The sequence below is a fragment of the Shewanella eurypsychrophilus genome (assembly GCF_007004545.3).
Taxonomy (GTDB): Bacteria; Pseudomonadota; Gammaproteobacteria; order Enterobacterales; family Shewanellaceae; genus Shewanella; species Shewanella eurypsychrophilus.
Map to the genome: position 1 here is coordinate 5,077,843 of NZ_CP045503.2, position 57,671 is coordinate 5,135,513.

Consider the following 57,671-nt stretch of genomic DNA (forward strand, 5'->3'; position numbering starts at 1 on the left):
TGAAAGCGTCACTCCAGCTTAAAATGGGTCAGCAGTTAACCATGACACCGCAACTGCAACAGGCCATTCGCCTTTTGCAGCTATCGTCGCTGGAACTGCAACAAGAAATCCAACAAGCATTAGACTCCAACCCCCTTCTCGAATTAGACGAGGAGCAAGTTGATCTCCCGGTCAATGGTGAAGATAAAACCATTGATTCAACTGAATTCAGTTCTGGCTCAGAGGATGATGCACCTCTCGATAGCTCAGCAGTAGATACTTCTGAAGCCTTAACTCAAGACTCGATGCCTGAAGACTTTCCTACGGACACCACTTGGGATGAGGTGTATACCGCAACGCCAAACTCTAGCTCTGGCGCTATGCGCGACGATGATATGCCTTTTCAAGGAGAAACTAGTGAAGGCTTATACGAGCACCTAGAATGGCAAAAGAACCTTACACCTTTTTCCGATAATGACCTCGCGATAGCAACCGCTATCATAGATGCTGTGGATGAGAGAGGCTATCTCACCCAAAGCGTCGAAGATATTCTTGAAGCGATGGGCGATCCAGAAATTGAGCAGGATGAAGTTGAAGCCGTTTTGAAACGTGTACAACATTTCGATCCCATTGGAATTGCAGCGAGAGATATCAGTGAATGCTTAATGATCCAACTTGCACAATATGCTGACACTACACCACATATCGATAATGCGCGTATTTTAATAGCAGATCACCTTGATTTAATAGCAGGACGAGACTTCCGCTTATTGATGCGTAAGACTAAGCTCAAAGAAGATGATCTTAGAGAAGCTATTGAGTTGATTCAAACGCTTAACCCTCGCCCAGGGTTAGCCATTACACTTGGCCGTGATGAATACGTGATCCCCGATGTCACTGTCACCAAGAAAAAAGGCCGCTGGGTCGTTGAGCTCAATCCAGACTACATGCCTAAAATCAATGTAAATCAACATTATGCTTCTATGGCAAAAAGCACCAAAAACCAAGCTGATGGCCAGTTTATCCGTGGACATCTACAGGAAGCTAAGTGGTTTATCAAAAGCTTAGAGAGCCGAAATGATACCCTGCTAAAAGTTGCCAACTGCATTGTAAAATTTCAGCAAGGTTTCTTTGAATTTGGTGAAGAAGCGATGAAACCTATGGTGCTTAACGATATTGCAGAAGCCGTTGAGATGCACGAGTCCACCATTTCGCGTGTCACTACTCAAAAGTATATGCATACTCCGCGAGGCATATTCGAGTTGAAGTACTTCTTCTCGAGCCACGTAGGAACTGATGATGGTGGTGAGTGTTCATCAACCGCTATTCGTGCCTTTATTAAGAAGTTAGTAGCAGCAGAAAATCAGAAGAAACCTCTGAGTGATAGTAAGATGGCATTGTTATTGGCAGAGCAAGGCATCAAGGTTGCCAGACGAACCATAGCCAAGTATCGTGAAGCTATGATGATTCCACCTTCGAATCAACGTAAAAGTTTATAAACAATCAATTTAGACCTTAAGTCGAAATAATCTATTCTTCACTTAAGGTCTGAGCCGCACTCAAAAAGAGCAGATGACCAGAAGAAGCCTGCAGTCGAAAATATGGCTAACCTCCTGGTATAACAGGGAACAGTGTTGTGAGTTAAGCCAAAATAACTTAGCGAAATCAGCCAAAGAGTTATCTATAATCGGAAACTGGAGGAGTATTTCTATGCAAATAAACCTAACTGGACATCATATCGAAATCACCACATCACTAAGACAATATGTTGAAGAAAAGTTTACTAAGCTTGAACGACATTTCGATCAGATCAATAATGTGCAGGTTATTTTAAATGTTCAAAAAATGCAGCAAAAAGCAGAAGCCAAACTTCACCTAGCGGGTGCAGAGGTTTTTGCAGCGTCTCAAAACGCAGACATGTATGCCGCAATCGACTCCCTGATAGATAAGCTAGACCGTCAGGTTATTAAACACAAAGAGAAGCTGACAAAACATTAACGATGGAATTAAGCACCATCCTGCAGCCGGAGTGTACTACTTGCGCCACTCCGGGCAGTAAGAAAAAGGTACTGGAACTCATCAGCGATCTTGCCGCTGTCCAGTATCCGACCCTATCTTCACAAGAGATATTTGAAAGCCTCTTGGCGAGAGAAAAAATGGGAAGCACAGGTATAGGTAATGGTATAGCGATACCTCATGGAAGGTTAGCCAATATCAATCAGCCCGTTGCCGTACTGATTAAGTGCGAGGAGCCGATCTCCTTTGACTCAATCGATAAGCAACCGGTAGATATACTTTTTGCACTTTTAGTACCCGCTGAACAATGTGAACAACACTTAAGTACCTTGTCATCAATGGCAGAGAAACTTAATAATAAGCTCATTTTAAAGCAGTTACGAAAAACACAAGATGAGTCAGAACTCTATCAGGTAATAACACAATGAAGCTGGTGATAGTATCCGGTCGCTCCGGTTCAGGAAAATCTGTCGTACTTAGGGTCTTAGAAGATCTTGGCTATTATTGTGTCGACAATCTTCCTCTTCCTTTAATCGATACTTTACTCGAGCAACTTAAAGGCAGTAATGATCTGGTCGCGATTAGCGTCGATGTTAGAAACATGCCAGAACAGGAGAAAGAACTCGAAAAGCAATTATCGAACCTCGCTGAAGGCACCGAGCTTCTCAGTTTTTTCTTAAACTCCACAGATGAAGTACTGCTCAAGCGTTATAGTGAAACCCGCCGCTTACATCCTTTATCTCGCACAAAGAGTTCACTACAAGAAGCGATTGAGCATGAGCGCCAGTTACTCGAACCCGTTTCTAAATTGGTCGATCATTACATAGATACCTCCGAGCTTAATATCTATGATCTGAGCAATCAGATACGTGAAATCCTTTTAGGCTGTGTTGATAAAGAGCTGGTGATTAATTTTGAATCATTTGGCTTTAAGCATGGCATGCCTGCTGAGGCTGACTTCATGTTCGACGTACGCTTTCTACCGAACCCACACTGGGAGCCCGAATTAAGACCGATGACAGGCCTTGATGAACCTGTTCAGCTATTCTTAAGTCAGCAACCAACGGTTAATAAATTTATCTGGCAGATTGAGAACTTACTCGAAACTTGGTTACCCCATTTAGAAAGAAATAACCGCAGTTACCTTACAATAGCAATTGGCTGCACAGGCGGGCAACACAGATCTGTGTATGTCACCGATCAGCTAGCTAAACTCTTCAGTAACAGCAAACATACAGTGAAAGCCAGGCATCGTGAACTCAGCAATGATTAAGCTTGAACGTCAGGTGACCATCTGTAATAAGCTAGGACTTCATGCAAGAGCGGCGACCAAGCTCGTCGTACTGGCCTCAGAATTTGAGGCTGAGGTCACCATAGTTCAAGGCGAAAAAAGAGCTTCGGCGGCAAGTGTGCTTGGTCTCTTGATGCTAGAAACTGGCATGGGAAAAACCATTACCTTACTCGGTGAAGGCCAAGACGCCGATGCAGCTCTCGATGCTATCTGCGCACTCGTCGATGCTAAATTTGATGAAGCAAGTTAACTTAGGGCCTGCTGATCTTTCGAGCTTGAATTTTGCTCAATCTCAATGGGTTTAGTGCAAAGCATCGAGCGATGACGCCTAATGGGTTAAGCGAAAAGCTCGTAACGCAGCAATAAGGCCATTGAGATGAGCCCGTAGGGCAGCGTTTGTTGGCCATTTCTACTGCGTTATCGCTTGTTTATGTAGAGTAACTACACATCACAAGCTCTACCTTGCATAAAGGACCAACAACTCGCTGCAAAAACAACCGTGAAAGATTAACAGGACCTAGCACTGTAATAAATTCAGAGTATAATCTTCCTTTCCTTTGCATATTAATCAGTTAAATCTAATCTTAAGCTAGATACCATTTCAAAACTCAGGGAGGGTCAGCCATGCCGATAGAAGTATTAGACAATCAAACCACAGATCAACGTCTCAACCAGCTTACTCAAGCCCTTGGTAGTGGGATGTTCGTCCACGTCAGAAACATGCTTCATGACATGGCAGCTTCTGATGTCGCCTTTATTTTAGAATCATCCCCACCGAGAACCCGTCAGGTACTGTGGCAGCTTATCGATTTAGACCACACGGGTGAAATTTTAGATGAATTAGGTGAAGAGCTTAAAGATAGTCTCATCAAACAGATGACCCCCCAAAGGGTCGCTAAAGCTGCTGAGGGTATGGATACCGATGATTTAGCCTATATCTTACGCAGCCTACCAGATAGCGTCTTCAATCAAGTACTGCAATCCATGAGTGGCCAAGATAGGGCCAGAGTTGAGCAAGCCCTCTCCTATCCCGATGATACTGCTGGCAGTATCATGAATACAGATACCGTTACCCTAAGGCCAGATGTCAACATAGATGTAATATTACGCTATCTTCGTATTCGTGGTGAACTGCCAGAAGCAACCGACACGCTATATGTGGTCGATAAGCGTGATTGCTTACTTGGTGGAGTAAGCATTTCCAATCTATTAACCTGCAATCCTGACTCTTCGGTCAGGGATATTATGGCCTCAGATTTAGAAGGCATACCGGTTGGTATGAGTGACAGTGAAGTTGCTCAGTTATTCGAACGTCACGATTGGATCTCTGCGCCAGTCATAGGCGAAGATTCCCAGTTACTCGGTCGTATCACCATCGATGATGTGGTTGATGTCATCAGGGAAGATGCCGAGCACTCCATGATGGGTATGGCTGGTATGGATGATGATGCTGATACGTTTGGCCCGGTATTAAAAAGTACCTTCCAACGTTCCCTTTGGTTGACCATCAATTTGTTTGCCGCACTATTAGCAGCCTCTGTGAGTAACATGTTTGAAGGCACTCTAGAGCAGTTTGCGACTATTGCAATCTTGATGACCATAGTCCCGAGTATGGGGGGCGTTGCAGGAAATCAAACGTTAGCCCTGGTGATCCGAGGTATTGCCTTGGGCCAGATAGGACAAAGCAACTCCCGTTGGCTTATAGGAAAGGAGTTAGCCATTGGCTTCCTTAACGGTATCCTGTGGTCAGTATTGGTCTTTCTGGCTGTATGGCTATGGAAAGATGATATCGCGCTAGGGGGGCTGATTGGCGGTGCTATGCTGATTAATATGACTGTCGCTGGATTTGCTGGAGCCAGTATTCCCTTACTCTTGAAAAAAATGAATATCGACCCTGCACTCGCTGGCGGCATGGTGTTAACGACCGTAACGGATGTCATTGGGCTATTCGCTTTCCTTGGATTGGCGACTTTCTTTCTGCTCTAGTTTAACTTTCAGACTAAATGTAACCTAAGACATAACGATTAGGTTGCCGGTTCAAATCTACTTAAGTGTTTTTTACTTCTATACTTGTAAAAAACACTTAAGTCAGCGAACTTCAACCTGAGCTAAAGTAATCTTCCTGCTGCCTAGATTGACTCTTAAGGTATTAAAGGCGCATCGAACCCGTATGATTTAAGTATCTGCTGCCCCTGTTTAGACAAGATAAACATCGCAAGGTTTGCAGAATCTGTGTGCGCGTCTTGAATGATCGTCAGACCATAATTGGCCCCTACTGATAGCGCTTCTGGTATTTGAATAATTTGTAATTCAGGCAGCTCTTTTTGAGCTAATACAGCATTAGTACAGTAGGTTAAGAATATATCTGCACGCTTGTTATCCATGACCCAAGCATAAGGATTTTTTCCTGCTGGGGCCTGAGCAGTATCATCCCCTCCGGTTAACTTTAATGCTTTTTGCTCTAGTTTTGCTGTTGCACCAGGCTCTACCTTGTCAGCTTTACTAAATAACGCCCAAGCATAATCACCAGCCGGATCGGCTTTAGGGGTTGAAATCCCAACGTTGACCGACACATTTAGCATAGTATCGAGCAATGTATCACTGGTCACCTCGACCTCGGCCTGAGCAATAGCACATAGCTTATTACGGGCAAACATAACAACAGGACCAGACTTCCCTACTGATTGCAGGCTCTGAGGATGCTTCATATTCGCAGAAGCGTATACATCAACCTTTTCGCCTGCCTCGATGCGCTTACGCAGCAGCCCAGATGGAGCGAAGTCAGCATGAATAACGTCTTTATCTACTTGTTGATACTCGTTTAAGAGCTCTGCCATAGCCGTTTTCAAACTGCCGGCAGCTCTAAACTCTATGGGAGTAGAATGTGCCATCAATGGCAAGCTTAATACCGCGACTGCAATCCACTTTTTCATCTTCAAATTCCTGATGTTTACTTGTCAAAGTGACATCAGGCCATAGGTAACAATCTGCCTCAATAGCTTCTCACTAAAGCTTTTACTTGCTGAGATAGAGATCGCTAACTTTTTTTATTGAATGGACAAGATGTCCTAAAGTAGCACTATACCTATGGGTATTAAGAATAAAAAAGGCTCCCTTGGGAGCCTTTAAGAAACGTTTCAAAACAACAATTAACTTTGCGGTAGCGGACTCAGGATGATCTCTACGCGTCTATTTTGCGCTCGACCTTCAGCGGTCGAGTTACTAGCAATAGGCTTAGACTCACCAATGCCTTCTGACTTAACTCTGGCATATTCCACTTGCTGTGCAACCAGATAATTACCCACTTCAATAGCGCGAATTTTAGAGAGGCGAAGATTATATGACTCAGAACCTGAACTATCGGTATAGCCAAGTACGTTAATTTGAGTTTGGTCATACTCTTTGGCTACTAGCGCTACACTATTAAGCACATTTTTAGCACCAGGATTGAGCTTCACTTCGTCCACGCCAAATGTTACTTCATTGGGCATATTCAATACGATATTCTCACCCGAGCGTGTCACACTCACGCCGGTAGATTGTAACTGTTTACGTAACTCTGCTTCTTGAGTGTCCATGTAATAACCAATACCACCACCTAGTGCAGCGCCTGAGGCTGCACCAATAAGCGCCCCTTTACCACGATCACTTTTGCTTGAAGATGCTACACCGATTACTGCACCTGCAAGCGCCCCAATCAAGGCACCATTAGTGGCTTTACCGTTCTGGCTTTCATTCGTATATGGATTGGTTGTCTGACAACCTGATATGAAAAGAATAGAGCAAGCGGTAACCGCACTCACTAAGATATTTGTTTTTTTATTTATCATGTTCACTCCAGGTTCTCCCCGTTATGGCGGTATAAAACCTATAACCTAATAATTATTATGCAAAGCCGTATTGTCGCATAACCTAAGGCTGATGCTCAGTGTAAACTTCATTAATTTATTTACAGCTAACGGAAAACGACTCGATTAGCTCCTGCCCAGTTTATAATTAGCCCTGCGAGTACACCTAAGGCTAAACATAGCGCAGGCCAAAATGGGGAGTCTACACCCAGTGAATTAACCCAATAAAACACCGAGAGATTCACGATTGCGGCTACCGTCGCGACTAAGCCTGCAAGCAGTAGCTGCCTGCCTTTTCTCATCTTAGGGCGATGCTTGAACGTAAAGCTGCGATTACCTAACCAAGTAAATATGACCGCTATGACAAAAGCAATAAGCCTTGAAACCAGCACAGACCAAGCTAAATACTGTGATAGGTAGAGAAAAGCCAGCATATCAATAACAAAGCCACCTCCTCCCACCAGCAAGAACTGTAGGCCAGTCACCTCTTTTAAACTCATTAACTTAGACTTAAGGCTCATGAACGACCACAGAGCAATAAAGCTTTTCTCTTTCTTTCGGCCTGTAACTGGCACATAGAAAAGTCATTAGTTAACCTTAATTGCTTTATCTCAATAACCAGGTAATGAGGGCTCGTCATGCTCTGACGATACTCATCTTTATTTTGGAGTAATTGAGCTTTACCCTGACTATAGAAACGAGAAGAGAAATCAAGCTTGTCCCAATAATAGGTTGGAATAGTCTGAGTACGCTGCTCTAGCAACCAACGATCACTCTTGTCCTTACTTGGACCTAAACCTAATACAATCGCAGTCAAGAGTAATAACATTGAAATCGTTAAGGCTAAGGTTTTAAACAACGGAATAGACTCACCTTTCCATGCATAAACGAGCAATAGTGCTACTGCAGGTACCCCAGGTAAAACATAGGCAGGCAACACATTTCCAGCAAAGGTAAATAAGATCATCGGCGATACCATCCAGCACAAAAAGAACTTTGTCTGTAGATCAAAGCCAATACCTTTACGCCATAATCGCCATAAGGCCCTAGGAATAAACAGGGTCCACGGAAGCGCAGCAACAGCAAAGAATAACCAAATAGTCCCTCTGGGCTCATCATGAGCGCTACCATAAAGATCGCCCTGCCAACCACTATCCACAAACCTCAACCAATGTTCACCGAGAATAAAATACTCAAGAAAGCCAGGTGTGGCCTGTTCAGCCATCAGATACCAAGGCAAACTCAACAGCAGCATCAGTAGCAAACCAGACACTAAAGGCACTCTTTTAACCAGCTCTTTCCAGGGCTTAATAAGTCCGAATCCCCAAATAAGCCAAAGGCCTACGGACAGTCCCATTAGAACTAGAATTACCGGACCTTTAGCTAGCAGGCCTATCGCTAAGCCTGCGAAACCTAAATACCCCCACTTTTTACTACCCTGCCAACATAGATAAAAGCCCACCATGGCGAGTGTCATACCGACAGTCAGTGCCATATCAGTCATGACAGCACCTGCACTCACATAAAAAACCACCGTGGAGGTCAGCACAATGGCGACCTTAACAACCGATAGTCTTAGGGTTTTAGCTAAGTAGGCAGTTAATGCAATGACGAAGACAGCAGCGCACCAATGGGGGAAGCGCACCGCAAATTCTGTAACACCAAAGACCTCAATGCCGGCTGCGCTCATCCAGGTATGCAATGGGGGTTTCCCCCAAAATGGGACATCGTAATTAAACAATGGCGTTAACCAGTTACCAGTTTCAGCCATCAGTCTGGCCATCTCACCGTATCTAGCTTCAGTAGTGTCCATCAGTGGGTAAATAGCCAGTGACAGTAAGCGAATAAGCAGTAAAATACCTAAGACAGTGATTAACGGATTAGCAGTAAAGGCTATTTTAATTCTGTTTATCATCGTGTTTTATCCAAGTAACTGACATTACTCTTTGCAGCTCTATCTCTACCACTTGCTTGATGTACAACATTACCGATTATGTATATCGGACGCTGCTTTACTTCCATAAAAATACGCCCGATATACTCACCCATCAGCCCTAAAGCCAATAATTGAATACCTGCTAGCCCAAGTTGAACCACCATCATTGAAGGATAGCCAGCAACAGCATCCCCCCAAACAGTGGCTTTTATAAATACCCAAAAACCATAGATAAATGCACTCATGGCTGTAATAAGTCCAGCCCATGTCGCTAACCTCAGCGGCTTAATACTGAAAGAGGTGATCCCATCCATAGCTAAACCAACCAATTTGCGGTAATTCCATTTGGTTTCTCCCACAAATCTAGGATCACGATCAAATATAATCGTCGTTTGGCTAAATCCGGGCCAACTCAGGATCCCTTTCATAAAACGATTACGTTCAGGTAAAGAGTTAATGCTATCGACAACTTGACGACTTAGTAATCTAAAGTCGCCAACATTTTCAGGCACCACGGTTTCCGACATGGAATTGATCACACGATAAAATGCAGCAGCGGTGAAACGCTTAAACCATGATTCCCCATGGCGCACATCGCGACGCATATTGACAACATCCGCTCCCTCTCTCCATGCCTCAAGCATCTGTGGGATTAATTCTGGCGGATCCTGAAGGTCTGCATCTAATAAGATAACGCACAAGCCCCTTGCCTGCTCAAGCCCTGCCGTCATAGCCGCTTCTTTACCAAAATTTCGACTTAAGCGAATACATTGATGCTCGCTGGCAGACAGAGGAAGTTGCTGTACCTGTTGCCACGTATCATCAGTACTACCATCATCGACAAAGACAATTTCTGATGTCACTGAAACCTGTGATAACACCTTGCTCAAACGTATAAATAAAGGCTCGATGACTTCAGATTCGTTAAACATAGGAACCACAACGGAAAGGCAAACTTGTTGCTTACCATCATTATCATTTCCCAATTGTGTCATACTTGTCTCCCGAGACAGCTTAAAAGAGTAAATCACACTATACAGGCTGCTATACATGATGTGTATTTATTGTCATCGACATTTCTTCGACAGTCAACGGGCACAATCTTAAATTTTTATGGAGCTCTCATGGATAAGACTAAACTACTCATCGTGGAGGACAACCAAGATGTTGCTGGTATTCTTGCTGACTATTTTGAGGTTCAAGGTGCAGAAGTTGATTTCGCAACGAATGGCGAGCTAGGCTATTCTTTAGCACTCAATGGTAGTTTTGATGTCATCATTTTAGATTTGATGCTGCCTAAGATGGATGGCTTAACCGTCGCAAAAAAACTCCGAGAGATGGGCTGTACCACGCCAATTCTGATGCTAACAGCGCTAGACGATAAACAAGATCTACTCAATGGTTTCACCTCTGGCGCCGATGATTATTTAGCCAAACCCTTCGACTTAGATATACTCGATGCCAGGGTCACAGCCCTATTAAAGAGGCAACAAGGTAGAGTCGCTCAAGGCGTAGTAACCTTTGGTGAAATCGAGTTAAATACTGCAGAGCATCAAGTTTTTAGGCAAGGGAGAAGACTCGCATTGACTCCGGCTTGCTATCAAATATTGCAATTACTTATCAATAAAGCACCGTGTGTCGTAAAACGTGAAGAGTTGATTGAAGAGTTGTGGGGAGATATGCCCCCTGGAAATGATATCTTACGTAGCCATATGTACCAATTACGCAATCAACTAGATAAGCCTTTTGATCACCCAGTGTTAATCACAGTCCCTAAAATTGGTTTTAAACTACTGCAAGATCCAAGCAATGACACAGAATAGAAACTCATCGACCACAAATACATTTACGACTAAGTTAAGTCTTTACTTTAATGGCATCGCTTTATCCATAGGCGTATTGGTATTTATCCTGTCACAAGCCGGTCTCTACTGGCTCGAAGATGAGATAAATACCCGCAACCTAGCTCAAAGTGTCGACTATGCAATAGAAAAGTTTCAACAAGGGGCTGAGTCTCCTCTAGCAATAGGCCCAAATATCATTGCCTATGATTCAAGCTCTTCAATACCTGAAAGCCTTAAAGCCTTAATAGAATTCCCCGTAGGTTTCAATGAAGAAATAACTGATGATATCGCCCAAGATATGTTTTTATCTCACCAAACATTTATCAATAATGGCGTGACGCATTCACTGTATCTGACCATGGAAGCTGATAATGTTGAATTAACATCAAAAGAGTGGCGACACATTAATATTGCTTCTCTCGTTATCATGATCATCCTCTATTTAGCCTTTGATTTTGCTATCTCTAAATTATCTAAACGCTTGGTTCAGCCAGTCAACCAACTCAGCCTACAATTAAAGTCGGCCAGCCAGGATAAAAGCTTTTCTGTGCCTGATGGTTCAGCTTCTGAGTTTAGCCAACTCTCTGAGAGCTTAAACAACTATCATCAACAGAATAAGCAACTTATTAAGCAAGAACAATCTTTTGCTCGCTATGCAAGCCATGAGTTAAGAACCCCTTTAACCGTCATTCTTGGCGCATCAAAATTGCTAAAAAAGGGTGATGATGCAAAATTTCAAGCGCGCCAAATTGAGCGTATCTGTAGATCTGCTGCCGATATGCAAAACACCATCGACGCCCTACTGAGCTTAGTTAAGCAGGAGCAATCGAAAGAAAATATTCAATCTCGACGCTTACGAACGGCTGAAGTTGAAAGGTTGCTCGAATACCTCAAACCATTAGTAGACTCTAAAGGGCTAACTCTGACATTGAAGATGCTTAATGAGCCACTAATCCAACCCAGTGAAGCAGTCTTAAGAATGTTATTAAGTAATTTGCTACATAACGCTATCAATGCCACTGAATCCGGTGAAATCAGCTTAACCATCGACAGCAACTCAATTGAAGTTCGTGACTCTGGCAGTGGCTTGAGTGAAGCAGAGAGTGCCTCAGATGGACATGGGCTAGGTTTACAGATTGTTGATGCGCTTTGTCAGCGTTACAACTGGAGTTTTAACTTAATTGAAGCGGAAGATAGTGGCTGTATCGCTAGTTTATCATTTTAACCTAATATTTCATGACTAAGCTTTCTTAGTTCGGTGATTAGATAAGCTCTCAAAAAATTTACAGTTACGCTTCTTAAGCGTGTATTCGCGAATGACTTGCCACTCTTGAAATAAGGCAATAGCGAAGGCGCCCACAACAGCAAGCACGATAATCAGCCCCAGTGAGATAATAAACTGAGTCGCAATCATTGCGCTGTAATCTAACGCATTATAGTCGAAGCCAGTCATGAGCCCTCCTAGAGGGTTAACAACTAAAAGCCATTAAACACTCTATTATTTAATTTGAAAACATGAATAATCGGACAAATAATACACGACAAAAATTAACCTTAGCTGAACCAAAATGATTAAATCACCGCTCAATATTTAAATAGAAATAATATTGATTTTCAATTAACAAGTATTATTTCATCTATAACTAGATAAAAACATAAGTTCATCTGAACTTATGTTTTTTAAAGGACATTCTTGAATCTAACTTTTAATAAATATTAGAGATTAACTTTTGTTTGAAGTTGTTGGGCATGTAAAAGCTCTTGATCAAATGCGCCAGAACTTACTGCATGCATCAACTTATTTTTCATCTCTTCTACTTTTAATCTAGGCACCCTGAGCCGTGTACACCCATGATGTATCTGCTCCATGGCTAATACTTTCTTACCAAGCTTTAAGGTTAAAATCCTAAAGTTATCATCATCACTTTTAGCATCATGAACCTTAGAGCGTGCCCTACATTCGTCCAGCGTTAACTCCCATATCCGTTTTTTGACCTTATTGCCCACACCATTATTTACCATTGCAAACTCTTGAAAACAGTCGAGTGAGCTCACAGCATCTTTGGCATTCCTCATCATTATCCCCCTGCATTGAATAATTGATTGTTAGCCCTATTATTTTTCTGTTTATTTCTTGCCAATAGATACATCACCAAACAAGTAAGCACCTATTTAGATATAGGTTATATTCCTTAAACTAGATACTTGTCTATATCATTGACTTACTTGTGTGACCAAGTTCAATACAGGCATGTTAAAATAGTGATCTCCATTGTATTCAGTACTTTCTACTGCTTTAGGCATAAAATATGCTTAATAAGATATAGAGCTATTACTCTACAGCTTATTAAGTGAGGCCCATCGACTAACAAAAAAAGGCACCCGAGGGTGCCTTTGACTTTGCAGGAAAAACATTGTGGAGCTTAAACTCCTAGAGTCAGCCTTAAAGACATCTCTAGGAACTTAACCATTACAGAGTAAAACCGTGGTGACCCATGATTTTCTCTGGGCTGTGACAAGTGGCACAAGCTTCTTTCGCATCTTTTGCCATCGCCTTATCTGCACCAATATATGCACCATTTAGTTCCATATGCGACATAGCCGCATCTGAAAGGTACTTCTGGTGACAGCTTATACATGCAGCGGCATCAGGAGAGGCATAGAAGGTCTCAACAACTTCATCAGCTGCTGGGCTTTGAGTGCTAGGAATCGCATGAGCTTGACCCGCATTACGGCCTAACTCGAAGCCATACTGAAGACCACCATAACCCTCAGTAGCTGAGTGACAAGTCGTACAATCTGTTTTCAAGATAGTACCGCTTCCACCGTGGCCATTATCATGACCTTCCGCTTTATGCGCCTTGTACATGAAACTGGTCGATTTCAGCAATGCGGCACCGTTGCTCGCTTCGCCATTACCTTTAAGGCTCTTATCGTTAGTATGACAAGCAATACAGTTCACACCATTTGAATCATGGTAGAACTCGTAGCTATGACATCCATGACAAGATGCTGTATCAACAATTGCACGACGCTCACCGACAACGGCTTCTGCATCACCTAACACTGCACGATAAGCAGGTGTTTGAACATAAGCTGGATAAGCATTGTCAGCATCACATGCTGTACGCTTGTCCGTTCCCTCTTCAAAACACACCTTGAGTACAGGTAGCACTTCAAGTGAACGCATTGCGATATCAGCAGGGAAGTTAATCGTAACCGCAACACTTACCGTGTTGTCAGCATTCCAAGTCGCTTTGGTTTCATCTTTAATATCGATGCGACGTTCGCTATATGGAGCTTGGTTGTAATCTGGGTAGTCTTTCTCTACATCCCAGCTCACTACCATATACGGCTTGCTATAACCTTCTTTATAGACTTCATCTTTAGCGACTAGCTCACCATTAGCATCCATCACCTTCATATCAAACTTAATCAGGTTAGCAGCATCGATAGTCACATTACTGACTTCTACGCTGTATTCTTTGGCAGCTTGGTAAGGCTTGGCAGCTTCTGAATGCACTTCTACACTATGACAATCGGTACAAGTAAATTCAGGGTTCTTATCTGACTTATGCTGTGCTGGAGAATCAGTGTGACAACCAGTACAAGCATTGGCGTTAGCATTTGATAACCATAAATCTTTATCGGCTAACTCTTCATCTTGAACGTGACAAACTGCACAATCCATAAATGGTTTAGTCGGGAAAGCTGGGTAATCGAATGCATGATCGCCGCCGTAGCCAGCGATGGTATAAGGCATAGGAACAACATTGCCCTCTGCATCTTTACCTTCACGCTCAGGTCCCATATGGATAGCATGTACCATATGACCTAATTCAACTGAAACATCATTAGGATCTGAAACTATGCCGTTGTGACATGACTGACAGTTTTCTAGATCAAGTCTACGACCACCGTGAGCCTTAAGGCTATCTGGCTGGTGACAAGTGTAACAAGTTTCAAGCGTCACTAACTCGCGAGTCTCAACACCTTCAGTCGCATTGGTTGATGGGATCCAGTCGTAATGAGCATTTTCTGCTAACTCATGACCTGAGGCATATTCAAACTGCATCTCAATAGCGATACGCTGAGTCAATGCTGGATCGAATACAACACCAGCTGCATCTACAACACTGCTAAGGTTGGTATCAAAGGTATATGTATAAGTACCATCTTTATGATCGACTAAACACTCAGCACAGTTCTTTATCTGCTCAAAACCTTGCTCGAACGTAGTGCCTTCATCATTAGTGGCTTCATTTAACAGAGAGATCCACTGTTTAAGCTCTGAGCCTTCGTTAGTTTCTAATTGAGCTAGCGAGAAGCGGAAATCGTGATACTCATTGTCAGCACTCAGGCCATGTAGCCCTACGCCCTCTTTATTCTCAAGATCGAAATCAAGGGTAATGATACCGTCTGCATAAGTTGCATTGCTGATGCTTGCAACTGCTTCTGCAGCCATATCAATATGAATACCTGAAGTACCTGGATCACCAGGACCACCCGGTTGTCCATCTTCACCATTTTGACCATCTTCGCCATCGCTACAACCAGCTATGCCTAAAGACATTGCCCCTGCAAGCACTAGCCATAACTTACTTTTTTTTGTATTTAACATTGCTCATCATCTCCGTGGAGTTGTTCAATATAATTATTTTGTGAACAGAGCAATATTACCTACAAATGGGTACGCTAAACTTGAGCAAGCTCAAGAAAAAATATTACAAAATATCTCAATATCATTTACCAACATAAAACATAAATCATCCAAGCAATACTTAAGCAATAAACATAAACGTAAACATAGTCGCAAACATAATGAAAAACATAGCAACAAACATCATCAAAATTTGCATGAGAAATATGTACTGATCAAGATAAATTGAGACATTCGTTCAACTTTCAGCCATCGCAGCCCCCCAACCTTACATACGATTAGACAAGAGTGTACACTTCACGCTTTTTCGACATCGATGAGATTATAATTTCAGATTCGGATCCTTGCGTAACTAACAATCAAGCCTTTGGAGAGTCATTTGAAAAAAGCACTGTGCTTATTCTTTGCCAGCATATTTTTTACTATCAATTCACAGCCTTTATCAGCAACAGAACCAGCAATAAAGCTTAACTTGCCGACCCAGCAAGAGGCTTTACCCTTTTTTGAAACTGTTGAACAGGCTGAAGCTAGAAGTGAAGATTATAATATAGCAATTGATGAAGCCGATGAGGCTCAAGCGCATTGTGTCTCAGAGTCTGAATGCGATAAGTTGAGCCTGTATGAGACAGATCTTGGCTATGCAAAAACTGCCCATATAAATAAAAATGGCTTGGATATGTTCGATATCCTAGGCGGACCAGCCTATTCGCCTGAAGGCGGAATTATGGCCGCCATAGGCGGTCTTTACTCATTTAAAACTGATAGAAACCAAGCTGAGCTACAGCGTTCTAGTGTATCTCTGTTTGGCGTTGGTAGTAAAACTGATGGCGGTTTAGGCTATGGGATCCGCTCTAAACAGAACCTATTTTTTGATGACAATGCTATCCGTTATACCGGTCATTTTTTACTGGCTAACCAGAGTGAAAATTTTTGGGGGATTGGTCAAGATGCCGGTCAACAACGTGAGCCCTCTGATGATACTCTACTAGATAAATTGTCGTTAACTTACAGCGCTAACCTGGACTTCAAAAATGCATATGGCTTCTATGTAGGTCCTGCGATAAGAATAAAATATTTTGAACCCGATCAGAACACACTTCCCCCTTCAGCGATTGAAGATGAGAACTTTCAAGCATTCAAAGATAAGCCGTTATCAGTGGGCTTAGGCTTTAGCGTTAACTACGACAGTCGAGATGTCACAGTCAATGCATGGCAGGGACAGTATCTCAACTTCGAGTACATCAATTACAACCCAGCTTTTGGCAGTGATAACCAATATGAGAAGGTGTTGCTTGATCACCGCTACTACCTCAACTTCAATCCAGGTCGAGTACTCGCCTTTTATAATGCCTTTCAATGGAGTACTGGCGATGTACCCTACTACGATATGCCAACACTCGGCGGACAGTCCTCGCTTCGAGGCATTTATCAAGGGCGCTACCGAGACTACAGCACCATAGAACATACCCTCGAATACCGCCATACCTTCCTTAGAGTTAATGGCGATCTTTCAGCTCACGGCATGACGCTTTGGGCTGGTATTGGTTCTATTGCAGGTACCGATACCGATCTATACCAAGAACTGCTTTATAGCTATGGCATTGGCTATCGCTATGAGTTACAACCCCGCATGAATGTGCGTCTAGATTTTGGCCTAAGTAAAGATGGAAATGGATTTTACCTGACGTTTACCGAAGCTTTTTAATTTCATTTCCGAGATATCAATAACATGAAATACCCATTAATGGCGCTTGCCAGCCTTTGCGCCTTTAGTACACCAAGCTTTAGCAGTGAATCCACTGAAATAACCAAGCAAGCCGAACTAAATAGTAGTGACATTGAGAGAGAACAACCTGAACATTGGAGCCGTCTGCCCTTCCTTGGAGAGAAAGCCAGAGAACTTGGCTACGAACTCCCTATCCCAGTGGGAGTCGGGCTATATTATAACACCCAAGAGGTGGGCTACAGTGCCAAAGATGACTTCCTATTAGGCTTATCAGGCACGGGGAAATTTGGTTGGCTCGATACCAATATATCTATCCCTTCTGAAGATGTAGTGATCACAGGTAGCGATGAGAGTCTGCAGCTCAAAATTGATGCCTGGGTGCTTCCCTTCCTCAATATATATGGTCTTGTTGGACACACTAAGGGACAGAAGAATATCTTAGCTGACCTGAGTAATGCCGAAGGTATTCCTGGTGGCGGCATAGATATCGTATTACCGATCCCATTGGAGTATGAAGCCTATAATGTGGGATTAGGTACTGTTATTGCAGGACAAGCTGAGATAATTCCCGGCATGCATCCTTTTATCTTTACTGGCGTTGCGGCCTTTACTAATTCATGGACCACGGCCACAGACAGCAAGATTCAAACCTATATTGGGTCTGTCCGTGTTGGCCAGCGACATGATGTCTATGGTGGCAAGCTGGCCGTGATGCTGGGTTACAACTATCAGCTCATCAACCAAAAAGTTACCGGCAGTATGACCTTTGATATTACATCTGGCGCTCGTCCAAGCAGTGTGACTGTCGACTATGATGTCAACTTAGTGAGCTCACAGAGCCATAATATGTCTGTTAGCATGGTCTATGATTTTGGTCCAAACAATGAGTGGAATATCTTCGCCGAATATGGGTTCCTAAACTGGGATCAACTCATCGTCTCCATAGGGCGTAGGTTCTAATATTGCTAGAAACAACAACTAAAAAGGGAGCTATAAGCTCCCTTTCCTCAATCGCTAGCCTTGACGCGTAAAACGATAAGATTGTATCTGCTTCTCTTCACCTTTAATTTGAGTAAAGGTATCTACTAAGAACACATCTTTTCCGGCAAACCTTAATTCCAACCGCATATTGTGTCTGTCTGCACCATTGAGTGTCAGGCCTTTAGCGTTCACAGGATAATAGCTATATCTTTGGCTTGCCCCATTATACTCACCCGAGAAGCGCACCTGTTCATTATGACTAAAGTCAGTTATCAGGCTATAGCCATCATTGGGCGTATAAGCGAGTTGTACCTTACCTGTTAGGCCATGAGGCTCACCATTAACTTTTAGCTCATCAAACTGCAGTTCAGCGGCCGTTGTTTTGGCTAAGCTGCCTTTTGCTACACCACTGGCTTCGATACGCTCGCCTTGAGCATCCAAAGCCCAAACATCAACCCGCCATTGACCGTTAAAGCTATCCAACTTATCCCAGTTTTGTGGGATTGTAGATACGCTAGCCGCAGCTATTGGCGAACTGCCTAAACCATTAACATTAATATTTTTAGTCGCATTTTCGTTGCGGTGATCTTCTCTATCATTGTGGTAATCTGCAGCCGCTCCAGCTGCAGCGCCTGTGGCAGCGCCAACCATAGCGCCTTTGGCTGCCAAGCTTGCATCACCCAAAGCCGCTCCCATAGCTAAACCAATCAAGGCTCCACCGGCGGCTCCCGTTTTTAAGCCTCGATTTTGATCTCGTTCACCATTTTCACTGGTACTGGCACAAGCACTCAGAACAGAAACGCACAATGCTGCAAGTAAGGTCTTTTTCATGGTAGTCATAGTGTATTCCTCGACATAAAGCGGTACATTAGTACCAATAAGATTGGTGTGGCTATCAATCCGTTAGTGTGGTGATTAAACCAGATAGCACGCGTCAACATTAGGGCAAGGTTTCATAAATTAATCTTCACAATGCCTAGAGGTTTCTGACTCTTGGTACAGCGAGCGTTCAGATTGATTTAGCTGAGTTTCACAAATAATATCTGTGATCCGAAAGAGGAATAATGAACACGACACAATATACCGGTATAGATGAGTACCTGTTTCAAAAGCGCACTCAACAAGAGCTTTCACAAGAGTCACTAGCACTTCAGCTACAAGACTTTAGCCCACTGTTTTCTGAGCTGGATTCCCTGACTATCAGCCGCTGGGAACGAGGACGAGTCAGCCCTAACATCCGCAGGCAAGTTGCCCTGATGGAGTTTTTTGGCGATGAGCCACACTTGTTACTCGCTGACCCTAACTTTGAATTGAAGCAACTGCCTTCTATGTCTGCATTTCTACAGATGTTAGCGCAGCAAACTAATTATAATCACGTGATGGGGGCTCATCCTTATATTCCTCAGGATGAACCTAACTTTGAAAAGTTAAATAAGCATAGCGACAATCTATTACAAAAATTACGTTGGGTATCTAATTCCCATAATAACTTAACTCGGCAGCGCGAATCTTGGGATACAGAATTTTTAGCTCAATTGGTTTTATTTTCTTCCACTGAGGCAATATTCTATCAGATAGATGATATTTTAATGGGACACTCCATTTATATACGCATAGATGAAGACACATTATCCGCTCTGCTCAGCGGTAAGATGCAAGAAACCCAGTTAACCACCGACGATCTCATCGAGAAGGATCAACCTGCTTGCCTGTATATGCTAAGTGCATATATTGGTGGACGCCATGTGGCCGAAGACTCTTTGCTACACATGTTATTTACCTTAGTTGAAAACCCACTCAATTTATCATTGGGCTATAAGGCCCGCAGTGATATTGGCATCAAGTTAATGGACTTTCTGTCTGGTAAGCGTTTAGGGCAAGGGGAACGACTCAAGGATCGGCTCGATGGCGCTAAATATCTAGGAAAACGTTACAGTTACATCTCGTTTAACTTGCAAAGAGCAGAGCTTCTCGCTACCCCGCTGATGCTCAATGTGATGCGTAAACAAGCCTCAACTTAAAAAGAGCACCTTTTACAGAAATATCGGTACTCTTTTACGGGTTAACTTGATTAATCTGCCAGCTAGTTAATGACTGTCAGCTGATAACCTAAGGCCTGCATCTGGTCTTCATAGAGCGCCAAGGTATATTGACTGTCGTCAAAGCTCATTAGTTCAGACTGATACAACAAGGTTAGATTACTATTGTCATCTTCATACACCACGCTGACCTCGTAATACCCTGTAGGTAGAAGCAGTGATTCATCTTCAGCAAAATCTACCCCATCAATCTTATATTCTGCAGAGTCTATGGTTTCATCTTCAGCAACAAAATAAATGCTCAAATCATCAAAGCTATGCACAAGGTTTGCAAAATTTATCAAACTCTCATAGGCCCTTGGCCTAAGATCATGCACCAGCGTCAACCCCTTAATCTGCTCTGCTTCATCCTGATACAGCAGCATAGATTTAGTCTCATCCTGATTAAATGTCACCAGGAGGTTGTTAGCAAGCAGAGCTTGAGATTCACTCTGAGTGATTGTCACCCCATAATCATCAAAATCAACAGACTGAAATGCCGTACTCTGCCCAAGTTCAATACCTTTTAACGCAATGTCATTGCCATTATTGCTAACGAGAACGTCTAGATTTCCATGTTCACTCAAGCCGTTGAATAAGCGGAACTCAGCATTGGCCTCGACATTAGAATAGTTATCCGCCCCAGAGGTCGAGTCCACATTATCTATGGTGATATTAGGCGTTCCCGGCCCAAAACTGTCTCGAATAACCAGTTTGTAGACAGTTTCAGATGATAACGAAAGTGCCGCCGTGATATAAATAGGCTCCACAGCCCCAGGCTCTGTCAAATAGAGGACATAATCTCCTGTATCTAAGGTCACTGCCGACGTACTGCCTTTATAACTCAAACTGTCTAGGTGCGTGGCATCGATGAAGTCGCGGCCATCGACACCGATATAGACATCAAATGCACCAGCATCCATCGCTGTGTGTGCCACAAGAAGTTGCATCTTGCTATAATCGACATCTTCGTCATCATTAAACTCATCCATCTCAGTGGTCTGATAACTAATATCCATAAACTCTGGCGAATGATAATCCCCAATTAACATAAACAGATGGTGATCACCGTTATTGAGATCGAGTGTCTGCTGATAATTAACTAACTCATCACCAATATCGTCCTCTCCAATAATCTCAAGTTCAACCTCTCCGACTGAATACGCATACTTTGGCATAGCATTAGCGTACTCGACCGCCGTATACTGATAATCATCTAATGACAGGCTTAAACTTGTACTGTTCGCTGACGCGTTATAGAGCTGAACATAGCTTGTAGCTGTTGAACTCTCTTCATCATCGGAACTACAACCCGTAGCGCCAATAAGCAATGCTGATAGCAGCCCGATATATCCCCAAATATTTTTCTTCAAAATTAACTCCTTTTGATACTCAATTGTTATCGCCATTTACATGGTCGCTACTTATGACAAATAAAATAGGTCAAGAAACGTCAAGCTGAGTAATAAAAGGTAATCCTATCTATAATTTTGCAAGCAATTGAATATCAAATTAAACACATAAAAAAACGACGCACATTGGCGTCGTTATAGTGAAGAAAATAGTCTGATATGTTGTGAATATAAATCTAGTTTACATTGAGTCTGCTTCAGCTAAGTGCAGAGCGTCTATAGCTGCAGTTAGCCTCTAAACTTCATCAGCCGGACAAAATCACCTTAAACTTGTTCTGCAACGACTTATCGTCTTGCTGACCATATTTAATCAAAAGATCATCTTTACCATCACCGTTAAGATCTTCACTCGTTACCATGCCACCATCTTGAGGCAACTTCACATTGATCTCCTCACTGCGTTTGGCAAAAAGCCGTTCACTCTGGCTACCGAGAAAGATCTGCAAAGTATCATCACCATCAGACAACAACAGATCCTGCAAACCATCACCATTAAGATCTGCAAGCTTGACGACTGGACTACCACTTTGACCCGAGGTGAGACTGAAATTCAGCTCCACCTCCTTGATAATATTCGCATCATCAGAAAAAAGGCTATTCTCATCCATCTTAAACAGATAAACATCTTGATCTATATTGCCTGAAATCAAGGCGCCGATAATTTGTGACAAGCCTATATCAAACCCTGCCACCAGCACTTCATCTTTATTGTCACTATCAATATCAATGAACTCGAGTCCAGTTAAGGTGCCATCAGCCCTAATGACGCTATTGGGCTTCTTCGGAAAACTCAACTTTCCTTTTATATTCTCTCCAAGATAGACTTCATAATCATTGACTCTATCAAGCACCCCAGAGCTCTTGGTGTAACGTACGACCAAATCGGTCAAGCCATCATTGTTGATGTCTTTGAGCTCCTCAACTTTACGGTACACCAGGGAGCTTTGATCTAATTGTTCGCCGTAAGCATCTCTTTTATTCCACCAATCCAGTCCACTGATAGCCAAACGCACAGAGCTGTATTTTGCAATATTGTCGAAATTGCCTGACTCTAGCTGAGCATAAACCTCAAGTTCTCCCTCGCCAATTTTAACGATGTCGGGCTTACCATCGAGATTAATATCTGCACTGTAAAGCTTAGCTTGAGTGTAACGAGCGCCGTCGTTGTAAAGCCGAACCTGAGGCTTAATAGGTAGATTTTGTCGCAGAAAACCACCCTCACCTTGAGCGATAAAAAGCTCAACATGGGAAAAGTCAGAAATAATAATGTCATCCAGGCCATCTCCATTGAGATCGCGGATAAAATCACTGTCACTGATATGGTCTGGACGTGGCTTCAAAGACATAGAATCAATATCGGCGATAACCTGAAAAGGATTTAATTTATCACTGGGAACAAATTTAAATAACTGCTGACTGGATATAAACATAAGCTGTTGTAATTCATGGGCGTTAGCTTGCCGAGATGAATTGTCGGCATCACGTTGGGTTAAATCAAACCCCAAAAAATTCCCGGGTAATTTTGTCTTAGATGACTCAATATATTTCCCTTGAGTCTTATTAAAAGTAAAAACGGTTAGCCATTTTTGTTGAAGTTCATCAACACCAAACGTGATTAACTCCTTGCCATTAGCGGCGAGTATATTCGCTGGCAATATAGGATGAGTCAGATTGAAAGAGGCTTCTACATTATGAGATTCGAGTGTCACTCCAGTGCTTTTAGAGGCTGCATAAACTCCAGATGATGCCATTGCCAAAATAGGTGCCAACACTGACAATGCAGCAAGCGTCGATAAACGCGATAAACCGCTTATTATTTTTTCCATCTGCAACTAACTCCATTTTAATACCAATTGGTATAGACCCGATATGATCTGTCTAAATCGCGCATAACCTTAAACACTTAATCTATCGACTCTGAAAAAAAAAGAAAGTTCAGTTAACCAGATGTTACAAACTAATGCCATAGATGACCATTTATACATCAATTGGCTTTCAAGTTTCGTTTAAACTGACCCTTGGTTGCCACAGTAAGATGGTTATTTCCACGCCCGGGTCATCTCACGGCGGCCTAACGCACCTGGGTAAGCTTTAACTCTGAAACCTGCTGCTTTTAGATTGCGCTTGAATTGCCCCTTGGTTGCCACAGTAAGATGGTTATTTCCACGCCTGGGTCATCTCACGGCGGCCTAACGCACCTGGGTAAGCTTTAACTCTGAAACCTGCTGCTTTTAAGTTTCGTTTGAATTGACCGTTCGCGCAGTAAGACACCAGCATACCTCCCTGTTGCATCACAGGGAAAAGCCTATCGAAGTTATCTTGCAGCCATAATTCTGGCTGCTTACTCGGTGCAAAAGCATCGTAAAAAACCAAATTTATGGAGTTGATATCGGTAGTAAAATCCTGCAACTTAGCATGTACCTTGTGCAGGATAAAACCAGGCATGATCTCCACATCACAACCCCAAGGAGCTTGATGTAGCTTGTCGAACAGCTCGGCTAATTGGGGGGAGAAGCCAGTCTTATAATTGAGCTGAGCGACGATATCCAAAGGAATGGGGTAAGCCTCTATACTGATAAAGCGGATCGGTCGCTCTATGTTTCCTGTTTTAGCTAAAGCACTTTTTAATGTCAGTATGGCATTCATACCTGAGCCAAATCCCAACTCCAGAATATTGACTTGTGCAAACTCATGGTCTAATTGCTCAAATCCAGCCTGAATATAAACATGTTCAGACTCACTCATGGCTCCATTATGCGCATGGTAGCTGTCATCGAACAGCGAGCTCATCAGAGTATGTGAGCCATCTTTCGTCATTTTAACTTCGATCTTATTGAACACTTATCAACCTCAAACTTTATATTGCAGCTCACAGCCTCTGAACATCAAAACACACTCTACTTTTTATCGAATGTTCATTTCAACATGAAAATATATTTAAAATATCCACTTATGATCTGAATTCGTATGACGGCAAGCACACATTTTTTGAACCCTTTATATTACTATAACCAGCAAGTGATTAAACCCAGCCAGTTCAATATCACCCCTATTCAGAACGCAGTAAAAACCACCCAGATTCGTTTTAAGTTATATACCATTTTGATACTAGGTCCAAAACCATGCCACACACCTGTAATGTCACATTCAAGGGTAATGCCCTTGCCGCCTTCGCTTTTTTACTCTGGGGCATAATGCCGCTCTATTTTCAGATGCTAACGAGTGCGGATACGAATGAACTACAGGCATTTAGGATCACCTTTTCAGTGCCCTTCATGGTATTAGTCTTTCTAACTCTAGGTAAGCAACTTCCCTCAATCGCCTTACTTAAAGCGGATAAGCGATCGGTTGCATTATGCGGACTCGCCTCTGTCTTAATGTGCGTATCTTGGTATAGCTTTACTTGGGCGATAACACACGGGCAGGTGCTTGCTGCAAGTTTAGGCTATTTTATTAACCCCCTATTTGCCATCGCGCTTGGGGTGTTGTTTCTGGGGGATAAATTATCTAAAGCCCAGGTACTTGCAGGATTATTGGGCACCTGTGGCATCAGTTATATGATATTTAGTTATGGCGAGCTACCTTGGTTATCTCTAGCCATGGGAGGCTTCTTTGCCCTCTACGGCCTATGTAAGAAGTTCATTCGATTCGACTCCATAACCTCTGTGACGCTAGAGGCGGCGATTTTGCTACCCATTGCGCTTGGTTACCTTATCTGGTTATGGAGTTCAGATCAGAGCGTCGCCCTAGCAGGGCTATTTGCTAACCAGCAAGATTTCGATTGGAAACAACTATTGATATATATGGGCACCGCACCCGTGACCTTAATGCCGCTGCTCTTTTTCGCACTTGCTATCAGCCGTACTAGCCTCTCTATGATTGGCCTAATGCAATATATCGAGCCTAGCATGCACTTTCTGTTAGCCGTCTTGCTGTTTAACGAGCATTTTGATCAGGTCAAAGCGGTAAGCTTTGCATTGATCTGGACAGGATTACTACTGTGCTCATTAGAGGCCCTTCCAAATCTCAGGCAGAGACGAGCAGAAAATAAAGCTGCAGGTATCTAGAAGCCATGGCAGTTTAAATCATCTTTCTAGGCTGGTGAGTTTTTCAGTGATCTCTCTAACAAGCTTGTGGCTAAATATCATCGACATATGTAGATAAACATCGAGCTGCTTATTGGTTGCTACAGGCCAATGGGAACGGCTAGGGGCAACGGTATAATCAACTGCTGCACAGTATGAAAATAGCGATAGACCATCCAGTGTCCCGACGGTGCTATCTAACAAGCTCAGTAGCTCACTATTGGGTCTTAATTGCCTAAAAGCCTTTGAAGGATAGGGAAGATAGGCCATATAACTGCCTAAGTGTGGGCTTGATACTGTAAAAAGGTGGCTGGTCCGCACGTTGCCGCCCAGTTGCTGCAGATAAAATCGAGCGACTATCCCCCCCATACTAAAACCGATAATGGCGATGGTTTCCTGCTCGCCAAATCGAGCAGTGATCTGCTGTTTAAGGTTTTGGGCCGCGAACTCGACGCCACATCTGCCATCGAAAGGCGATAAGGTGGGAGTAAAGCAGTCAAAACCCTGAGAAGAAAACTGCTTAGACATCCAGCTCATCACAGAGCCGGTATTGAAAATGCCATGGACCAATACCAGTTTTGCTCTTTTCTCTGTAGTACTCATCTGTCAGCGAGTCTCATTTTTATCAAACCCAACGCCGATTTTAGCGTTCAATTTTGCTATCATTGCCAGTCGGCAACTGCCTACAGTCAATATTACCCATTTAAACGAGTTATTTACCATGTCTATCTCTACATTTTTAGCCTCCGCCCTCGAAAAACGCCATCAATTGCTTACCCAAGCTAAGGCAAGTAATACTGATTGTTATCGCGTATTTCATGGCACAGTCGAAGGCATTAATGGTTTAAACATAGACAGGTATGGCGAAGCCTGGTTAATCCAGAGTTTTCATCAAGCATTAAGTGATGATGAACTTCAAGAGATCAGTGACTCACTCACACAAGTGGAAGAGTTACCCGTGATCTACAACGATCGCTCAGACAAAAATTCTCGAGTGATGAACAAGCTGGATGTGATTAATGATGACTTTGCTAACCAAGCTCAAGTCATGCATGAAAATGGCATTAAGTTCACCTCTAAACTGCGTCACGAAGGACAAGACCCACTGCTGTTTCTGGATATGAGAGTAGGTCGTGAATTCGTCCAAGCCAATAGCCATAACAAGACAGTGCTTAACTTGTTCTCCTATACCTGTGGTATCGGCACTGCGGCCGCAGTGGGCGGCGCAACTCGAGTCATGAATATAGATTTCTCCTCATTTGCATTAGCCGCTGGCAAAACAAATGCAGAGCTCAATCAAGTAAGTGATGTTTGCGAGTTTATTCAGAGTGATGCCTTTCCAGCGCTGAGACAGCTAGCAGGCCTTAAAGTGGCTGGCCGTCGTAACCAGAAGCTACCTAAATATCCCAAATTACCGGCGACGCAATTTGACCTCGTCTTTCTTGATCCACCACGCTTTGCCAAGAGCCCCTTCGGCATTGTCGATCTGATCAATGATTATCAAAGCCTGTTTAAACCTGCGCTACTGACTACAAAAGCGGGCGGTACGATTGTCTGTTGTAATAACGTCGCCAAAGTCGACCGTGAAGCTTGGTTTGATGCACTTGTGCGTTGTGTCGAAAAGCAGGGACGAACAGTTAGCAGTCATAGCTGGCTGGATTGCCATGCCGATTTCCCATCGTTTGACGGTAATCATCCATTAAAGATCGTCGCGTTAACGGTTGATTAACTTACGTTTTAACCTTGATCCCTTTAGCAAAACATCACGCCTAGCCTGTAGCAACTGGCTAGGCTCATAATTTTAAACCTTAGGTATTACAAACCACCTAAGGTGAGCTTGGCCGGATCTAAAAGCTTCTCAAGCTCTTCTCGAGAGATGTCAGTTTCTTCCTCGGCCACATCCAATACGGCTCGGCCTTCTTTATAGGCTTTCTTAGCAATTTCAGCAGCCTTAGCATAGCCGATAATCGGGTTAAGCGCGGTCACTAAGATGGGGTTACGCGCCAAGGCTTTCTGCAATTGCGCCTCGTTAACCTTGAATGTCGCTATCGCCTTATCTGCCAATAGATAACTGACATTAGCCAGCAGATTTATGCTTGAAAGCAAGTTGTCAGCAATCATAGGCAGCATCACATTTAATTCAAAATTCCCCGCCTGACCACCCACTGTGATAGCGCTATCGTTACCTATGACCTGAGCCGCCACCATAGTCGCAGCCTCGGGGATCACCGGATTGACCTTACCCGGCATGATAGACGAACCAGGTTGTAAGGCTTGCAGCTCAATCTCACCGAGTCCAGCTAAAGGTCCCGAATTCATCCAACGCAGATCGTTAGCTATCTTCATCATAGATACGGCCGTGGTTTTCAACTGTCCCGACAATGAAACTGCGATGTCTTGAGTACCAATATGACTGAAAAAATTGCTCGCTTGGGTAAACGTGAGACCTGTCATCTCACTGAGTTGATGATTAAATTCTGCCGCAAAATCTTCATGGGCATTAATCCCAGTGCCAACCGCCGTCCCTCCCTGAGCTAGGCTCTGTAATCTCGGCTTAATCCCATCAATCAGATCAATATTGTGTTCTATCTGGCTAGCCCAACTCAGCAAGCTCTGACTCATACGCACCGGCATAGCATCCATAAGATGAGTCCGGCCGGTCTTGATATGGTGATCGACTTCGCCCGCCTTCTGTTTAATCACTTTCAGCAGATGTTCCAGCGCAGGTAACAGGCTATTTTCCAGCTCCATGGCAGCACTGATATGAATACTGGAGGGAATGATATCGTTACTACTCTGACCATAATTGACATGGTCATTGGCACCTACAGTTTGATTGGAAATTTTTGACGCTAACGTGGCCAATACTTCGTTGGCGTTCATGTTCGAACTCGTGCCTGAGCCAGTTTGAAACACATCCACCGGGAAGTGCTGCATCATCTCCTTCTCATCGAGCAGCTGAGACACTGCAGCTGAGATACCATCTGCCATATCTTGTGGCAACAAGGCTAGCTTTGCGTTCGCCTGGGCCGCAGCCGATTTAGCCAGCAGTAAGGCACGAATAAATGACTCAGGCATTCTCTTACCACTGATTGGAAAGTTGTTCACCGCTCGCTGTGTTTGGGCGCCGTATAGCGCCGAAGCTGGCACCTGAAGCTCTCCCATGCTGTCTTTTTCAATACGTGTCGTCATGATCTTCCTATCCGTTATTTATTACATACTTTCGGCTCATTCAATGTGCTAAACCTGATTTGAAAAACTGGCCAATGTCCTTTCTTAGTGAGCTAAGCCTGCTTTAAAGAATTGGCTAGTCACTCTTAACTCATAAAATAACTGCTCTAACTCTTGTTTCTGAGAGTCACTGTCAACGAGCCTCGACAAGGCACTCAAGGGTTTGTAGATGTTATCTAAACACCAGAGCCTCCAGTGACTCTCGAGCATGTCATCAGCTAAAGTATCGAGCAATAATCGATACTCTGCCACATGGAGGGACCAGGCAGCATGTTTGCATCCACCCATTAAGGCTTGCTCCATGGAAAACCAGATCAATACTAGGCTGGGATTATCAACGTCTTCGCCGTGGCGGATCTTATGACGCAGCACATTGATCGCTGGATCTTGATGATTAAACTGTGGAAAACATTGGCACATACAAATCACCTAACGAGAGCGATAGTGAGAATGGGAATCAATATCATTAAGTGGTTTTATAGTAAATATGTCAATGGTATTTACGCAGCAAGACTCAAACGATAAAGAGGGCTGCATTAGATTAATGAGTGGAGATTCTAGTTCCTAGGACCTAGGAACTAGGAACTAGGAACTGCCTGACCTAATGACCTCTATGGTGTAACGATATCGAACACGCCTTTGGGCTTATCCAATAATCTAAAGAAGCTCACTAGATCCAACTTGCTGCCCTCAATATTGAGCTCATCGGAGAACAAGAGATCCGAAGCCCCGGCATGACCTATGATCAGATCGATGAATAGCTCATGACTGATATTTAAGGTCACATCGGCATTCTGATCCTTAGCTGCTTTGCGGTGATGTAAGACTGAATTGTTCAGCTCCAATACATAGTTTTCATCGAGATCGATAAAGTTAATATTGAGCAAATAATGCTTACCAAACGCTTCGGGGCCGATCACACGTGATGCCATGGATTGCAGGAAGTTCTCCACCGGAGAGCGCAGTAATATCTGCTTCATAGAAACTAAATCTATGCCCTTCTCCGGAGTACCATGACGTAACTCAAATGCAGCCGATAGATACACATCACGCCAAGCGGCAGACTCTGCTTGATAGCCAAGTTGATCATAACTCTTAGCCAGTAACTCCTTAGCGGCTAGATTAGTACTGTCAGCAAAAACGAGCTTATTGAGCAGTTCAGCGGCCCAACGATATTCCCCAGTAACAAAGGCTTGCTCCCCATGAGCTAGCACCGCAGCCGCGCCTCCCATCAGGTCGACATATTTTTGAGCCGATTGAGACTCAGGCAAAGGATCCAAGTTAGCCGGATTAGCATCATACCAACCAAGATAAGCCTGATAGACAGCCTTAGCATTGTGTTTAGCTGTGCCATAATAGCCTCGACTGGCGAAGGTACTCGCTAGCGCTGGTGGCATCTCGATCGCTTCGGCTATCTCGGCAGGCGTTAGCCCCTGGTTGAGCATGCGTACAGATTGATCGTGAATGTATTTATAAGTGTCTCTCTGCTTTCCTAAGAAATCAGCGATGGCATCCCCACCCCATATCGGCCAATGATGGCTGCCGAAATAGACCTTGGCCTCTTGCTGATTAGTGAGTGCCTCATCAATCGAGCGACTCCATTCCAATGCATCCCTGACTTTCGCTCCACGCAAGGTATAGAGATTATGCATGGTCTTAGAGACTAGCTCGGCGCCGCAATAGGCCTGCAGCTCTGGCAAATAAAAGGTAAATTCAGAGGGAGCCTCTGTACCGGATACTATCTGAAACTCGAACTTCACCCCATCGATCACCTTAGTCTCATCGACTTCAACTGTGATAGTCGGCGCCAGGATACTGAACGTACCAAATGCTGGCTCCTTACCTAAGCCCGAATCGATATGCCCCCGAGGCGATCTAGGTAGCTGTTTGCCATACATGTACATGGCGCGGCGGCTCATGGCTGTTCCGGCCATGACATTTTCACTGGTGGCCTCATGCATAAAACCAGCTGGTGCGACTATATCTATCGCGCCAATATCAGCAAGTTGTGCATCATCCAGTAGACCTAGAGCCCCACCAAAATGATCCATATGGCTATGAGTAAAGATAATGCCTGAGACAGGTCTTTCACCGAGCTGATTATTTACAAATGCTAGAGCAGCCTTTGCTGTTTCTGCCGTGGTCAAAGGATCGACGATGATCCAACCTGATTTTCCGGCGATCACTGTCATGTTCGCTAAGTCGAAACCACGAACCTGATATACCCCCTGGGTCACTTCAAATAATCCGTGGATGTTATTCAAACTCGCCTGTCGCCATAGACTCGGGTTAACACTCGCTGGTGCCTCTCCCTGAATAAAATCATAGGCAGGCCTGTCCCAGATATTTTTCCCCTGCGCATCGACCACTTTCAAATCAGGCAGCTTAGCGATAAAACCTCGGTTTGCATCGGTGAAATCTTGCATATCCTCGAAAGGCAGCTGAGTCAGCAGTGCAGAGTTTGCCTCTAAAGTATGATGAGTCGCGGGGGTAAAGCCAAAGGAGTCGACAGCATCAGGCAATACTGGAGCTGATGCTGCTTTGTGATTGATATCGACTTGAGGCTGACAGGCCACCAGCACTAAGGCGCAGAGACTGGGAAAGATAGCTCTTATGCTTTGCTTATAATTATTCTTAGGCACACGCTCTAAACGGCTATTGATTTTATTATGATGATTCAACATAAAGGTTCACTCAGACATTAACAACTAGAGCCAACCTATTACATTTCAGCAACAACGCGGTTATCATTTTCGGCCAATATAAACGGACGTTTATATTTTACTTCGATATCGAAATGAAGCTGGACTGGTACCATACCAACGATGAAAGGCACGAGAAAAATTAGACAAACTGGTATAGCCGAGCTTATCTGAGACCAAGGTGATCGAAGCCTCTGTGTTAATCAAGTAATGATAAGCTAATTCCTTACGTTTTTGCTGCAGCAGCTCTCGAAAACTAGCCCCCTCAGATCCTAACTTACGCCTCAAGGTTCGCTCACTGATATTATACACTTGCGCCACTTTATGGGCTGTAGGTTCCCCCGATACCAGCATGGCATGAATTGCCTGACTGACTTTCTCTTGCCACTTAAGAGCCTGCATCTTATCTAAGTAATCCCTTACCTTAATCTCATTTTGAGCCGCGAGTTTTGGATTTCCCATCACTGTAGACTGCTCCAGCATACCTCTATCCATCCATAAGCAGTTTTCCAGCTTATTAAAAGAGATTGGACAGGAAAAACATGAATGCCATGGCGCAATATCTTTAGGCTCAGCTCGCATAAGCTCGACACTCAATACAAATTTACCATGGCCTAAAATCAGTTCACCGTGATGCACTAAGGTGGCAAAAAACGCATCAATCGACATAGGGCTAATCTCAACACCTGGTAATGGCGTAATGGTGAACCCGACCCGATCTGGCGTTCTCTGTAATTTGATACTGGCAGAGTTGCTCACTAATGCAGAATAATTAGGCAGTGTTTCGAATGCCTGCGCAAGTGTCGCCGAAGTCATCATCAGCAAACCTAAGGATCGAAAATGCATAGGATAAGCATACTGGCCCACTGTAAGACCGAATTCTGGAGTCCCGGTCGCTTGCTCCGCTAAGCTCCAGAGCAGAGTCATTTTCTCAATGGCTATTCTGGACTCGGGTGCGGCCTCAATCCCATCGAGAATTAAGCCCGCACTGTCAAATACACGATACGCATCGATACCTCTTGCACTTAAAGCCCTCGAGATTGCAATTGCCCATGATCCAATCGTGCTGTATTTCGAAGTTAATGCCATTGAATAAGACTCTAAAACTGCAATTAAGACCAACTAATATCACAATAACGCTCTTAAAATCATCTCTCTATTTGCAGCTTGCTACACTCACGCCTCAACTTGTACTCCATCCTTGTGCCAAATTCATAAAAGAAGCAAACTTCTGTCCACGGTAATTTAGGCAATATTACTCAGCCAAAACGATTTAGATACCAATTAACAAAATGGTTATTAGTCATTTTGTCTATCGGATAAATAATCATCACTTCATGCCAACATTCTATAGAAACTGACACTTAATTCCTGTCCAGCCAAAGCCCATAGTAAGTGTAGGGAATTTTGTTATTTAGTAAAAACAGTAAACCTAACCCCTAACGTTAATAACTCTTGGTACTAATGGATAAATGCATAATAAAGACACTGCCAAATAGGGACATATTGACCACACACGCCGGGACATTTAGTCCCAAACACCAAAAGGCAACCAAATCAGAACAATATCAGCAAACAAGCATTAAACTCAAAACTAAAAACCGCTAAAGCGGCAGTTAGGAGGATATTAAACCAATGATGAGTAAATGAGATCTTGAGCACGCCAGACCCATTGTCAGTTTGAGTTACTTTAGGGATAATTTTAACAAGGATGATTCAAGGTAGTCTCCACTTTGCAGCTAACATTGATGAGTTTGGCAAAATGGATTAGTGACTATTTTAAAACATACCGTGTGACACTGAACAATCATTTTTTAATGCATTGCTTATATGACTCATATAAAACAGATGTAACTATGAGAGGGTAAGATGGACAGACGACAGTTTTTTAAACTGTGTGCCTGCGGAGCGACCACATCGGCTATTTCGGCACTGGGCTTAATGCCCGGAACCGCAATGGCTGCGCCCCGTGAGTACAAGTTGCTAAAAGCAAAAGAGACCCGCAATAACTGCTGTTATTGCTCGGTAGGTTGTGGCTTGCTGATGTACAGCCACGGCAGTAACGGCAAGAATGCCGAAAAGGCTATTTTCCACATCGAAGGCGATGCGGATCACCCAGTTAACCGTGGTGCCCTTTGTCCTAAAGGCGCAGGTTTGGTTGATTATGTTAATAGCCCTAACCGTAATCACTTCCCTGAAGTGCGTGAACCAGGTACTGATAAATGGAAACGTATCAGCTGGAATGACGCTTTCAATCGCATTGCTCGTCATATGAAAGATGACCGTGATGAAAACCTCATCGAAAAGAACAGCGAAGGTAATACCGTAAACCGTTGGTTGAGCACAGGCATGATGACCTCTTCGGCTCAACCAAACGAAGGCGCATTTATTACCCATAAGTTTGCTCGTTCTCTTGGCCTAGTGGCCATAGATACTATTGCGCGTAACTGACACTCCCCAACGGTAGCAAGTCTTGCTCCAACATTTGGGCGCGGTGCCATGACCAACCACTGGATTGATATTAAGAACTCCAATGTCGTTGTGATCATGGGTGGTAATGCCGCTGAAGCACATCCTGTCGGTTTCGGCTGGGTAACAGAAGCAATGGAACACAATGATGCCAAGTTGGTTGTTGTCGACCCTAGATACACTCGCAGTGCAGCACTGTCAGACTGTTACGCCCCATTGCGTAGCGGTACAGACATCGCCTTCCTGCTCGGATTAAGCCGATATTTAATTGAGACTAAACAAGTTCACTATGACTATGTAAAGGCCTACACCAATGCCAGCTACATCGTCCGTGACGACTTCGAATTTAATGAAGGTTTGTTCAGTGGCTTCGATGAAAAGAGCCGTACCTATGACAAAGAAACCTGGTACTACGATCTAGATGAAGACGGCTACGCCAAAGTCGATGAGACATTGTCTCACCCGCGCTGTGTGTGGAACCTGCTTAAGAAGCATGTTGAGCGTTACGATTTTGACACCGTAAGCAATATTACCGGCACCCCGGTTGAAGATTATGAGAAAGTTTGTGCCCTTATTGGCAGTACGCATAAACAAGATAAAGCGGCAACCTTCATGTATGCCTTAGGTTGGACTCACCATACTAAGGGTGCACAGAATATTCGTTCTATGGCTATGGTTCAGCTGCTGCTGGGTAACATAGGTGTATTAGGTGGTGGTGTAAATGCACTGCGTGGTCACTCGAACGTGCAAGGTGCAACGGATATGGGACTGCTTTGTCAGGCCTTACCTGGTTACCTCAAGCTACCAAATGATAAAGATACCGATCTTGAAACCTATCTTGAGCGCTATACACCAAAAGCACTGCGCCCAGGTCAGACTAACTATTGGTCCAATTACCCTAAGTTTTTCATTTCGCAGATGAAGAGTTTCTGGGGCGATCACGCCACGGCAGAAAATAGCTTTGGTTACGACTGGTTGCCTAAGTGGGATCTGCAGTATGACTACACCAAGCACATCGACATGATGTACAAGGGTGAGGTCAATGGCTACTTTATTCAAGGGGTTAACGCTATTAACTCCATGCCAAATCGCAACAAGACTCTGGCTGCATTTAGTAAGCTAAAGTACATGGTTGTAATGGATCCGTTAGCCACAGAAACCTCTGTATTTTGGAAAAAATCTGCCGATTTTAATGACGTTGATCCAAGTCAGATCCAGACTGAAGTTTTCCGTCTACCGACCACCCTATTTGCCGAAGAGGAAGGCTGTATCGTAAATTCAGGCCGCTGGATGCAGTGGCATTGGAAAGGCGCTAACGCACCGGGTGAATCTAAGCCTGATGCCGAGATTCTATCAGGCCTACTCATGAAGCTTAGAGAGCTGTATGACACCGAAGGTGGCGTACTGCCAGAGCCAATCCAAGCCATTAATTGGGCTGGATATCATGACCCAAGCTTCCCCCATGGTTCAGAAGTTGCTAAAGAACTTAACGGTATAGATCTTAAAACCGGTAAGCAGCTAAATAGCTTCAGTGAACTTAAAGATGATGGTAGCACCGCGTGTGGTTGCTGGATCTATTCAGGTTCTTGGACCGAACAGGGCAACATGATGGCTCGCCGTGATAACTCGGATACGTCCGGTAAAGGTATTACTCCGGGGTGGGCATTCGCATGGCCTGCAAACCGTCGCGTACTCTATAACCGTGCATCTTGCGATGTGAACGGTAAACCTTGGGATCCAAAACGTAAAATCTTGGAATGGAGCCATGACAAATGGCACGGAATTGATGTGGGTGACTTCAATATGAAGCTTAAGCCACAAGATTCTGCTCATCCATTCATTATGCAGCCTGAAGGTGTGGGTCGTTTCTTTGCCCTTAAACATCTGGCAGAAGGTCCTTTCCCTGAACATTACGAGCCAGTGGAGTCGCCAATTGGCACCAACCCATTGCACCCGAAAGTGATCAGTAACCCGGCTATTCGTATGCTAGATGGTGTCGCTGAGACCTTGGGTTCTCATAAAGATTACCCTTATGTTGCTACAACTTACTGCATGACAGAACACTTCAACTTCTGGACTGCGCACTGTCGTCTTGCGGCTATCTCCATGCCTGAGACCTTTGTAGAGCTCGATGAAGTGTTAGCGGCTGCGAAAGGTATCAACAACGGTGACTGGGTCACTGTGAGTTCTAAGCGCGGTAGCTTGAAGACCAAGGCATTAGTGACTAAGCGCCTACAACCACTCAAGGTACATGGGCAACTTGTACACACTGTGGGTTTACCACGACATGGTGGTTACAACGCACTGACTCGCAAGAGTAGCAGTTGCAATATTCTGACTACGGAAGTGGGTGATGCAAATACTCAGGTGCCTGAATTTAAGGCCTTCCTAGTAGATATTGCTAAGGTGAAGGGGATCTAATTATGTCTGCTCAAGATATTATTTTAAGTTCGGGAACCTCTACGTTAGCCCCAGCTGCGCAGGTAAGAAAGAAGCTTAGCAAGATAGCTAAGTTATTCGATGCTACTAAGTGTAATGGCTGTAAAGGTTGTCAGGTCGCGTGTTCCGAATGGAACGATCTACGTGCACCTATCGGTGAGTTTACCGGTAGCTACCAAAATCCAGCGGATCTATCCTCTGAGTGCTGGACCTTAATGAAGTTCAATGAGGTCACAGACGAGAATGACAAGCTACGTTGGCAGTTCACTCACAGTGGTTGTATGCACTGTGACGATCCAGCCTGTTTAACAGCCTGCTCGACTAAAGATGCCATCGTTCAACATGCTAACGGCATTGTGAATATTGACTCTGATAAATGCATAGGTTGTGGCTATTGCGTAACGGCTTGTCCATTCGATGTGCCTAAACTCGATGAGATCGATCAGAAAGCCTATAAGTGCACCATGTGTTCAGACAGATTACAGGTAGGCCAAGAGCCATCATGTGTGAAGTCATGTACCACAGGTGCGCTCAAGTTCGGTACCCGTGAAGATATGTTGTTTATCGCAGACTTGCGTATCAAACAACTTCACGAGAAAGGCTTTACTAAGGCTGGGCTATATAACCCTCAAGGGGTTGGCGGCACGGGGATGATGATGATTCTACATGACATCAGTCAACCGGAAAGCTATGGCTTACCTGCTGATCCTAAGACCAGCTTACCCATCAAACTATGGCAAGACGTAGTCAAGCCTCTGGGAGCAGCCGGGATTATCGCGACTGTGGCGGTGGCTTGTCTGCACCGCATCACAGTGGGCCGAAATGTTGTCGATGAGAGTGATAACGATGATGACAGTGAAGCGATTGATCACACCCACCCAACCCAGTCAGATAAGGAGTAACGCTCATGCATAAGCAGAATATGATTTTGCGCCATAAGTTGTTCGATCGGATCTGTCACTGGTTTATTGTGGCTGTGGGCTTAGTGACCTTTCTCACTGGCTTTGCTTTCTTCTTCCCATCCTTTCAATGGTTGGGAGCGATAGCTGGCACACCACAAATGGCGCGCTTTGTTCATCCTATTGCCGGCTTGATGATGTGTCTGCCGCTGATGTTGATGCTAGTGCGCTACTACCACCATAACAAATGGGAAAAGAACGACCTGACTTGGATGCTAGCCATCAAAGATGTGATGCTTGAAAACGAGGACAAGATCCCCGCCATCGGTCATTACAACCCAGGTCAAAAAGTACTGTTCCGCACATTCGTGGTGACCTCTATCGTATTAACGGTAACAGGTTTCATGATGTGGCAGCCCTACTTTGCCCATTACTTTGCCTCCACCGCTATCGAGTGGGCCATTCTACTGCACGCCATTTGTGCGGTGATCATGCTTATCTTCGTGATAGTGCATTTCTGGATGGCAACTTGGGTGGAAGGATCGGTTGCAGGCATGTTGTATGGCGCAGTATCTCGCGCCTGGTGCAAGAAACACCATCCCAACATGCTTAAGGATCCTGAACTAAAGACTATTAAGCGGGAAAAACACTAATTATGAGCACAGCAATACTCGACGCTAAAAAAATCCAGGCCCAAAAACTGGAGATCAAGACCCTGATCCCAGCTGATCCTAAGACGGTCTACCAACTGCGCGGCAAAAGACTGGCTGAGTTAGCACAGGAGTCGGGACTCACCGATTACTTTAACTTACTCAAGCTGCTTGTTAACGCCCAAGAGAGGGTAGCCGCAGAGACAGGCTTGCAAGAGGAGAACTGCTTCGGCCTCAAGCCTAAGTTTAATCTCGAGCAAGCCCAGCCAATGGCTCAGGCAAACTTTGAGTGGGGAAATTATTGGCAGTCGATATTGCTGGAGCTTGTCAGTGATCTCCTCCCTAAGTTGTCAGTGACTGGCAGTTCGGAACTGAGTGAAGTACTTAAAGAGTTAGTCGGGGTTAAACCGCAAACTCTACAAGATTATGCCGAAGCCATGTTGCTTGGCCACTTTGCTAAGGTTCCGGCGAAATACACGCTATTTATCTGGGCAGCCTTATCTGTCTATTGGTCGCACTGGGCAACGGATCTTGCTAGCGAAATCGCTAAATCGGCTGAAAGCCATAAAACCTTATGTCCGGTTTGTGGCAGCCATCCGATAGCCAGTGTGATCAAGGATCAGCCTCGTGCCGGGTTACGCTATCTGCATTGCAGTCTATGTGAAACCCAGTGGCATCAAATCCGCGCCGAATGCACTAGCTGTGGCGAAGACAAGGGCGTTTTCCTTTGGGCTGAATCTGAAACCAAGTCAGCCATTCGCATCGAAAGCTGTGACACCTGTAAGGGCTATACCAAGATGTTGTTTACCAACATCAAGCCTGAGCTGGAAGTTGCTGTGGATGATTTGGCAACACTGCTGATGGATCAGCACGTGGTGGAGCAAGGCTATCAAGCCACAACGGTTAACCCCTTGTTGCTTGCCCACGAGCAGTAAGTTCGACCAGCGCTACAGACTCAGAATCTTGGATCTGTAGCGCTTTATTTAATCACCACTGATTTTAACTTGAAGTAAATGAATCCGATGACCCAAGCTATCAATACAACCACCGCCCTATATCGTTCCTTACCCGCTATGGACAGTCTGCTAGTGAACAAAGCCGTGATAAAACTTAGGCAGGAATATGGCGATGCTTGGGTTAAAAACCAGTTAAACAAGCTTCTCAATCAAGCAAGATCTCAGATTGCTGAGCGGCAAATCCTACCTAAATATTGCGCCACAGCAAATACGATAATTACAGCTTTGACGCAAAGATTGTTAGAGGAACAGCGCCACAGCCTTCAACCAGTCTGGAATCTGACAGGGACTATTTTACACACCAACTTGGGGCGCTCTCAGCTATCAGAAAGCGCCATATCGGCGGTGACCAAAGTGATGCGTCATCCGACACCACTGGAATTTGAATTAGAAGCAGGCAAGCGGGGTCACCGAGATCAAGCCATAGGAAAAATATTAAACCAACTAACGGGATCGCAAAGCTGTTGCCTGGTTAACAATAATGCCGCTGCTGTACTGCTGATGCTCTCGAGCGTCGCGGCAGGTAAAGAAGTGATCGTCTCTCGAGGCGAATTGGTCGAGATAGGGGGTGCCTTTCGCATTCCGGATATCATGCGCCAAGCAGGCTGCACCTTAGTCGAGGTCGGCAGCACCAATCGTACTCACCTTAAAGACTACCAAGAAGCCATTACTGAAAATACCGCCGCCATCATGAAGGTACATACCAGTAATTACCACATCCAAGGATTCACCTCTGCTGTCGATGAGAAAGCTCTGGCTCAGCTTTGCCAGCAACATCAATTACCGCTTATCTCAGATCTGGGCAGCGGCGCACTGACCGATCTTACCGAGTTTGGTCTCGGCGATGAGCCCACCCCGCAACAGATGTTAGCCGATGGGGTTAACCTGATTAGCTTTTCGGGCGACAAACTACTCGGCGGACCGCAAGCCGGCTTGATTGTTGGTGATGAAGCGCTCATAGAAAAACTGCAACAACATCCACTCAAACGCGCGCTACGCTGCGACAAAATGACCTTAGCAGCGCTTGAAGCAACGCTGTTACTGTATCGAAACCCACTTAAGCTCAATAACGAGCTGCCTATGCTTAAAAAAATGTCTCGCCCACTCTACGAACTAGAGCAATTAGGCCAGTTGCTTATGGCGGAGCTGCCTGAATTTTTTTCCCCCCACTTTAACCTCGCCATCACCCCAAGCAAAACCCAGATAGGCAGTGGTTCTCAACCTAATACCTTGCTCGACTCATTGGCTCTGACCTTCACACCGACAGCTAAAAGCCGATACGCGGTCCATCAGCTGGAGCAAAAATTTAAGCGGAGCCAGCGACCTATTATTGGTCGAATTAATCACAACCAATATTGGTTAGATTTACGTGGTGCAGAGCAAGAAGTCCGCTTGATAAACGCACTCAGGGAAGTTGGGCAGAAATTATGATTATTGTGACAGCTAATGACGTAGAGGGTGTGGATCACGGTAAAACCACACTGCTTCAAACTGACATAATGAGTGAACTAACCAAATGATCATTGTGACTCCTAGACATGTAGAACACGGTAAAACCAGATGATTATTGTTACAGCCGGCCATGTAGATCACGGCAAAACCACACTGCTTCAAGCGCTAACTGGCACCGATGCCGACCGGCTTCCCGAAGAGAAAAAGCGCGGTATGACCATAGATCTCGGGTATGCCTTTATGGATATCGCCCAAGATTGTCGACTCGCCTTTATCGATGTCCCAGGCCATGAGAAGTTTATTAGCAATATGCTGGTCGGCGTCAGCAGTGCAAAACATGCCATGTTAGTGGTCGCCTGTGATGACGGTGTTATGCCGCAAACAATAGAACACTTAGACATTTTGCGCTTACTCAAACTCGATAACCTCATTGTCGTGCTCACTAAAGCCGATCGCGTCAGTGAGACTCGCATAAAAGAAGTTGAGCAGGAGATCGGCCAACTACTGACAAGCAATAACGATGATATTAATGGGTTATTTACGGTTTCTTCAATCAGTGGAAGCGGTATAGAACCTCTGCGCGAACATATAAAACACTTAGCAAAAAATCAAACTAGTGCCACCAAGATGCATAGTTTCAGGATGGCTGTCGATAGAGTATTTAGCGTAAAAGGGGCCGGACTAGTCGCTACAGGCACAGTAATAAGCGGCAGTATTGATCTAGACAAAAAACTATTCGCTTCGAATCAAACTCAGGCGATTCGAGTACGTAATATTCATAGCCAGGGACGTCAATCTCAAGCAGCAAGCACAGGGAAAAGAGTCGCGCTTAATCTGACTAACATCGATTCTCACTCAGGCTTACAGCGTGGAGATTGGCTCACTGAATTAGCACCTGTACAGGCATCAGATCGGGTTACTGCAATATTTGAGGGGCAAAAAAATGTTAAACATTGGCAGAGTGTGCATATCTATCACGGCGGTAATCACAGCTTGGCCCGTGTATCTTTGCTGCAATCACTCAACGATCACCGCGCCTTAATCGAATTGCAATTCGAACAACCGATGCAACTGACCAATCACGATAGAGTCATTATTCGAGATGCTGCAGCGACCAGCACCATAGGCGGTGCACAAATCTTAGAACTGCAACCGACAGCAAGAGGCAAGCGCAAGCCTGAACGTCTCGAATATCTAGACCTATTATCACAATGTCACTCACCTAATAGTGCACTGCAATTTCAAAGCTTAATCCAGCCAGTGCTGGCTACAGGTTTCTGCTGGGATTGGCAGCTAAGTTCACAGCAACTGCAACAACTTTCAGCGCAAACTCAGTTGCAACACATTTCAGGTTTTGTGATTCACCCTAAACTACTCGAACATATATCAAGCCAACTGTTATCCATTATCGAAAACTATCATAGCCAGTTTCCCGATCAGTTAGGCCTGGCCATGAGCCGAGTTCAACGCATGAGCAGAGAAAAGTATCCCTTCGAAATCACCAGCTTTGTCATTTCGACTCTCTGTCAACAAAAGCAACTGCAGATGAGCCGTAGTCTGGTCCACCTTCCCAATCACAACATTGCGCTGACACAGCGGGAATCTTTACTTTGGCAGCGTATATCCACTCAGTGCCAACAAGCTAATGCACCTCTGTGGGTGACAGACTTTGCCATGATTAATGATATCGAGGTTAAGTCAATGCGCCACTTCTGCCACAAGTTAGTTCAATTAGGCTTTTTAACGTCAATATTAAAAGATAGATATGTAATGAGTGAATCTATTTATCTCTATGCAGAACATATTCGCAATCATAATAGTAAATATAAAGAAATTAAAACCACTGAATTTAGAGAGCTAGTTAAATTAGGAAGGAAGGCAAGCATACAAATATTAGAGTTTTTCGACAGATGTGGATTCACTAGCAGGAAATATCAATCTAACAGTAGAACCATTAGAGATAATGGACTATTTATTCAAGAAAAAATTGGCGGAAGAACATAGGAGTTGAACCTACCTGGGACTGCTGGCAGCCCCACCCGGATTTGAAATCCAGACGCCTCACCGGAGACGACGTTCTTCCTCTTGAAGAAGCATCATAATAATCAATACAATTTATTTCAACAAGTACAAACATTTATAATTAATATATTTGTGATCAATAACATTAATTAAAACAACAATTGTTGACTAGTAATACTTTACTTAAAGGAACATTTATCATGAGTTCAATTAAGACTCAGATCCATAATGTAATTGAGCATAAAAAAGTCAGATGTTTTAGAAATTTTAGAGAGTCAGAAATTGTAGAATCAGTTGCATCAGAAGTGAGAGTTGCACTTATTTACAATGGAATTTCACACACTGTAATGATGGCAAGTCCAGCCGACCTTGAGTATTTCGCTATTGGTTTTACGCTTTCTGAACGAATTGTAGAGAAGCCAGCAGATATAAAATCGATAGAGTTAGAGCCAAATGACAAGGGTGTACTTATTTATATTGAAATTACTAACCGTTGCTTTATGGCACTAAAAGATCAGCGAAGAAATATGGCAGGAAGAACGGGATGTGGACTATGTGGAGTAGCGCAATTAGAACATGCAGTAAAGCCTACAATACGTGTTAACAATAATAAAAGATTCAATATAAACTTATTGCAAAATGTATTATCTCAGTTACCAAAAGTACAAACCATGTTTAATATAACAGGTGCTACTCATGCGGCCATGTCATTATCTGAGAGCGGAGAAATCACCTCGAGCTATGAAGATATAGGCAGGCACATAGCGCTAGACAAATTAATAGGCTCTTACTCAAAGAATGGCCAAATAACACCAGCGGCTATTCTACTAACCAGTAGAGCCAGCTTTGAGATGGTACAAAAATCGGCAAGCGCAAATATTGAAATTATATTTGCAATATCTGCTGCTACATCTCTAGCAATAGAATTAGCAGACAAATCCAATATTACCTTAGTCGGTTTCTGTCGTAATAATAGAGCAACAATATATACTCATTCTCATCGTATCACCTCGGAAAACCTCAATAAATTAACGGCTATAGAACTTGAAAAAAAGATGGCCTATTAATTCTATCCGGGGGACGGTTTGCTATCAATATTGGAGCTTATAGAGCTAGCAACTAGAAACCCCTTGTCGATCGAGTATAAATGCCTGGTCAGCCAATCGCTTAGTCTGCAGGGGGCTGTGTGACACCATCACCATGGTATAACGCTGCTTCAATGACACTAGCAATTGCTCTATCACCTCGGTATTCTCTGGATCTAAAGACGCCGTTGGTTCATCTAATAGGAGGATCTCAGGATCAAGCACTAGCGTTCTTGCCAGGCATAATCTTTGCTGCTGACCACCAGATAACGAGGAAGCATCGCTATTGAGTCTATCCTTGATCTCATCCCACAGCCTCACCTGCACTAACACCTCTTCGCTACGTGCTAAAGCTTGCACCGAATTTAGCCCAGCGACCACCTTAAGTGGCAATAACAAGTTGTCTATGATGCTGCCAGGTAATAGGTTTGGAGTTTGAAATACCATGCCGACTTTTCGGCGCAGCAGTGGTAGGTGATGATGTACAAGTTGGCTGACATCGACCTCCCCCTCAGACAACTGCAGACAAATATTGCCAGTCATAACATGCTTTTCGAAACAATCATTGAGCCGGTTTAGCGCCCGTAACAGGGTGGTTTTTCCACAACCAGATGGGCCAGTCAGCATATGTAGCTGGCCTTTTCTCAGTTGCATATTCACATTCTTGAGAATTGTTTTATCAGCAAAGCGAATACTGACATCTTGGATCTGGCCAATAATTTCGCCGTCACAAACCTTATCTAACACACACTCTCCCTACTGATAGTTTCACTCATATTTTGGTTGGGACGCCTGACAAGCGCCGCAAGTAAAGTAAAGATAATACTCGTGAGCGTTAGCAGAACTAAAGCCGCTCCGAACGCCATGTTTAACTCTTGTTGTGATTGATACTGAGCACTGTAATAAAAAATCGTGAACGGTAACGCTTCGAACCGCTCAAATAACCCTCCGGGTAGCCCCGCATTTGCCACCGCCCCTGTTAACATGATCACCGCGGTATCTTCAGCAGCCCTGCCTATCGCTAACATGAGTCCACTCATAATTCCTGCTCGGGCTTGCGGCAGAAGCAAACGATATGTGATCTGCCATTGAGTCAAACCTAAGGCTGCTCCCGTAATAGCTAACTGCTTTGGTAAGCTACTCAGTGCATTTTGAGTCGCGCAGGCAATATAAGGAAGGATGAGTAAGGCCAAGCAAAATGCTGCAAGCAAGAGACTGGCATTAGCCTGAGGAAAGACAGTCCCTCGCAAGAGCAAAATCAAACTAAAGCCAAACAGTCCCATTAGAATGGATGGGATCCCAGCAAGAATGTCGACGGCGATACCCAGCACTTTCTGAGCGGTTTTTTCCGGAGCACTCGCAAGCCATATACCACAGGCGACGCCCGGCACAGTAGCCAAGGATACGGCACATAAAATGACGGTAACGGAGCCGACACAGGCAGGCCATATGCCCTCCCATACAGGCTTTAGCCCCATCATTGCTGCAAGAGGGTCAGTGTCACCAAAAAAGAGTTGTAGATTTAATGTCGGCATACCTTTGAATAAGATAAAGCCAATTATAACCAGCATAATACTCATTAATAAAAAGGCGCAGAGATTACCCCAATAGCCAATCCATCGACTCATGCTGGTTGCACCAATCGATTTCTCCCCACCAAGTATCGCGACAATAAGCAGATGAAGGCACTACACATTAACAGCAGCATTCCTGCAGCAAACAAGGAATTATAGGCTTCACCACCTTGATCGGTTGCGATCACTAAGGCGATATGTGCCGTTAAACTACGAATGGCATCGAATACCCCGGAGGGCAACTGGGTAGCATTTCCCGCAAGCATCAAAGGCAGCATGGTATCGCCGATCGCGCGGTTAAACCCCAATAATGCGGCACCACATATATTCACTTTACAATGGGGCAAAATAATTTGCAGATACGTTTGTTCAGGGCTAAACCCCAGTGCCTGAGCACCCAGAGCATGTTGCTGCCACAAGGGAGTGGTAATATTGTCTAACATGACACAGATGACAGGTAAAATGAGCAATATCAACATACATACGGCGGCAAACAGGCTGTAACCAGAGCCAAGTTGCAGAATGTTACGCAGAAGGGGCAAGAGCAGAAAAAGCGCTGCTAACCCATACACTACGGTCGGTATGCCCGCCATGAATTTAAGCAGAGATTGCAAAATAGCAACCAGCCAACGGCGGCGCGATAGCAAACAGAAGCTATTGAGGCCTATGGCAATAACAAAGGCAAAAGATGTCGAAATTAGAGCCAGTGACAAGGTACCGAAGACCATAGCCAAGATGCCAAAATGCCCCTGCTCTGGCTGCCATTTCAGCTTGAAAACAGCACTTGTCTCAGTCAAAAAAACCGGCAGTGAGAACCAAATTAAGAAACAAAAAACAGATAACAATAATAGGCCGCTAACAACCACTAAGGTCACCAACAAGCCTTGCATCCAAGTGTTTTGTTTAAGCGTGTAGTTAAAGCTTTGCATCTAGCGGCTTTGCTTAAGCTTAAGCTTAAAGCTTTGCATCGAGAGGGATATAACCAGATGCCTGGATATGCTTTGCACCTTCTGGGCTATAGATGTAATCGATGAAGGCTTGAGTTAAACCGCTAGGCACTCCCTTAGTGTTCATATATAAGCGGCGTACCACTGGATACTCCCCTGAAGCACAAGCCGCTTGGCTAGGTTTTATTTGGTTATATGTTGGCGCTTTTACCATCTCATCGATGTAACCGACACTAGAGTAACCTATGGCTCCCACATCCTGAGAGATTGCAGTTTTCATCGCCCCATTCGATGGCACGATATTAGCGTTTTCAGCAAGCTGTGCACCTTTTAACAGCCTCTTGCTAAACACAGAACGGGTACCACTCGCTTCGTCACGGCTAAATAGGTGTATCTGTCGATCTTGACCACCGACTTCTTGCCAGTTGGTAATTTTGCCTTGATAAATCTCGATGATCTGCTGCTGACTAAGATCATCAACTCGATTATCTGGGTGAATGATCACCGCGACGCCATCGATAGCGAAGGCGTAAGAGTTTAAGCCTAAGCCCATCTCCTTATTTTTCAAGGCGCGACCGCTATTGCCAATATTCACCAGCCCTTTAGCGACTTGTTGCACACCAACCCCCGACCCTCCACCTGCAATGGTGATACGAATACTTGGGTTATGCCCCATAATCTGTCTTGCAGCCTTCTTCATCACCGGAATATGCGCGGTACCACCGGCAATATTCAACTGACCACTCATCTCATCGAAAGCTGAAAGCTCATCCGCGATCAGTGAGTTCGATGTGAGTAGAGTAAAAGTCGTTATTAAGCAGACAAAACAGGTCTTGAGCATCATAATAATTCCTAGAAGTAGTGGTAAACAGAATGAACAATAAATATGCTCATCAGGCAAGTTGATTCATTATTATCAATCACCTCTTTAGAGCAAGTAGATAAACTGATTTTTGCAGCAGCAACCGTTAATTTTTTTATTAATATTAGCTGTTTGGACAAAATGACCCGAAAACAAAGCACATTGATGAAAGAATAATGATTTCCTTGTAAATCCATCCCACACTCGCTCGTCATTATATGTAACCGCTATGGGAATACGGCACCATACTTGCCTCTAGATAAAAAAATAGCGCCATTTAGGCGCTATTTTTAACAACAAATCTTATTTAAGTTTGCTATTCATATCGGCGACTTCTTGCGCCGTTAGACCAATAAAGCTAATGCCAGAATCTCCTTCATATAAGATCCCCAAACCATCGTTAGCAAGTTTGATTGCAGCCGAATAGCCTGCATGACCAGAGGCTAAGATGTAAGGATCGCTGTATGTTTTCCCTTCATCTAAGCTAGTCCACAATGCCAAGTTATTACGACCCGAGCCTTTAGGACCCGAGAAGATAAGCTGGTTTCGCGCATCCCCATCTTTAACGGCATGGTAACGAACTAGCGAGGTGTCGACTTTAGTGATATTAATCCCGGTAATCGAGCTATCACGACTCCAGCTAATACCGCCATCACTACTTCGTAGCCAAACACGAGCACCACTCACCTCGTTGCCATCATTGCGCGCAGAGATCATTAGCTGACCATCTTCTAGCTCAACAATCTCACTCTCTGTCGGCCCAGAAATAGGCGCTAACTCTCCAAGACTCCATGTTTCACCATGATCATCACTGTACACCGAGCCTGTGTAGTAACGAATATTGGCATTCGGATTGGCAGGGTCGAGAGGTGCACGAACAATATTGGGAAATATTAGTCGGCCATTTAGTCCTTGATTGTCTTGCCAATTTAGCTGAATACCAATTCCTGGACCGGAATTGATGCTATGCCAAGTAGGATCTTTTACATCTTGGTGAACGATTGCCTCTTCCCATGTTTGACCATTGTCGCAGCTACGGCGTGACACTAAGTAATTAGGGCCACCGGGTTTTGCACAATTACCATTTTGTGCACAACGATCGTCCCACTGGGTATACATGATAATAATATCGCCAGTTTCTTCATCTAGAATAGCCCGTGGATCAGAGTAATCTACGCCCACCGTCTCGTGAAGTACTAGTGTTTCCCCCCAAGTTGCACCATTATCTGTAGAGCGTTTCATCTCCATCTTGATAATGCCTGCAGCCCCAGGATCTGCACTACTTGGTCGACCTTCAATAAAGGCCAGTAACGCATTATCTTGCGCCTTGATCAAAGACGGGATGCGATAATATTTACTGCCGTTAACACCTTCTTGGTCGTGCTGGAACACATCGACTTTAGTAAACATATTTGACTTGCCATCACCTACAGATAGGTTTAGCGCTTTAAGCGCTAGTTGACCACGCTTACTCGATGTCACTTTACCGACATACACGCCAGTATGACTGCTCGAAGTCCCTGACCACTTATCGATGAATTTGCCATCAAAATAGAATCCAGCTTCTCTGGTTTTAGCCTCATAACGCATTTCAAATTTATGGAAAGCGGCGCTGCCAGTGCTTTCAACGAGAGTATGGGTATCTCCCCCTTCAAGCGTGACAATAAGATCGCCAGCACTATTCACTTTTAGCCAAGGTAAGAAACGCATACCTGTGGTACCGAGGTAAAATGACAAACTCTCCCCGGTGACTTTAGCCGTTATTGAATATGACCAATCGTTATAAAATGTACGTGTGATTAAGTCAGTATCAAAACTCATCCGAGCATAGGTAAGGCCTCCATCACCATTAAATAAAGTAACCGGTTCACCATCAATCACCTCTTCAGTAATAACGCCTTCTCCGCCTAAGGTATGAGTGAAGCCTTGCTCTGCTATGGTGCCTTTTTTGGCATCGAAGCTGGATTCAAGTTTCAAATCGGCATTGAGTAAGTCTGCATTAAGACGCTCACCCCAAATCTCATAGCCAGCAGTCGTTAGATGTAAACCGTCATACATAATTGATGAGCTAATCGCGCCATTTAACATGTCACCGTTTTCAACAAACTCGGGGCCATAATCGACAAACTTAACTTTATCATCACCTTGCGCTAAACGGTTTAAGGCCTCATTGATCATTACCACAGTCCACTTAGATGCGACTTGGGTTGATGGTAATAAGCCATGTAGATGAATACGGGCTTGAGGTTGTAGCTGACGCAGACGCGCAACCACGGCGCTAATACCATCGAGCGTATCGACCACACCATTACTCTTGTAGTTATTGATCCCGATCATCAGGCTTATATCTTCAGGGTTATAACCGGCAAAGTTCTCCTCTAGACGCCATAACATCCACTGGGTGCGGTCTCCAGAAATGCCAAAGTTAGCGCTGACTCTGCCTTCGGTATTCTCGCTGCCGAAATACTGCTCCCATACAGGGAAGCCGCGCACAATCGAACCGCCATTTCGGTCATCCGGTGATCCCCAAGACCATAGCTCAGTAATCGAATCACCAATTGCGATGTAGTTTTCACCCACGCTGTCGGCATCATTAATCACCTTGTTTCGATCTGGATAACCGCTTGAAGTACGTGTACCAGGCATTGTGCTTGAGAGTACTGGGACGCGCTTCGTTAAACTACCGAGGTAACCATCACTATCAGTCACCTTCAGCGTGACGTAATAGTTACCCGCCTGACTAAAGGTATGCTCAAACTGCTCACCCTGTGCAAAGGTGCCATCACTTAAGCTCCATTCATAAGTGAGTGCATCACGACCTTCTGTTAACTGAGTCCCTCGCGCATCGAAGCTAACACTGCGGCTATTCGCACTGCTGTTGAGGCTACTGCGTAGCATGGTGGTCGCAATATTAACAACCGGCGCCGTATCAAATACATAGTCCGCGACAGGCACATCTGAAATTCTGGCAATATCATCGGCCGAGAGGACGTTATTAAAGAAGCTCACTCGCTCGATATTACCTTCAAAACACATGTTACCTTGGCTGTCAGGCTGACCTATGTTTAACCGCTCACTGTTAATCGCGTCGCTAAAGAAGCTTCTGGCCAGTGTTTGCGCCTGCTCAACCCCATCGATATAGAGTCGAGTTCCCTTAAGTTGATCGGCAACCCAGACAAGATCATGCCACTGTCCATCTTGCCATTGACCCGCAGCCGTTAGCTTCATCTGCTGGCTACCCGATTGCATCGCGTTAACCAATAGAGCGTTGTTAGCGGCATTTAAGGTCACTGACAAGTTGCCTTTATCGACATCATTATTGCTAAATGTCAGTAAGTTCATCTCCTTACCATTAGCATCTGCGCGAAAACGGATATAGACAGAGCCCGTTGACATCGCCTTTATCACCGCAGCGTTATCAGTAATATCGATACCACTATTGGCTGAGCAACTAAACTCAACATTGCGGGTATCATACTGCTGTGAAGGATCCTCTATGATCGGTAAGTTAGGTAATTCGCCCTCTTCTACGGGTGGCTTAATCACAGGTAAAGCTGGGAACTGTCTCTCTTCTGGCCATACTGACTCACCATCGATAGGCAATGGGATCACTAAATCCAGTCCATACATCCAATCCGAGCCATTTACCGCATAATAGGTTTGCGGGATGGGTTCGAAGTTTAAGCTGGCTATCTGCTGCGAGGCTTTTTCGGAAACTCTGATGCCATACATGGTTAAGAAATCACGGAAATCACGTCCCGATGAAATGGCCATATAGATGGCATTACGATCATTATTAGACGCAGCCTTAGCATCTGCCCAGCTATACTCGGTGAAGCCTAGGCGGTCGCGCAGACTCAGCCATAATTCTTCATTAGCGATAGCACGTTTGAAGTTAGAGTTAGCAATATGCAATCGCGCATAGAAGTTCCAGCCATCCTCAACCACACCATTGGCTTGAGCAGATATCACCATCTGCGCCTGTACTAGCTCATGCTTAACAATAGTACCGAGATTTTCAAAGTAAGCGATAGGATCGCCACTTAAGTGCGCGGCTTGAATGTTATTAAACTCAGCCTCCCATGGCTGACCATGCAGTGATGCCACACGTCCTTTATCGACAATAAAACGAGAACGTGAATAGAATGAATAGGCATTGGTACGGCTGTGTGAGCCCCAACCAGTAAAGCCAAGCATACGACCTTCGTGACTATGAGAGATCTCATGTAAGTCACCATGACCGACAACACTGAAGTCCCATCCAGCATCATAGGGGTTACCCGAGCAGCCTGCACCACAAGTGGCTTGGTCGGCATTCATGTGCATTGAATGCTCATAAATATCAATATCCCAGCCATTAGTATCGGCAAAGTCATGGATTTCACTGACTCGCTCGATCCCAACACCTTGATAACCGGCTAGCAATAATAGGTAATTACGGGCATAGGTGGTGGTATCTGCAGTGATCTCTTCGATAGTCCCGTAGTTTAATGTCCCCAAGTACTTACTGAATCGAGAATGAACTTCAAAGTTCGGCGTCGCCACCTCAACCCAGTCAAATTCAGCCGCGGCTATCTGTTGGTAAAATCGCTCAGTGTCTTCTTGGCCGTTCCAATAGGGGTGTTCACCGATATTTTCAAACTCAAATGTCACGTCTTCATCAAAGGTATTAAATGTACTTTGAATTGGACCACCGATCGCAGAGGTGAAGGTTAATGTTTCCCCTGACTCAATTGACATATTTTGGCTTCGAGTCCACTTAGGACGGGTATAACTATTGGTTCCCCACTCTTTTGTCGCACCTGAGCGCAGTGTATTAACAAAAATCGAAGTTTTTGTTGGACCATTATCGGTACGAGTCACTCGAATTGTTTGCCCTGGAATGGCATAGACACCCAGTGCGGCAAAGTTCATCTTACTCAGCATCGACACCGTTTTATTGATCGGTGTAATATGACTAAAATCAGTACGACTAAAGTTACCAAGATCCTTGGGTACAGGGTTGTAGTCACGGGTTATATAGTGGGTAAAATCGGCATAATAGGCTTTAAGGTAATCTGCCGTTGGCGTAATACTGATCCCCATAGGGAAACTCGCCTCGGTACGATAATGATCACCGATTAAGGTCAAGACTTTTTCTACCCGCATACCTGGCAAGGTAAACAGATCTGTTTTCGAGTGTTCCAGTTTCCTTAGAATGGCACTGATACTGTTAGCTGGGCTATAAAATTCACTCTGATATTCAGCAATATTACCGCAATCTTTTTCACAATCACTGATATCGAAGCTATATTCACCCGTTTTGAAATGAGTTAATAGCTGATTATATTTCTCAATCTGCGACGGCAGTTGACCAAGTGTTGCGCTACCATCGAAGCCGCGTACATTTTCAGTACCGGTTCCACCGCGATTGTCCGCAAGATAACGGACATCAAATAGATCAAATAGACCTTTACCTAACTCGGTTTGACCACCGTCATAATGCAAGTAAAGTACCGGGGTACCGTTGGCTGCAGCTTGCTTAACGACACGTACAACCTCCTCCTCATAACCTGAATTCCTTGGCTTTTGAGAGATGATCAATAGATCCGGTTTTTGTGCCAGACAGGCCTCGAGCGCACTGTCATCACACGCATTTTCGGCGTTATAGCTTAATTGTTCGCCATAGTTATCATCTAACCATTTACGTGTTGCAGGATCATCACGGAACCAACCTTCGTTGGCCATTTCAGCGATAACGACATTGCCTAATGTGCCTTCATCTTTACCCGTAAGCCATGTAATGGTGTTACGCATAAATTGATGCATCTCTTCACTGACTAAACCGTAATCTGAATACCAAACTCTAAACGGATGAGCACCCATGACCAATGAACGTCCAGTGTCATTATCGGCCATTACCGCAAAAGCACTGCCCTTGGTCGATAATAAGGTATCGCCATTGATACCGAAGCTGCTACTAATCCGAGCCGCATCATGATGCGCATCCCAATCAATGGAGGTTAAGCTAGAGCCATCTTCTTTGGCTGTACCATCTTCATTAAGGTTAAATAACTGACGCTTAATACCATCATACTTAAAACGTTCAGCCTCAAACTCTTCGAGTAAGGTATCGATAAAGATATTAGGATCATCGACCAGCATGGCATTACCGGTTCTGATCGCCTCTTCAAGCAGACTAGTTTGAGCTGGCGCTGTTGTCGCCGAGACTGTGGCAGGCTCTGATTGCTTACCTTTAGCATTCACTGCGATAATGTCGTAACGGTAGCTGGTTTCGGCAAGCACATCACTGTCGATATATTGCATCGTGCCAGCTGCGAGTGTTGCCACCTGTTGACCATCACGCTTGACGATATAACTCTCAGCACTGTGGCTGTCAGTCCAGTTTAAGGTCACGCTCTCGTGGCTAAACTCGCTAACATTAAGCCCAGTAACCGCATTAACTGGCAGTGAATCTGTAGTGGCAGAGACTGTGGCAGGCTCTGATTGCTTACCTTTAGCATCCACTGCGATAATGTCGTAACGGTAGCTGGTTTCGGCAATCACATCACTGTCGATATATTGCATCACGCCTGACCCGAGCGTTGCCACTTGTTGACCATCACGCTTGACGATATAACTCTCAGCGCTGTGGCTGTCAGTCCAGTTAAGTGTCACGCTCTCATGGCTAAACTCGCTAACATTGAGACCCGTAACCGCATTAACGGGTAATGATTCAGTAGTGGCAGAAATTTGCGTAGCGAGTCCTTCCTTACCTTCAGGACCAAATGCAATTATTTCGTATTGGTAAGTGGTGTCGGCCTCAGCCCTTGAATCTATGTACCAAGAGGTAGACACGCCCACAATCGCAATTTGCTTACCGTCCCGTTTAATAAAATGTCCGGCAGCATTTTTTGAGGGAGTCCAGCCAAACTTGATGCTGCTCGTTGTCGTTTCTATGATGTATGGGTCTGTAGCTGGACTGATACCCGAAGAGCCCGTTGTGATAGAACTGGCGGCTATTGTGTACTTACCATTCATTGTCCAAGCAATCACTTCATAATGATAAGTTGTGTTTTCTTCTACCCTTGGATCGTAAAACCAATCGGTTGAGGTACCAGCGGTTGCCTTTTTTACCCCATCTCGCATGACGATGTAGGCAAAGGCCTCATCAACTAGATCCCAACTGAATCTAATGCTTTCTTGTGTGACATCAACAATTTCTAATGCAGCATAAGCACTCAAATTTATAGGCTCAATACTTTCATCTTGAGCATATATAGAATGACTACAAGATAAAAGCAGCAGTGCTCCCGCGACTCCAATTTTTTTCATGTTATTCCTTTAATTTAAAATAATGTTACTCACCAAGATATATAAACTTTCTATATCTTCTTACCCAATCAAGTAAAAACAATATTTACTACGAATATGAATAATTATTAACTGCCATAAACTTGACAGGTATGGTCGTTTACAACTTTTTGACTCTCGCCAAAATTAAGGCACCAATAACAACAACTTACACATCATAAAATAAAATACTCGATAAGGATTTACTACATTAAAAAAATATCAGGGTCACGAACAAGTGAATTTTTTTACCTATAAATCTAATCTTTAAAAGAAATGTTTTTCCATGAGGGAATATGCAGACCAATAAACGACTAAGTGCATTTACAACTAAAATTTATTGCTAACTTAATATTATGTAAAATCACTAAAATTAATTTGGAGCATTTTTTTGACACCTACCAAATATACTGATTACTAATTATGTATACGGGTCAGCCTTATGAGTAACATCGAAGTGGGGGAAATTAGAAAAGATCACCACCTAAAGGGAGCTAGGCGAAAAGTGTCTAGACTATGGTGTTAGCGTAAGAGATAGGCAGATAAGTATCGACTTTAAGAGCCTTATTACTAAGGCTCGATATGCTACAATTTTTTAGCTTTGAAGCTCTGTTCCTCCAGTACTCATTAGTGGGTGTTACTTTAGTTTAAACTGTTCGACTAAGGTATTTAACTGGCGCTGTGCTGCAGTCAATTCGATTGTTTCATTGACCGTTTTTTCTCCATTCACAGATAGCTCGGCAACCATCTCACTCATCGAAGATATATTACGGGTGATCTCCGCAGACACTGCATTCTGCTCTTCGGCAGCTGTCGCGATCTGAGTATTCAACTCGGTGATCTGCTCAACTGAATCACTAATCACCCCAAGATCCTCGGCAACCAGATGTGTAGCTTGGCTTGTTTTTTGACAGGTATCTTTTGTCGCTTGCATGGCTAACATGGCCGCATCAGCTCCGCGACGCAACTTAGCCAATGTACACTCAATTTCGGCCGTACTTGTCTGAGTTCGGGCTGCTAAAGCTCTTACTTCATCGGCAACGACGGCAAAACCCCTTCCTTGCTCTCCTGCACGCGCAGCCTCGATGGCCGCGTTTAACGCCAAAAGATTAGTTTGATCGGCAATATCTCCGATAACTTTAAGTACATTGGTTATATCTAACGTATCTTTATCGATTGCGGCAATATCGGCAGCGGTCTTGTCGACCTCCAACGCTAACTGGGCGACAGTCTCTTCGGCCTGAGCGACAACCACTTTAGACTTAGTCGCTTGAGAGTGAGTATTTTGGGTAAACAGCGCCGTTTCCGAGGCATTGTTAGCGACATCATTTGCGGTCGCACTCATCTCCTCGATCGCTGTCACTACCTGCTCAGTTTCCTGGGTGTGAGCATTTAATATTTCAGCGTTTGAATCTGTCTGCGCCCTCAAGCGCTCGGCACTGTGAGAGATATTATTTGCTGACCCCTTTATCTCCAGCATCATCGCCTGCAAGCTGGCAATGAAACGGTTTATTCCTGCTGATATTTGCCCTAGATCATCGTTACTACCGACGGTTAACCTACGAGTGAGATCGCCATTCCCCGTAGATAGAGCACTAACCATCTCCTTGAGCTCAAGAATAGGCCGATATAAGATTCTTAATATTCCAAGAGAGGCCAAAACTGATATCAGCAGCATAACCAGTGAAAGCATAATTGCATTCTTCAGGGCTGTATCTACTCCTGCGTAAGCCACCGCTTTATCCACGCCAATGAACAGATACCAACGTTTGCCATTGACCAAGTCTATCGCCTTAGTAAAAGCCAATTTATCTACACCGTTAAATCTGTACTCTTGCTGCGTTTCAATATTCGCTAACATCCGCCTTTCGACATCACGCAAACCTATGTCAGAAAAGCTATCATCAAGCCTATAATCTCCTGAGCTGGATGCCATGATATTTCCGAAACCATCCGCTATTACTGCGAAAGCACCTGGAAAATTAATATCTGTAACGGTGGCATCTAACATTGAGAGCTCTATGCTACCAAAAATAGCACCGTCTCCCAGATTACTGACGATCGATACACCTTGCTCGCCTGTATATTTGTCGATATAAATATCAGTAATATCTAATCCGTTTGTACTCCGCCCTTGTTGATACCAGGGACGTACACGAGGGTCATAATCGGCGGGGCTCATCCCGTTTGTCCAACCATGATCACTGGTCGAGGAGTAGGCGATACCGGATTCAAACCCTAAACATATATTGGTCAAATGACTGCCGCTCTGAGCCAGCCTAGCAACAAGAGCAAAATCTTTATCAATCATGCCATTCTTGTAATTACTAACGATAGAATCGACCGCTAACACTTGATTATCAAACCAAGTGCTAAGTTTATTTGATTCATAATCGACTAAGGCTAAGCTTTTCTCATTAACACTCTGAATCGTGGTATCTCTGATATAGATATATGAAAGCCAATTAGAAACTAATAAGCTAATAGTCAGTAATATAACTGAAGATGATATTAATGCTTTTTTAAAATCCAACAATTCAGAATTTCCCTATCAGTAAAAATATAATCAAACATGCACAGAGCTAGTGTGCAAAATAATAAAAAGTGAATTAACCATGACATACAAATGATCTCAACATTGGTATGGGCTAGTCATCAATACAGCCAGAGTCAGACTGCATAACAGCAATACCAGAGCACTTAGGATAACAATGGTGCGTAATGATTTATCAAACTCCATGGCTACCTACTATTCTCGTAAATGTTCTTTCGCTAGTGATCTCGTATAGATAACTGTCATTTAAATAAATAGGGGGAGATACTGTCACTGAAATGAGTGCTAATACCACTGTCAGTCTGCTCGATTAACATCACTGCTAGCCCTAGTTCATTGGCTAACTGCATCGTTCGCTCCGCACTCAAGATCATCATGGCAGTTGCAAAACCATCGGCTACTGCGCATTGCTGGTGCAGTACTGTCGCCGATACAACTTTGTTGCCGACCGGCATTCCCGTTGACGGATCAATAATATGACTCAAGGTCTTGTCATCGCTCTCGATATAATTGACATAGCTACCCGACGTCGCCATCGACATATCTTTAAGGGTGAGCAGTTGCTGTACCTCCAGACTGAA

General features: G+C 44.2%; 45 protein-coding genes and 1 tRNA gene (2 of these 46 only partly in view). 20 read left to right on the forward strand and 26 right to left on the reverse strand.

Going from position 1 to position 57,671, the window contains the following annotated elements; genetic code table 11:
- The 6 genes from FM038_RS21750 to mgtE all read left to right on the forward strand — a co-directional run.
- Window positions 1–1,478 carry the 3' portion of an RNA polymerase factor sigma-54 gene (locus tag FM038_RS21750; RefSeq protein WP_142873874.1) on the forward strand. The gene continues 1 nt to the left of window position 1, outside the view, so 1,478 of the gene's 1,479 nt are visible here — the last part of the coding sequence; the start codon is cut by the window's left edge — 2 of its three bases fall inside, at window positions 1–2; its stop codon occupies window positions 1,476–1,478.
- Window positions 1,479–1,689: 211 nt separating this feature from the next.
- The gene (gene hpf, locus FM038_RS21755) at window positions 1,690–1,977 is read left to right on the forward strand and encodes a ribosome hibernation promoting factor (RefSeq protein WP_142873873.1); all 288 of its coding nucleotides are present in this window, start codon (window positions 1,690–1,692) and stop codon (window positions 1,975–1,977) included.
- A gap of 2 nt (window positions 1,978–1,979) precedes the next feature.
- On the forward strand, window positions 1,980–2,423 hold the full coding sequence (gene ptsN / locus FM038_RS21760; RefSeq protein ID WP_142873872.1) for a PTS IIA-like nitrogen regulatory protein PtsN: 444 nt from the start codon (window positions 1,980–1,982) through the stop codon (window positions 2,421–2,423).
- Entirely contained in the window at window positions 2,420–3,268 is an 849-nt protein-coding gene (rapZ, locus tag FM038_RS21765; RefSeq protein WP_142873871.1) for an RNase adapter RapZ, read from the forward strand. Before ptsN ends, rapZ begins: the two co-directional genes overlap by 4 nt.
- On the forward strand, window positions 3,261–3,536 hold the full coding sequence (locus FM038_RS21770) for an HPr family phosphocarrier protein (RefSeq protein ID WP_142873870.1): 276 nt from the start codon (window positions 3,261–3,263) through the stop codon (window positions 3,534–3,536). Before rapZ ends, FM038_RS21770 begins: the two co-directional genes overlap by 8 nt.
- Window positions 3,537–3,910: 374 nt before the next feature.
- Entirely contained in the window at window positions 3,911–5,272 is a 1,362-nt protein-coding gene (gene mgtE, locus FM038_RS21775) for a magnesium transporter (RefSeq protein ID WP_142873869.1), read from the forward strand.
- 155 nt (window positions 5,273–5,427) lie between these two features.
- Here mgtE and FM038_RS21780 read toward each other — a convergent pair whose 3' ends face one another.
- The 5 genes from FM038_RS21780 to FM038_RS21800 all read right to left on the reverse strand — a co-directional run bounded on the left by FM038_RS21780 (window position 5,428) and on the right by FM038_RS21800 (window position 10,065).
- Window positions 5,428–6,219 (reverse strand): molybdate ABC transporter substrate-binding protein, encoded by a 792-nt coding sequence (locus FM038_RS21780; RefSeq protein ID WP_142873868.1) that lies wholly within the window; start codon window positions 6,217–6,219, stop codon window positions 5,428–5,430.
- 216 nt (window positions 6,220–6,435) lie between these two features.
- Window positions 6,436–7,116 carry a YiaD family glycine zipper/OmpA-like lipoprotein gene (locus tag FM038_RS21785; protein WP_142873867.1) on the reverse strand — a complete coding sequence of 227 codons (681 nt, stop codon included), beginning with the start codon at window positions 7,114–7,116 and terminating at the stop codon, window positions 6,436–6,438.
- Between the two features lie 125 nt (window positions 7,117–7,241).
- A complete protein-coding gene (locus FM038_RS21790) occupies window positions 7,242–7,634 on the reverse strand; it encodes a GtrA family protein (protein ID WP_223292940.1) in 393 nt (130 codons plus the stop codon).
- 17 nt (window positions 7,635–7,651) lie between these two features.
- The gene (locus FM038_RS21795) at window positions 7,652–9,049 is read right to left on the reverse strand and encodes an ArnT family glycosyltransferase (RefSeq protein ID WP_142873865.1); all 1,398 of its coding nucleotides are present in this window, start codon (window positions 9,047–9,049) and stop codon (window positions 7,652–7,654) included.
- Window positions 9,046–10,065, reverse strand: a complete 1,020-nt coding sequence (locus tag FM038_RS21800) for a glycosyltransferase family 2 protein (protein WP_142873864.1) — start codon at window positions 10,063–10,065, stop codon at window positions 9,046–9,048. Before FM038_RS21800 ends, FM038_RS21795 begins: the two co-directional genes overlap by 4 nt.
- Before the next feature lie 129 nt (window positions 10,066–10,194).
- Between FM038_RS21800 and FM038_RS21805 the strand changes: the two genes are divergently transcribed.
- Both FM038_RS21805 and FM038_RS21810 read left to right on the forward strand, forming a co-directional pair.
- Window positions 10,195–10,893, forward strand: coding sequence for a response regulator transcription factor (locus FM038_RS21805; protein WP_142873863.1), 699 nt, complete (start codon window positions 10,195–10,197; stop codon window positions 10,891–10,893).
- Entirely contained in the window at window positions 10,880–12,139 is a 1,260-nt protein-coding gene (locus FM038_RS21810; RefSeq protein ID WP_142873862.1) for a HAMP domain-containing sensor histidine kinase, read from the forward strand. The genes FM038_RS21805 and FM038_RS21810 overlap by 14 nt, the downstream gene beginning before the upstream one ends.
- A 15-nt stretch (window positions 12,140–12,154) precedes the next feature.
- Here FM038_RS21810 and FM038_RS21815 read toward each other — a convergent pair whose 3' ends face one another.
- The 3 genes from FM038_RS21815 to FM038_RS21825 all read right to left on the reverse strand — a co-directional run bounded on the left by FM038_RS21815 (window position 12,155) and on the right by FM038_RS21825 (window position 15,535).
- Window positions 12,155–12,367 (reverse strand): hypothetical protein, encoded by a 213-nt coding sequence (locus tag FM038_RS21815; RefSeq protein ID WP_142873861.1) that lies wholly within the window; start codon window positions 12,365–12,367, stop codon window positions 12,155–12,157.
- A 263-nt stretch (window positions 12,368–12,630) separates the two neighbouring features.
- Window positions 12,631–12,990, reverse strand: a complete 360-nt coding sequence (locus FM038_RS21820; RefSeq protein WP_223292941.1) for a hypothetical protein — start codon at window positions 12,988–12,990, stop codon at window positions 12,631–12,633.
- A 394-nt stretch (window positions 12,991–13,384) separates the two neighbouring features.
- Window positions 13,385–15,535 (reverse strand): OmcA/MtrC family decaheme c-type cytochrome, encoded by a 2,151-nt coding sequence (locus tag FM038_RS21825; RefSeq protein ID WP_142873859.1) that lies wholly within the window; start codon window positions 15,533–15,535, stop codon window positions 13,385–13,387.
- A 418-nt stretch (window positions 15,536–15,953) separates the two neighbouring features.
- Between FM038_RS21825 and FM038_RS21830 the strand changes: the two genes are divergently transcribed.
- Together FM038_RS21830 and FM038_RS21835 are read left to right on the forward strand one after the other, a co-directional pair.
- Window positions 15,954–17,279, forward strand: a complete 1,326-nt coding sequence (locus tag FM038_RS21830; RefSeq protein ID WP_223292942.1) for a BamA/TamA family outer membrane protein — start codon at window positions 15,954–15,956, stop codon at window positions 17,277–17,279.
- Window positions 17,280–17,303: 24 nt separating this feature from the next.
- Window positions 17,304–18,260, forward strand: coding sequence for a hypothetical protein (locus FM038_RS21835; protein WP_199242710.1), 957 nt, complete (start codon window positions 17,304–17,306; stop codon window positions 18,258–18,260).
- A 54-nt stretch (window positions 18,261–18,314) separates the two neighbouring features.
- On the opposite strand, the gene FM038_RS21840 is transcribed toward FM038_RS21835, so the two are convergent.
- A complete protein-coding gene (locus FM038_RS21840; RefSeq protein WP_142873858.1) occupies window positions 18,315–19,121 on the reverse strand; it encodes a glycine zipper domain-containing protein in 807 nt (268 codons plus the stop codon).
- A gap of 224 nt (window positions 19,122–19,345) precedes the next feature.
- Between FM038_RS21840 and FM038_RS21845 the strand changes: the two genes are divergently transcribed.
- Window positions 19,346–20,302 carry a helix-turn-helix domain-containing protein gene (locus FM038_RS21845; protein WP_142873857.1) on the forward strand — a complete coding sequence of 319 codons (957 nt, stop codon included), beginning with the start codon at window positions 19,346–19,348 and terminating at the stop codon, window positions 20,300–20,302.
- A gap of 62 nt (window positions 20,303–20,364) precedes the next feature.
- On the opposite strand, the gene FM038_RS21850 is transcribed toward FM038_RS21845, so the two are convergent.
- The 4 genes from FM038_RS21850 to mnmC2 form a co-directional block, all read right to left on the reverse strand.
- Window positions 20,365–21,732 carry a DUF4397 domain-containing protein gene (locus FM038_RS21850; RefSeq protein WP_142873856.1) on the reverse strand — a complete coding sequence of 456 codons (1,368 nt, stop codon included), beginning with the start codon at window positions 21,730–21,732 and terminating at the stop codon, window positions 20,365–20,367.
- A gap of 284 nt (window positions 21,733–22,016) precedes the next feature.
- On the reverse strand, window positions 22,017–23,597 hold the full coding sequence (locus tag FM038_RS21855) for an FG-GAP repeat domain-containing protein (protein ID WP_142873855.1): 1,581 nt from the start codon (window positions 23,595–23,597) through the stop codon (window positions 22,017–22,019).
- A gap of 213 nt (window positions 23,598–23,810) precedes the next feature.
- A complete protein-coding gene (locus tag FM038_RS25280) occupies window positions 23,811–23,918 on the reverse strand; it encodes an MnmC family methyltransferase (protein WP_229601092.1) in 108 nt (35 codons plus the stop codon).
- 10 nt (window positions 23,919–23,928) lie between these two features.
- The gene (gene mnmC2 / locus FM038_RS21860; RefSeq protein WP_142873854.1) at window positions 23,929–24,612 is read right to left on the reverse strand and encodes a tRNA (5-methylaminomethyl-2-thiouridine)(34)-methyltransferase MnmC2; all 684 of its coding nucleotides are present in this window, start codon (window positions 24,610–24,612) and stop codon (window positions 23,929–23,931) included.
- A gap of 281 nt (window positions 24,613–24,893) precedes the next feature.
- On the opposite strand from mnmC2, the gene rarD reads away from it, so the two are divergent.
- Window positions 24,894–25,838 carry an EamA family transporter RarD gene (gene rarD, locus FM038_RS21865; protein ID WP_142873853.1) on the forward strand — a complete coding sequence of 315 codons (945 nt, stop codon included), beginning with the start codon at window positions 24,894–24,896 and terminating at the stop codon, window positions 25,836–25,838.
- An 18-nt stretch (window positions 25,839–25,856) separates the two neighbouring features.
- Here the strand turns inward: rarD and FM038_RS21870 are convergent, their stop codons facing one another.
- Window positions 25,857–26,384, reverse strand: a complete 528-nt coding sequence (locus tag FM038_RS21870) for a lipase family alpha/beta hydrolase (RefSeq protein WP_229601093.1) — start codon at window positions 26,382–26,384, stop codon at window positions 25,857–25,859.
- 193 nt (window positions 26,385–26,577) lie between these two features.
- Between FM038_RS21870 and FM038_RS21875 the strand changes: the two genes are divergently transcribed.
- Window positions 26,578–27,585 carry a class I SAM-dependent rRNA methyltransferase gene (locus tag FM038_RS21875; protein WP_142874006.1) on the forward strand — a complete coding sequence of 336 codons (1,008 nt, stop codon included), beginning with the start codon at window positions 26,578–26,580 and terminating at the stop codon, window positions 27,583–27,585.
- 86 nt (window positions 27,586–27,671) lie between these two features.
- Here the strand turns inward: FM038_RS21875 and FM038_RS21880 are convergent, their stop codons facing one another.
- The 4 genes from FM038_RS21880 to FM038_RS21895 all read right to left on the reverse strand — a co-directional run bounded on the left by FM038_RS21880 (window position 27,672) and on the right by FM038_RS21895 (window position 32,878).
- Window positions 27,672–29,048, reverse strand: coding sequence for a class II fumarate hydratase (locus FM038_RS21880; protein WP_142873851.1), 1,377 nt, complete (start codon window positions 29,046–29,048; stop codon window positions 27,672–27,674).
- 84 nt (window positions 29,049–29,132) lie between these two features.
- Window positions 29,133–29,507, reverse strand: coding sequence for a hypothetical protein (locus FM038_RS21885; RefSeq protein WP_142873850.1), 375 nt, complete (start codon window positions 29,505–29,507; stop codon window positions 29,133–29,135).
- A gap of 191 nt (window positions 29,508–29,698) precedes the next feature.
- Entirely contained in the window at window positions 29,699–31,771 is a 2,073-nt protein-coding gene (locus FM038_RS21890; RefSeq protein WP_142873849.1) for an alkyl/aryl-sulfatase, read from the reverse strand.
- Between the two features lie 90 nt (window positions 31,772–31,861).
- Window positions 31,862–32,878: an AraC family transcriptional regulator gene (locus FM038_RS21895; protein WP_142873848.1), complete on the reverse strand. Its 1,017-nt coding sequence runs from the start codon at window positions 32,876–32,878 to the stop codon at window positions 31,862–31,864.
- A gap of 780 nt (window positions 32,879–33,658) precedes the next feature.
- Here FM038_RS21895 and fdnG point away from each other — a divergent pair.
- The 6 genes from fdnG to selB all read left to right on the forward strand — a co-directional run bounded on the left by fdnG (window position 33,659) and on the right by selB (window position 42,718).
- Window positions 33,659–36,679: a formate dehydrogenase-N subunit alpha gene (gene fdnG, locus FM038_RS21900; protein ID WP_142873846.1), complete on the forward strand. Its 3,021-nt coding sequence runs from the start codon at window positions 33,659–33,661 to the stop codon at window positions 36,677–36,679.
- A gap of 2 nt (window positions 36,680–36,681) precedes the next feature.
- A complete protein-coding gene (fdxH, locus tag FM038_RS21905) occupies window positions 36,682–37,599 on the forward strand; it encodes a formate dehydrogenase subunit beta (protein ID WP_142873845.1) in 918 nt (305 codons plus the stop codon).
- 5 nt (window positions 37,600–37,604) lie between these two features.
- On the forward strand, window positions 37,605–38,249 hold the full coding sequence (locus tag FM038_RS21910) for a formate dehydrogenase subunit gamma (RefSeq protein ID WP_142873844.1): 645 nt from the start codon (window positions 37,605–37,607) through the stop codon (window positions 38,247–38,249).
- Window positions 38,250–38,251: 2 nt separating this feature from the next.
- Window positions 38,252–39,181: a formate dehydrogenase accessory protein FdhE gene (gene fdhE, locus FM038_RS21915; RefSeq protein ID WP_142873842.1), complete on the forward strand. Its 930-nt coding sequence runs from the start codon at window positions 38,252–38,254 to the stop codon at window positions 39,179–39,181.
- 87 nt (window positions 39,182–39,268) lie between these two features.
- Entirely contained in the window at window positions 39,269–40,693 is a 1,425-nt protein-coding gene (gene selA / locus FM038_RS21920; protein ID WP_195873143.1) for an L-seryl-tRNA(Sec) selenium transferase, read from the forward strand.
- Between the two features lie 129 nt (window positions 40,694–40,822).
- The gene (gene selB, locus FM038_RS21925; RefSeq protein WP_223292943.1) at window positions 40,823–42,718 is read left to right on the forward strand and encodes a selenocysteine-specific translation elongation factor; all 1,896 of its coding nucleotides are present in this window, start codon (window positions 40,823–40,825) and stop codon (window positions 42,716–42,718) included.
- Here selB and FM038_RS21930 read toward each other — a convergent pair.
- A tRNA-Sec gene (locus tag FM038_RS21930) sits at window positions 42,703–42,797 on the reverse strand. The genes selB and FM038_RS21930 overlap by 16 nt on opposite strands.
- A gap of 139 nt (window positions 42,798–42,936) precedes the next feature.
- On the opposite strand from FM038_RS21930, the gene fdhD reads away from it, so the two are divergent.
- Window positions 42,937–43,803 (forward strand): formate dehydrogenase accessory sulfurtransferase FdhD, encoded by an 867-nt coding sequence (fdhD, locus tag FM038_RS21935; RefSeq protein ID WP_142873841.1) that lies wholly within the window; start codon window positions 42,937–42,939, stop codon window positions 43,801–43,803.
- Between the two features lie 45 nt (window positions 43,804–43,848).
- Here the strand turns inward: fdhD and FM038_RS21940 are convergent, their stop codons facing one another.
- From FM038_RS21940 to FM038_RS21970, 7 genes are all read right to left on the reverse strand, one after another.
- On the reverse strand, window positions 43,849–44,568 hold the full coding sequence (locus FM038_RS21940; RefSeq protein WP_142873840.1) for a phosphate ABC transporter ATP-binding protein: 720 nt from the start codon (window positions 44,566–44,568) through the stop codon (window positions 43,849–43,851).
- Window positions 44,562–45,392, reverse strand: coding sequence for a PstA family ABC transporter permease (locus FM038_RS21945; protein WP_223292944.1), 831 nt, complete (start codon window positions 45,390–45,392; stop codon window positions 44,562–44,564). The genes FM038_RS21940 and FM038_RS21945 overlap by 7 nt, the downstream gene beginning before the upstream one ends.
- Window positions 45,393–45,445: 53 nt before the next feature.
- Window positions 45,446–46,324, reverse strand: coding sequence for a PstC family ABC transporter permease (locus FM038_RS21950; protein ID WP_142873838.1), 879 nt, complete (start codon window positions 46,322–46,324; stop codon window positions 45,446–45,448).
- Between the two features lie 25 nt (window positions 46,325–46,349).
- On the reverse strand, window positions 46,350–47,186 hold the full coding sequence (locus tag FM038_RS21955; protein ID WP_142873837.1) for a phosphate ABC transporter substrate-binding protein: 837 nt from the start codon (window positions 47,184–47,186) through the stop codon (window positions 46,350–46,352).
- 321 nt (window positions 47,187–47,507) lie between these two features.
- On the reverse strand, window positions 47,508–54,518 hold the full coding sequence (locus tag FM038_RS21960; RefSeq protein ID WP_223292945.1) for an ImpA family metalloprotease: 7,011 nt from the start codon (window positions 54,516–54,518) through the stop codon (window positions 47,508–47,510).
- 655 nt (window positions 54,519–55,173) lie between these two features.
- Complete coding sequence (locus FM038_RS21965) at window positions 55,174–57,069, reverse strand: methyl-accepting chemotaxis protein (RefSeq protein WP_142874005.1); 1,896 nt, start codon at window positions 57,067–57,069, stop codon at window positions 55,174–55,176.
- Window positions 57,070–57,332: 263 nt separating this feature from the next.
- On the reverse strand, window positions 57,333–57,671 hold the 3' portion of the coding sequence (locus FM038_RS21970) for an FAD:protein FMN transferase (RefSeq protein WP_142873835.1). It continues 669 nt past the right edge of the window; 339 of the gene's 1,008 nt are visible here — the last part of the coding sequence; its start codon lies beyond the right edge, outside the window; the stop codon is at window positions 57,333–57,335.

Excerpts from the sequence above, each read along its gene's own strand:
- FM038_RS21855 (WP_142873855.1), bottom strand. The coding sequence starts at position 23,597 with ATGGAAAAAATAATAAGCGGTTTATCGCGTTTATCGACGCTTGCTGCA.
- selA (WP_195873143.1), top strand. The coding sequence starts at position 39,269 with ATGACCCAAGCTATCAATACAACCACCGCCCTATATCGTTCCTTACCC.
- fdhD (WP_142873841.1), top strand. The coding sequence starts at position 42,937 with ATGAGTTCAATTAAGACTCAGATCCATAATGTAATTGAGCATAAAAAA.
- mgtE (WP_142873869.1), top strand. The coding sequence starts at position 3,911 with ATGCCGATAGAAGTATTAGACAATCAAACCACAGATCAACGTCTCAAC.
- FM038_RS21825 (WP_142873859.1), bottom strand. The coding sequence starts at position 15,535 with ATGTTAAATACAAAAAAAAGTAAGTTATGGCTAGTGCTTGCAGGGGCA.
- FM038_RS21790 (WP_223292940.1), bottom strand. The coding sequence starts at position 7,634 with ATGAGTTTAAAAGAGGTGACTGGCCTACAGTTCTTGCTGGTGGGAGGA.
- FM038_RS21810 (WP_142873862.1), top strand. The coding sequence starts at position 10,880 with ATGACACAGAATAGAAACTCATCGACCACAAATACATTTACGACTAAG.
- rapZ (WP_142873871.1), top strand. The coding sequence starts at position 2,420 with ATGAAGCTGGTGATAGTATCCGGTCGCTCCGGTTCAGGAAAATCTGTC.
- FM038_RS21770 (WP_142873870.1), top strand. The coding sequence starts at position 3,261 with ATGATTAAGCTTGAACGTCAGGTGACCATCTGTAATAAGCTAGGACTT.
- FM038_RS21870 (WP_229601093.1), bottom strand. The coding sequence starts at position 26,384 with ATGTCTAAGCAGTTTTCTTCTCAGGGTTTTGACTGCTTTACTCCCACC.
- FM038_RS21945 (WP_223292944.1), bottom strand. The coding sequence starts at position 45,392 with ATGCTGGTTATAATTGGCTTTATCTTATTCAAAGGTATGCCGACATTA.
- fdhE (WP_142873842.1), top strand. The coding sequence starts at position 38,252 with ATGAGCACAGCAATACTCGACGCTAAAAAAATCCAGGCCCAAAAACTG.
- FM038_RS21890 (WP_142873849.1), bottom strand. The coding sequence starts at position 31,771 with ATGTTGAATCATCATAATAAAATCAATAGCCGTTTAGAGCGTGTGCCT.
- FM038_RS21835 (WP_199242710.1), top strand. The coding sequence starts at position 17,304 with ATGAAATACCCATTAATGGCGCTTGCCAGCCTTTGCGCCTTTAGTACA.
- FM038_RS21880 (WP_142873851.1), bottom strand. The coding sequence starts at position 29,048 with ATGACGACACGTATTGAAAAAGACAGCATGGGAGAGCTTCAGGTGCCA.
- FM038_RS21845 (WP_142873857.1), top strand. The coding sequence starts at position 19,346 with ATGAACACGACACAATATACCGGTATAGATGAGTACCTGTTTCAAAAG.
- FM038_RS21960 (WP_223292945.1), bottom strand. The coding sequence starts at position 54,518 with ATGAAAAAAATTGGAGTCGCGGGAGCACTGCTGCTTTTATCTTGTAGT.
- FM038_RS21955 (WP_142873837.1), bottom strand. The coding sequence starts at position 47,186 with ATGATGCTCAAGACCTGTTTTGTCTGCTTAATAACGACTTTTACTCTA.
- FM038_RS21780 (WP_142873868.1), bottom strand. The coding sequence starts at position 6,219 with ATGAAAAAGTGGATTGCAGTCGCGGTATTAAGCTTGCCATTGATGGCA.
- rarD (WP_142873853.1), top strand. The coding sequence starts at position 24,894 with ATGCCACACACCTGTAATGTCACATTCAAGGGTAATGCCCTTGCCGCC.
- FM038_RS21815 (WP_142873861.1), bottom strand. The coding sequence starts at position 12,367 with ATGACTGGCTTCGACTATAATGCGTTAGATTACAGCGCAATGATTGCG.
- selB (WP_223292943.1), top strand. The coding sequence starts at position 40,823 with ATGATTATTGTTACAGCCGGCCATGTAGATCACGGCAAAACCACACTG.
- FM038_RS21885 (WP_142873850.1), bottom strand. The coding sequence starts at position 29,507 with ATGTGCCAATGTTTTCCACAGTTTAATCATCAAGATCCAGCGATCAAT.
- hpf (WP_142873873.1), top strand. The coding sequence starts at position 1,690 with ATGCAAATAAACCTAACTGGACATCATATCGAAATCACCACATCACTA.
- FM038_RS21950 (WP_142873838.1), bottom strand. The coding sequence starts at position 46,324 with ATGCAAAGCTTTAACTACACGCTTAAACAAAACACTTGGATGCAAGGC.
- FM038_RS21795 (WP_142873865.1), bottom strand. The coding sequence starts at position 9,049 with ATGATAAACAGAATTAAAATAGCCTTTACTGCTAATCCGTTAATCACT.
- FM038_RS21785 (WP_142873867.1), bottom strand. The coding sequence starts at position 7,116 with ATGATAAATAAAAAAACAAATATCTTAGTGAGTGCGGTTACCGCTTGC.
- fdxH (WP_142873845.1), top strand. The coding sequence starts at position 36,682 with ATGTCTGCTCAAGATATTATTTTAAGTTCGGGAACCTCTACGTTAGCC.
- FM038_RS21910 (WP_142873844.1), top strand. The coding sequence starts at position 37,605 with ATGCATAAGCAGAATATGATTTTGCGCCATAAGTTGTTCGATCGGATC.
- FM038_RS21805 (WP_142873863.1), top strand. The coding sequence starts at position 10,195 with ATGGATAAGACTAAACTACTCATCGTGGAGGACAACCAAGATGTTGCT.
- FM038_RS21895 (WP_142873848.1), bottom strand. The coding sequence starts at position 32,878 with ATGGCATTAACTTCGAAATACAGCACGATTGGATCATGGGCAATTGCA.
- FM038_RS21875 (WP_142874006.1), top strand. The coding sequence starts at position 26,578 with ATGTCTATCTCTACATTTTTAGCCTCCGCCCTCGAAAAACGCCATCAA.
- FM038_RS21800 (WP_142873864.1), bottom strand. The coding sequence starts at position 10,065 with ATGACACAATTGGGAAATGATAATGATGGTAAGCAACAAGTTTGCCTT.
- ptsN (WP_142873872.1), top strand. The coding sequence starts at position 1,980 with ATGGAATTAAGCACCATCCTGCAGCCGGAGTGTACTACTTGCGCCACT.
- FM038_RS21840 (WP_142873858.1), bottom strand. The coding sequence starts at position 19,121 with ATGACTACCATGAAAAAGACCTTACTTGCAGCATTGTGCGTTTCTGTT.
- FM038_RS21820 (WP_223292941.1), bottom strand. The coding sequence starts at position 12,990 with ATGAGGAATGCCAAAGATGCTGTGAGCTCACTCGACTGTTTTCAAGAG.